Origin of the sequence: Flavobacterium lacus, from assembly GCF_003268815.1 — a bacterium.
GTDB classification, from domain to species: Bacteria; Bacteroidota; Bacteroidia; order Flavobacteriales; family Flavobacteriaceae; genus Flavobacterium; species Flavobacterium lacus.
Map to the genome: position 1 here is coordinate 1 of NZ_QLSV01000008.1, position 57,671 is coordinate 57,671.

The following is a 57,671-nucleotide window of genomic DNA, read 5'->3' on the forward strand; positions in this document are numbered from 1 at the left end:
TTACACTGATTAGGTAAAACCACTGAAACAATCGGCGTACAACCGTTATCGATAATACCATCACAATCGTTGTCTAAACCATCGTAGCAGATTTCGGTTGCTCCGGGGTTAATCGAAGCGTTGTTATCATTACAGTCGCCGCCAACGGCTACGTAACCAACTGGTTGATTACATACTTGAAGTGTACTTGCATTGTTACCAAATCCATCCCCATCAGCATCGGCATACCATGTAGTTGGAGTACAAAGCGTAACATTTAAAGTATAATCTTCAACCTGACCAAATCCTGTACCTAAGCACGGATTATCAATATTAGTGGTTCCAAATATTTTTTTAACTCTCATTCTGGTTGGTCCGGCCAAGGCAGAACCTGGAACGATAATGTTTGTAACTGCTTGAATCGCATCTAAACCAGTCGAGTTCGTTATTGAACCTGCATTAAACGTTTCTCCGGCATCTGCAAAATCACCATCTTGGTTCCAATCGATAAATACTCTAAAATTATTTGCAAAATCTCCATCTGTATTTCCTTTTAACGTCATTACATAAGTACTTTCAGTAGTAACATTGCCAGTAATAGAAATGAAATTTTGATGAGAAGGAGTTCCGTTTAAAGTAGCACTTGATGCATTGTTAATTCCTGCAAAATTCACTAAAGTAATTGGCTCTACAGCTGAAGTAAATGTCAATCCAGAACAATAAGGTGCAAATGGATCAGCCTCTGTGGTGAAACTCCACTCGGGGCAACCAACTGCATCACCGCCACCAATTACAGATGTTGGTACAATTCTCCAATAATAAGTTGTGCTGTAAGCAGGAGCCGAAGCATTATAGGTAAACGTTGAGGCATTCGTAGTAGTCATCAACGTTAAACTTCCGGAAGTAGTTCCAAGGAAAACTCTATATCCTGTTGGAGCCGGTCCACTTGTTGGAGCGGTCCATGATAAAGCAACGGTGCCTCGAGTAACGTTAGTCGCCGCATTAGCGGGAGCACCAATTCCTGCACATTGTGTTGGATTTGGATTAACCGTTAATTGACCGCTATTACTATCTGAACCATTCCATTGGTTAAACGGATTTCCTCCATACACAAAAGGACCACCATTTAATCTGAATCGTGAAGCATAACGATAGGTTCCTACCGCTAAAGTAGAACCAATATTCGCTTGGTATTCGTCATTGTTGGAAACTTGTCCTGCATTATGTGTGGCAGGAATCCATGTTGTCCATGTATTTGGATTAGACGATGCGTCAGCTCCTATTGGGCTAATACCAATCCATGCTTCTATACCGGCAGCTTGTCCTGAAATACCTGGTTCAACGTCTGTTAAACCTGCTTCGTACACTTGTGCATAAACAATTACTGATTCGCCTGCTAAAATTGAAGCAGAAGCTGGGAATTGAAGATTCACATAGTCAGGGGTGTCGGTAGGAAAGGTAAAGCAAGTAATATTTGCTGCCCAACCAAGTCCAACTAAAGATGTATCACTAGTAAACACAAAAGTTAACGCACCACTAGCAGAATTTGTAGAAGTTATCGTACCCGGAGAATTTGTTCCGGAATAAGTACCAATCAGAGGAAATGTTGCGTCAGGACCGTCATAAATCCTTAAAAAATCACAACAAGATTCAGTTCCAAAAGCTGTAAATGTAACGATTACTCCATCACCTGGATTTGTTGGATAGATAGTAGTTGTTGTGTTCAAATTGTTTGTATAATCTCCTGAAACACCACCATTATCATAAAACGTATTTCCACAACTTGGTTGCGTGGTAAACGAAACAGTTGCCCAATCACTAAATTCACTTTCAACACAAACTGAGCGAACATGAAGATAATGTAAAGTGCCTGAACTTAATCCTGATGTACCAGCAGTTACATTTGACGTTGCCGTACCACTTGTAGGTGGAGTTGCAGAAGTTGTAACTGCCCACTCATAACCATTGGCTGGTACTGAAGCAGGTGCAGCCCAAGAAATAGTAGCAGTTGAAGCTGTAATATTTGTAGCTTGTAACGAAATAGGTGGAAAGCAACTTGGGACCGCTACCACATTTAATGTAAAATCAATAGTTGATCCATATGTTACACTTCCACAAGCAGGTGGAACGGCTGCTGAACCAAACTGAGAACGAACTCTCATTCTGTACTGTCCAAGAGGTGTAGCTAACGGAACTGAAACTGTTCCTGTCTTTGTAGCTGAAGTGTTAGCCAGATAATACACTTCTTCTTCTGCATCAAAATTTCCATTTTCATTATAATCAATCCAAATTTTTACACCGTTCGACCCTCCGACATAAGAATGCGAGAAATCAAAAGATTGTCCTTGAGCTAAAGTGAATGTTTGAGCTGTTTGATCTGAATAGGAACCACTAGGTTGCGAACTGGCAGAATAATTAATATTACTTAGTGCATTTGTTGTACTGAATGCCGAAGTATAATCAGATGTATTAGTTGTACTTACTGAACAATATTGAAGATTTGTACCAGTAGTAAAAGATTGTTCTACACATCCTGTGGCATCGCCATTAGCGTTTTTTGGAACAACTTTCCAATAGTATGTAGTACTAGCTGCCATAACAACGGGAGTATACGATAATCCAACTGTATTGGTTACTAATGCTGGATTTGTTGATGTTCCAAAATACACATCATAACTTGTTGGACTCCCTGTAGCAGCAGTCCAAGTTAACGTTGAATTTCTAACCACATTAGCAGCCAAATCAGCCGGAATTAGAGCCGTAGCACAATTGGGTGGTAAAACTGCAACCGGTGCAATAGAGAAATTATCAAAATCTAAAAAATAATCCCCAGCCGTTCTAGTGGCAACGACCCGAACCATGATTGTTTGTCCTGCATACGAAGACAAATTAATTGTTCGGCCAGCCCAATTTAATGCGGTTGTGTGATTGCTATCATCAACGGTTAAAACTGTTGAAAAAGTTCCTCCACAATCGGTACTTATTTGTACTTGAAAATTACCCCATCCTGGAGCAGTAGCAGTTAATGGATAAGATGTAAAATCAACAATACGGTAGTCAAATTTTAACTCGTCTGTTGCTCCAACAGGACCAACAGAAATCGTATTGAATTGACCAGATGTTGCACTTGACCATAAATTTCTGTAAAGACCATTTGAAGTTAACCCATGACTAGCAGCAATAGTCCAACCCGTTGTATTCCAACCAGTAGGAGTTGAGGTAGTTGGGAAATCCATTGTATATGGAGATGCCACAGAAGTTACAATTGATTTTGAAGCAGTTGTTGCGTTATTTCCATTCTCTCCATCGCCTGTAACCACAACAGTAGCTGTCATATTGTGTGTACCAACTGCTGAAAAATCAGCGTTAGGAGATAATAGTACCGTCTGTGATGCTCCATTTGCAAGTGTTCCAGATGATACCGTTGCAGTAAGTGTTTGCGTAGAAGCACCAGTAATGTTAAGCGTTATAACAGCATTATTGGTTGAAAAATCAATAGTATTTGCACCGTTGTTTAATATAGTTACAGAGATTGGTGCAGCACTATTAATACAAGCTGAAACTGGAGCTACAATAGCTGTTGCAACCATGTCTATTGCTATTACTGGAGGCGTAAAAGTTAATTTTTTTCCAGCTAAATTAGCCATTACTGATGCATTTACATCATTATTAGCCGTTGTAGAGGAAATTGTTGAAGTGGCTGCCGGAGTAACACTTAGAAAAGAAGTCGTATCATTCAACCCTACTGAAGCAGTAACTGTGTTGGTGGTTGTATATGGATTACCATACACAAATTCAATCACATTTGTATTTTCATACAAACGAACAATTGAGGATACAGAAGCTCCTGCAGTAGAGCCGCCACCACCAACTTTTGTATTGTGCCAATTTACAGAAAACACTCTATTTGGAGCAGTACCCGTTGTTGAGTACCTTATAGTTCCAGTACTTAAATTATTATCATCCCAAAAAGGAGCAATTAACGGCCTTAAAACAGCGGTATTACCTAATAGATTTGTCCAGCCGGAGGCTATAGCCGTATTGGTTGAATTAGAACCTAATCTAATCATTCCATTTGTTGTTATACCTACAGCGGTGTAGGTTGCACCACCAAAAGAAAAGGTAAATCCTATCGGAACATTTGTTTGTGTTCCATCATCACTTGTTGCGGTGGATGTTGTTCCTGTAATTTGAGCATACGTTTCTGTCGATTCAGCCAACGTATACGCTGAAACTTGTGCAAAGGCGCTATTTCCAAATAAAAAACATGAAAATAAGGCAAAAACACCAAGCCATCTTAAAACAAAAGACGACCCCAATCGCCGTTTTGTAGAATTGTAGTTTGAATTCATAAATGATTAAAAATTTAAATTATCATATAAAGTTACTATGATTCTTAATACAACTGTTAACAAAATGTTACCAAATCGATTAAAATCTTAAATCATCGATGAAATGCATATTTACTGTCTCATTCTCAAAAAACAACTACATAAAATGGTAAATAGCAAAAAACTCCTCAAAAAAATGAGGAGTTTATAATTTTTAGGCGAATTCACGTTTTAAAACACTACTTTTTTTGAAATCAAGTTATTGTTTTGATCTTTAATTTGTAGAATCAAAACTTGGTTAGTTTTGGCCAATGTGTTGATTGTAAATTCAGACGTATTCACTTGCTCTTGGGTGAACAATTTTCTTCCTTGAACATCATATATAATTACCGATTCCATTTCACTATTTCCAGTATTTATATGAATTGAATTATCTCTGACAAACACTGCAACAGCATTCGCGTTTAATGGTTGATCTATGCTCATGGTTTCATCTGTAAAACGCAGAACAAAACGATTTTTAAAATCGCCTGATTCTGATGAAAAAACATAATCGGTAGCACTTAGATTATGAATAGTTGATGTAAAAGTATCTTCTAAATAGACTAACTGACCTGCTTCAAATAAACCATCCATTTTGTTTACTGAAATAGTGTATTCTCCTGCTTCTACAATTTTAAAACCAAGTGGAATTGTGTCTTCAACTGTGAATGGTAATGCTTTCGCCTGAATTGAAAATTCTTCATTATTTATTAATGAAGTTAAAGCTACGTTAGAATCATTAATATAACGTGCATCAAAACGATCTTTATCATTGATTGCCCCTTCGGCATAACCAACTAACAATTGACTAAATACTCCATTATTGTTGGTTAAACTTAACCAAACACGGTGCTTTTCAATTTGATTTAAATTTGATGATCTAAAAAATTGATTTTCAAAATTATCTTGAACTTTCATCGAATTATTAAAATTTAATTCAGATGTTACGGCTTGTACTAAAAAACCTTGCCCTACCTGAATAAAACTATTGGGTTCTTCACTTGATTCAGAAGGAGCTGTACCTCCGAAAGGATTATAAACCGCATAAAAAGATCCTGTATCACCTTCGCCTGTAAAATTATTTGTCCTTCTCCAAAAGTGTAAAGCAGGTTCAATGTTACTTATATTTTCTTCTATAAAAAGTTCTGCACTAATTATTGACGGATAAGGATTCCCCACTAAATTATACCCTTGACCGCCCGTATTTAAAGGGATCGAAATTTCACCATTATTAGGTACTCCAACAAAATTCCCAAGCCATTCAGCTGGAGAATTTGTTCCATTGTTTTCAACATGATTATTTCGAGCTCTGATTAAATAACCACTTCCCGGTGAAAAAACGGTTGTCAATGGATCAATTAATGAAAAGACATCAGAGGATGTATCATAATCATAAAAACGATTACTAACGGTAGATGGTGAGAATTCTTTTAACGTTTGAGTTCCTGTAACAGGTGATGACCACATGGTATAATCTAGACGAAAAATCGCTGAACTGAATCTTCTTACTGTGATTCCCCCAACATTTGCCGGTGCTAAATCATCCAATTGATTTAAGTTAGCATTACTTTGTACAACAAATGAGTTAGGTGTACTGTTATTTATGATATTATCAGCTACTATTAAAAAACGACCTGAAACCAAAGTAAATGTATAACCTTCATTTAAGGTTAAACTTTTAGCTTCTTGCAAAGTTGTATTATTTTCATCTGAAACGAAATGATAATCTAAAATAACATCATACTCGATTGTTGGTTCAATATTTTCCAACCATCCATTAATTGTCCAAACAGCAACTAAAGTAGGTTCACTAGTAGTAGAAACCATGATTACATTTGAATTAACACTAGTAACCGGACCTGAACTACTATTTCCTTCAGCTCTTATGCGGTAATAATAATCTGTACTGGGAGCTAATCCTACAATTAATTTAGTTGTTGAAGGAGAAGCCACAAAAATATTATCATATTCTGGCAATATTGCTGAAAAGTCACTAGTTGTACTAACATCTATTCTATATCCCGTTGCACCATTAACACCAATCCAACGTGCAGTGAAAAAAGTATCCGAAACACCAGCTGGTGCACCCGCTACAGGTGCAGGTAATTCTTCTGTATTGAAAGCAACACCTATTGTCCAATCACTATAAAGAGGCGTAATGTTACATTGGTATCTAACATAAGCAAAATAACTTGTTTCTGCCAATAATCCTGAAATTGATGAACTAAAAACATCATCAGTAGCCGTACCACCATCTACTAAACCTGTTAAGCCACTTCCAGGTGCTCCGGAAGTTCTTATTTCAAACTGATACCCCTCGCCTGGTGCTGAAGTTGAAGCATTCCAACTCAATGTTGCTCCATTAGAAGTTATAATATCAACTACTACACTAGTAGGTTGATCACATTGTGCTGAACTTTTTAGGGCTAAAAAGAAACACAATAATAGAAAAGGAATTTTAAAATTTAGTTGTAATTTTTTCATTTTTTTTATTTTGGAATGTATTCTAAAATTAGTAGGTAATTAATTTTTTAATAATTAATTTTTTTTGAGATTTGTTCTCCGTTTTGAAAGGTAACTTTAATAATCCACAGCTGTTGAGAAGAGTTAAAATCTACGACGGAAATTTCCATCTCATTTAAACCCTTTTTTGTTAAAATTTTTCTTCCACTAAGGTCATAAAAATCAATTCTTTCAATTGCATCTTTGGTTGTCTTGAAATGAACTCCATAATTGTTAGTAGCAATCAAAAGATTTGATTGAATTGGTGAAAAATCTCCGACACTTAAATTTTCTGTTATTACTACTGTATAATCTTCCGCTTCTCCATTTTCAATAGAGTCACAAGCACTAGGATAATCGTTTGTTGCAGATTGTTTTGTACGAACTCTCATAATAGTTGATCCTACTATAGCATCTGCTGGCACTACAATTGAAGCTATACTTCCTGAATTTACATTTGAACCCCCTGATACCGTTCCTAAAACATAAGCTTCTTCATCTTCAAATGATCCATTTTTATTCCAATCTATCCAAGCCATGGTATAATTTGATCCTCCCTCTGTATTTACATTAACTGATAGTGAAACTGTAGTGTTTCTTTCTAAATTAGTTTGCACAGAAGTAAAATTAGAATAAGCTGGTGTACTTACTGAAGAATTGTTTATACTTTGTAAAGTCACATTAGTAATTCCAATTGTATTTTCATTTACTACTAATGATGTACAATAACATCCTTCTCCACCAACAAATAAAGGAAAATCAAAAATTGTAGAAGAGGCAATTTCGCATGTAGTTGCTCTACGGTAATAGGTTGCAATGGATTGAGAAGTTACATAAAAAGCATCAGTAGCTCCCGGAATATCAGTCCAAGGACCATTTTCATTCGGTGCAGATTGCCATTGATAATATAATCCAGACTCAATTGAACCATTTTGGACTGACAATGTAAATGATTCTCCACTGCAATAAGGACCCGCTGAAACAATTGTTTGACCACTTGAAGGGGTGCCTTCACACGGATTGGTCATTGTAAATTGCATGTTAGGTCTTCTTCGCTTAAATAAATCAGACAATAAATTCTCGTTTGATAAACTACATCCATTTTGAAGTGCATCATTTGTATAGTTAGCTACCGATACAAATTCTGCCACCGGAAAGTTTTTCCCTTGAACTGAGTAACTGGTTCCAAAATTTTCATTACTTCGGCAGATTTCTACAATTATATTTCTAAAACCATCCCACGCAAAAGGGGTGTCTAAAGTAAAAGTATGCCATCCTAACTCATCAACATTTTCAACTGTAGATTCATAATAAACAGGCAAATTGTTAATTAAGTTTGGCCCCATTTCAAATGAATTAGTCATCCCCATTTTGATTTTGATGTTTTCGGGTTTTAAAGTTGTAGGCAAACCCAATTCAGTGATATTAATTGCTAATGAAACAACATTACCTGAAATATTAAAACCTGCATCGTACAACTCCGTAGCAAAATAGATATATTGTGATCTACTATTGCGATTTATCGTGGCAAAAGGATTTGAACCTAACGTTGAAAAAGACTCTGTTCCGTCCCCAAGTGTATACGTTTCTTGAGCTTGCAAAGAATTGTAGCTAGGCAAAAAAAGCATCACAGAAAGAGCAATAAGCAAATTTTTATTGAAAGCTTGTAATAAAAAATCTAATCGGTTTGATTGATTTAATAAAAAGTATTTTTTATCCATGAGTATATATTAATTTGTTTTTTGTTATTTCGTTTTATTAAAAAAGTATTTTGTGCATTGATTTTGAGCCATTTTCTGAAATCACCTGAACTATCATTAACTGATTAGCTTTTGCTAATTCTGAAATTTTTATTAAAGTAGTATTCATTTTATTCTGTTCAAACAATACTCTTCCGGCACTATCAACTATTTTAACATCTGTTATTTGCTCACCATTAGATTTTACGGTGATTACAGTATCGTCTGCAAAACATATAATATCCTTTTTTGTAGTTACAATTGGATTTAAGCTAAGTACTTCATTTGTAAATCTCAACTCAAATCGGTCATCAAAAGTTCCAGCCTCAGTCGCAAATGCATAATTTCCCTCTTTGAGGTTATGAAAAGTAGTGGTGTATTTATCAAATAAATAAACATTTTGATTTTCAAAAAGGCCATCAAATTGATACAAATTGACAATAAATTCCCCTGACAACACAGTAGTTAATCCAAGTGCTATGATGTCATCTTGTTGAAATGGAGTTGATTTTCCTTGAATCAACAAGCTATCTTCTCCCAATAAACTATAAAACCTAACGTCTCCAGAAAGCGTTAGCTTTGAATCATAACCCCAATCTAATCCATCAGTAGCTCCATCAACATAACCTACCATCATTTGTTTGAATTTACCATTTTGATGAATTACTTCTAACCAAAGTCGGTTTTTCTCTGCTAATGATAATGCTTGATTTCCATTGGAAGATCTAAAAAATTGTGTGTTAGAATAACCTGTTTTTAATTCTCGCATCTCGTTTGTAAATTGAACAACACCTGCTCCTCCACCAGCAACACCTTGAACCATAAAACTTTGTCCAGCACCTACAAAACGACCTGGTGTACTAGTATTTCCTCCTGTACTTTCTGACGGAAACCCTAATGGACCAGTTAAATTATAGGTAGCATAATCATCCGACGTATAATTTAACGCTTGTTGTGTAAAACCAGGATATTCAGGAATTGAACTTGGCAATGTATTGTGTGTCCATAAACGGATTGTACCGTCTAATACAGCGCTATTAGCAATTAAAAATTCATCAATATCAATTGCTGCAGGATATGGATTTCCTATTAAATTCCAATTTCCCAATCCCCCTTGCGCTGGTACTGAAATAATACCATTGTTTGGAACACCTTCGAAAGTTCCTTCAAAAACAGTTCCTGCTCCTGAAGTTGGATAACCGTTAGGAGCACGAATAATATAACCTTTCCCCGGAGTCATGGGAATTCCTGCAACTCCACCTACCCATGTTTGTGGGCTAGGTCCAGTTGTTAAATGATTCCAATGGTAAACTCTGTTTGCAGGAGTGCTAGGAGAAAACTGACTTGGCGTCATGCCGCTTACCGGAGAAGACCAATATGTATAATCTAATAAACGAACAGGTTGAGAATTTCTTTTGTAGATAATTTTACCTTCGTTTATAGCTGAATCATTTTTTTGAATCAAACTGGCGTTGTTTTCAAAAATTAATGTGGCAGATTCGTGCACTTTTAACTTATCTGTAATTGACAAAACATCTCCACTTTTGATTGTAAAAATTCCTGATTCAACATATAAGGTACAAGCTTCTAAAAGACCCGTTCCATGCATATCTGTATTAAAATCTCCATTAATCCTAACTGGCTCATTGGTAGCTGGCTCACTTCCAAAACTCCAAAATGTTCCATCCCACGTGTTGATTCCTTTTACTTTTACTGCCGTGGAAATACGGGTTCCCTCAGCAGTTGCTTGACTACAGCCTACATGACGCACGTACCACATATCAACTTCTGATCGTTCAACAGAAAGTGTTTTGTTTATTTCTCCTACTAAAGGCAAAAAATTATCATCATCTGCATATGAATAGTACCATTGATATGTTAAACCCGTTGATTGTTCATCATTAACGACGTGTAATTCTACATTTTCACCAGCACAGTAATTTTCACTTGAAATTACCGCATTTCCTGCTTTTGGTGCCCCGGCACATTCAAATATAAATTGAATATTGGGACGATATTTTCTTAAAGTTGTACTAATAGCTCCAGAAGTATTAGGCGTTGATCCCGTTAACTGCATAGCACATCCATTTGTGTGATTATTTCCACCGTTAATAGAGGAAGATAAACTTCTGCTTAAAGTGAGAGCATTACTTCCTGGAGGATTTGAATGATAAATGCCCTCAAATAAATATCTACCAGCATTAAAATTAGTTGAAGGTGAATTTGTTCTTGGATCTGATTTACAAATTTCAACAACAATACTACTTACTCCATCCCATATGAAAGGAAATTCTAAATCTATTTCTACCCAACCTGTGTTACTAATTATTAAATTAAAAGGACTTTTTACTAATTCTAAATATTCTGCTGTTGGTGATCCATCCCAAGTGCACTCTCCTGAAGGTGGCATTTTAATTCCCCAAATATTTGTCCCGGCATATCCATCATAAGTTGCAATCGTATGCCCCATTTTAATTGTTATGTTTTGCATCTCGTAATTTGGCAGGGTAAACATGCTACTAAATCCAACTACATTAAAAGCTAAGGAAGTAATTTTTCGATATCCTGCATCCTCCGCTAGAAATAATTCATCTGCCTCATAAAGAAATTGAACACGATAATCTTTTTTACTGGAAATAAAAGGAGAGGGCGACCAATTGGCTGAAGTCGAACCTATGTGATTTGAAGCCGAAGTAGGAATTCCCCCTAGACCATTACTCAACACAAACCGGCCATCTTGACCGATTGCTTTATCAATAGACAAAACAATTAAACAAATTAATACCGCTGCTTTAAGAGTAACGCAACAATGCTGAATCGAATTAAATTTATTTATCATTTTCATAGTATTAGGGCATGTATTAAAATTTTATTATCCTAATTTAAATCATAACAATAGTGTTCAACTAAGTTTACTTAGCAGTACTATTAAAAAAAAACTTTTGTGGTATTTGTTTGGTTAGCTTACATTATTTATTACCCAAATGAAAAATGTAGGTTTATTTAACATTTTTTAATAAATTATTGTTACTAAATTCTTAATAAAAGCAAGAAAAACACATTTTTAGACAACTTCTATACAAATGTTAAATTATTGTAAATTAACAACATACAATCAAACTTACTCTGAATTAATTAAAATCTTAATTTATTTGTCAAAATTACACTACTACTTCTCAGTAATAAATATTCGACGATTAAATGTTAAAAAAATCGATGAAATACACTATTACGGTATTAAGTCGATATATTTTGCCATTTACAGATTTGGGGGATAAAAACTAGATTACATTGCAAAATTAAACGAAAAAGCTATATCGAAAAATACCTACAAATAGGTATTTTCTTCAAAATTCTATTTTTACAACTTCTTATTTTAAATTGAAAAACAAACACGAGTGAGATACGTAATTTATACTTTTATGGTTTGTATTAAGGAAGAATTTTATATTTATACTCTATAGACTTGAAGTCCATAATAGGATTAGAAAGGTAAACTAAAAGTATCCTAGGTTGTCGAACTATATTTTTCGCTACGATTCACACAAATTTGCATGAATTAATTTGTGCAATTCTTGTACTTTACGGCAAATTTTTTAGAGCCTAAAAGGGAAATTCACTAAAAGTACCTAGTATTAAACTGTACTTAAGACCAATAAAAAAACCTTCGATTTTCTCGAAGGTTTTCTCGTTTTTGTACTTTTTTTTAAAAACTAAGCCTGTCCTGTTGGTCCAAAATTAAGGGGAACCTGTGGTTGGTCTGAGTCTTTTATTTCTCCGTGAGCTATTTCAAATCGGTGAATATTTTCTCCAATAGCTTTCAACAAGCGTTTAGCATGCTGTGGCGTAAGGATAATTCTGGATTTTACTTTTGCTTTGGGAACACCCGGCATTAGTGTTACAAAATCCAATACAAATTCTGATGCTGAATGATTAATGATGGCCAAGTTAGAATAGATTCCTTCGGCTATTTTTTCATCTAGTTCAATATTGATTTGTCCTGGTTGTTGATTGTTCTCGCTCATGGTATTAATAATTATATTCTTCTTTTGCAGCCATCAATTCGTTATAATCTTCTTTTGATCCAACGATGTTGTTGTCATATTCTCTCATACCGGTTCCGGCAGGAATTCTATGTCCAACAATTACATTTTCTTTTAAGCCTTCTAACGTATCTATTTTTCCTGCCACCGCCGCTTCGTTTAACACTTTTGTTGTTTCCTGGAACGATGCCGCAGAAATAAACGATTTCGTTTGAAGCGAAGCTCTCGTAATTCCTTGAAGAACGGGCGTAGCTGTAGCTGTAATTACATCACGAGCCACAACAAGGTTTTTATCTTCACGTTTTAACAACGAGTTTTCGTCACGCAATTCTCGCGGCGTAATCATCTGTCCTGGCTTCAAGTTTTGAGAATCACCGGCATCTTCAACTACTTTCATACCAAATAATTTATCATTTTCTATGATGAAATCTTTTGTATGAGCCAATTGTTCTTCTAAGAATAAGGTATCTCCCGGATCTTCAACTCTTACTTTACGCATCATCTGACGGATAACTACCTCAAAGTGCTTGTCGTTGATTTTTACCCCTTGTAAACGATATACCTCTTGAATTTCATTTACCAAATACTGTTGAACAGCAGATGGTCCTTGAATTCTTAAGATATCTTCCGGTGTAATGGCACCATCTGACAAAGACATACCCGCTTTTACGAAGTCATTTTCCTGAACCAAAATTTGGTTAGATAATTTTACTAAGTACTTTTTAATTTCACCAAATTTAGATTCGATGATGATTTCACGGTTACCTCTTTTAATTTTTCCAAAGGAAACAACACCATCAATTTCAGAAACCACAGCCGGGTTGGATGGATTACGAGCTTCTAAAAGTTCGGTAATCCTTGGAAGACCTCCTGTAATATCCCCCGCTTTTGATGAACGTCTTGGGATTTTTACTAAAATTTTTCCGGCTTTAATTTTCTCACCATCATCAACCATCAAGTGGGCTCCAACTGGTAAGTTGTATGAACGAATTAATTCTCCGTCCTTTCCGTAAATCAATAAAGTTGGAATTAACTTTTTGTTTCTTCCTTCCGAAATTACTTTTTCTTGGAAACCGGTTTGCTCATCGATTTCAACTTGGAACGATTGTCCTTGTTCTAAATCTTCGTAAGCAATTTTTCCGGTAAATTCAGAAATAATAACTCCATTATATGGATCCCATTTACAGATTGTTGTTCCTTTATCTACTGTTTGTCCATCTTTTACAAAAATGGTAGAACCGTAAGGAATGTTATGGGTATTTAATACGATTCCCGTATTTTCATCCACTAATTTTAATTCAGTTGAACGAGAAATTACGATGTCAATTGGATTTCCATCAGCATCTTCGCCTTTTACTGTTTTTAAATCGTCTAATTCTAATCTACCTTTGAAACGTGTTACAATGTTTGACTCTTCAGACATACCTCCAGCAACTCCTCCAACGTGGAACGTTCTAAGTGTTAACTGTGTACCCGGTTCACCAATTGATTGTGCAGCAATTACACCAACTGCTTCACCTTTTTGAGTCATTCGTCCTGTTGCTAAGTTTCTTCCATAGCATTTTGCACAGATTCCTTTAGCGGCTTCACATGTTAATGGTGATCTTACTTCTACTCTTTCTAGAGGAGAAGCTTCAATCGCTTTCATAATTGCTTCGGTAATTTCATGCCCACCTTGAATCAATACTTCTAAATTCAATGGATTGATTACATCTTGAAGTGCAACACGTCCTAAAATTCTTTCACCAAGTGTTTCAACAATTTCTTCATTCTTTTTCAAGGCAGAAACTTCGATTCCTCTTAACGTACCACAATCTTCTGTGTTTACAATAACATCTTGAGAAACGTCATGTAATCTTCTTGTTAAGTATCCAGCATCGGCCGTTTTTAAAGCCGTATCGGCAAGACCTTTACGAGCACCGTGCGTAGAAATAAAGTATTCTAAAATGGATAGACCTTCTTTAAAGTTAGAAAGAATCGGGTTTTCGATAATTTCTCCACCACCCGCGGTTGATTTTTTAGGCTTAGCCATCAAACCACGCATACCGGTTAACTGACGAATTTGTTCTTTAGAACCCCTTGCCCCAGAGTCAAGCATCATATATACCGAGTTGAAACCTTGTTGGTCTTCACGGATATTTTTCATAGCTAATTCTGTTAACAAAGCATTTTTAGAAGTCCAAACGTCAATAACTTGATTGTATCTTTCATTGTTAGTAATCAATCCCATGTTATAGTTCATGGTGATTGCATCTACTTCTTCTCTTGCATCGGCAATCAATTCTTGTTTTTGGTGCGGAATAATAATATCCCCTAAACTGAATGATAAACCTCCACGGAAGGCAAATTTGTACCCCATGTCTTTCATATTATCCAAGAAAGCAGCGGTTGTTGGTACATTGGTTACCGATAAAATTCCACCAATAATATCTCTTAATGATTTTTTGGTTAAAACTTCGTTGATATATCCTGCAGCTTCCGGTACTACTTCATTAAATAAAACTCTACCAGCAGTTGTTTGAATTAATTTATATACTAATTCTCCCTTTTCATTAAAATCTTTTGCTCTAATTCTCACACGAGCGTTCAGTTCTAATCTTCCTTCGTTTAAAGCAATATTTACTTCTTCGGCAGAATAGAATGTTAAGCCTTCGCCTAAAATCTTGTGTTCCGGAGTCGACAAACGTTCTTTGGTCATATAATATAGACCCAAAACCATGTCTTGTGATGGAACTGTAATTGGAGCTCCGTTTGCAGGATTCAAGATATTGTGAGAAGCCAACATTAATAGTTGCGACTCCAAAATAGCTTCCGGCCCAAGTGGCAAGTGAACTGCCATCTGGTCACCATCAAAATCCGCGTTAAAAGCTGTACAAACTAATGGGTGTAATTGAATTGCTTTTCCTTCGATTAATTTTGGTTGAAATGCTTGAATACCTAAACGGTGTAACGTTGGAGCACGGTTTAGTAATACTGGATGACCTTTGATTACATTTTCAAGGATGTCCCATACTACTGGCTCTTTTTTATCGATAATTTTCTTAGCCGACTTCACTGTTTTAACGATTCCTCTTTCGATTAATTTTCGAATAACGAATGGTTTATACAATTCAGCAGCCATATCTTTAGGCAAACCACATTCGAACAATTTCAATTCCGGTCCAACAACAATTACTGAACGAGCAGAATAATCTACACGTTTTCCTAATAAGTTTTGACGGAAACGACCTTGTTTACCTTTCAATGAATCTGAAAGCGATTTTAATGGTCTGTTTGATTCTGTTTTAACAGCTGAAGCTTTACGTGTATTATCAAATAATGAATCTACTGCTTCTTGCAACATACGTTTTTCGTTTCGTAAGATAACTTCTGGAGCTTTAATCTCCATTAATCTTTTTAAACGATTATTACGAATGATTACACGACGGTATAAATCATTTAAATCTGATGTTGCAAAACGACCACCATCAAGCGGAACCAACGGACGTAATTCTGGCGGTATCACCGGAATTACTTTTAAAATCATCCATTCCGGACGGTTTTCTCTGTTTAGATTTGCTTCACGGAACGATTCAACAACTTGAAGACGTTTTAATGCTTCCGTTTTTCTTTGTTTAGATGTTTCATTGTTAGCCGCATGACGTAAATTATATGACAATTCATCTAAATTTGTTCTTGCTAACAAGTCCATAATACACTCAGCACCCATTTTGGCGATGAATTTATTTGGATCATTATCATCTAAATATTGATTTTCCATCGGAAGAGTATCTAAAATATTCAAATATTCTTCTTCGGTTAAAAAGTCTAATCTTGAAAGTGATTCACCTTCAGCATTTTGAGCAATACCGGCTTGAATTACTACGTATCTTTCGTAGTAAATAATCATATCTAATTTCTTAGATGGCAAACCTAAAATGTATCCAATTTTGTTTGGAAGCGAACGGAAATACCAAATGTGAGCGATTGGCACCACCAAATTGATGTGTCCAACTCGATCACGACGTACTTTTTTCTCAGTAACTTCTACTCCACAACGGTCACATACGATTCCTTTGTAACGAATTCTTTTATACTTCCCACAAGCACATTCATAATCTTTTACAGGTCCGAAGATTCGTTCGCAGAAAAGACCATCGCGTTCCGGTTTGTGGGTTCTATAATTGATTGTTTCAGGTTTAAGTACTTCTCCTCTTGATTCAGCCAAAATAGATTCTGGTGAAGCAAGACCGATAGTAATTTTGTTAAACCTCTTTACGGGATTTTTGTCTTTATTATTGTTTCTATTATTCATCATAGTTTTTACTATTGATTTATTTGCAATTAAAAAATTGATTTTCATTTATGTCAAAACTAACTTCTAACCATAAACACTACCTCGAATTACTTCTCTAAACTTCAAGCCTTTCTTGAAGTGCTAATTATAAAAACATTTGTTTCTATAAAAAATCGGAACGGTTTACGGGTATAAATCCTGAAAACTAATTTAAAAAAGCGGTCAGTGGTCAGTTTTTAGTAAGCAGTATCAAACTGAACACTAACAACTGCCTACTGACAACTTGTACTATTCTTCTAATCGAATGTCTAAACCAAGACCTTTCAATTCGTGCATTAAAACGTTGAATGATTCTGGTAATCCCGGCTCCGGCATTGGCTCACCCTTCACGATTGCTTCGTACGTTTTTGCTCTACCGATTACGTCATCTGATTTTACCGTCAATATTTCTCTTAAAGTACTAGAAGCTCCGTATGCTTCAAGAGCCCAAACCTCCATCTCTCCAAAACGCTGACCTCCAAATTGAGCTTTACCACCCAATGGTTGTTGCGTAATAAGCGAGTACGGTCCGATAGAACGTGCGTGCATCTTATCATCGATCATATGTCCTAATTTCAACATATAGATTACTCCAACTGTTGCTGCTTGGTGGAAACGTTCTCCGGTTCCTCCATCATATAAATAAGTATGACCAAATCTTGGAATTCCTGCTTCGTCTGTCAATTCATTAATTTGATCGATTGTAGCACCATCAAAAATTGGTGTTGCATACTTTCTTCCCAAATTCTTTCCAGCCCATCCTAACACAGTTTCATAAATCTGACCAATGTTCATACGAGATGGTACACCAAGCGGATTTAATACGATATCAACCGGCGTTCCGTCTTCAAGGAATGGCATATCTTCGTCTCTTACGATACGCGCAACAATACCTTTATTTCCGTGACGACCTGCCATTTTATCACCTACTTTTAGTTTACGTTTCTTAGCGATGTAAACTTTAGCTAGTTTTAAAATACCAGCTGGTAATTCATCTCCAACCGTAATGGTGAATTTCTCTCTTCTTAACGCACCTTGTAAATCGTTTAATTTGATTTTATAATTGTGAATCAAATCATTAACTAATAGATTGGTTTCGTCATCGGCTACCCATTGACCTTTTGTTAAGTGAGCAAAATCTTCAACGGCATTCAACATTTTTTGAGTATATTTTTTACCTTTTGGTAAAACTTCTTCTCCTAAATCGTTCATGACACCTTGCGATGTTTTTCCGTTTACGATGTTGAATAATTTATCAACTAATTTATCTTTTAATTCGTTGAATTTCACTTCGAACTCCATTTCTAATGAAGCCAAATCATCTTTATCTTTTGTACGCTTACGCTTATCTTTTACGGCTCTTGCAAATAATTTTTTGTCAAGAACAACACCGTGTAATGATGGAGAGGCTTTTAACGAAGCATCTTTTACATCACCGGCCTTGTCACCAAAGATAGCACGTAATAATTTTTCTTCCGGAGTTGGATCGGATTCGCCTTTAGGTGTAATTTTTCCGATTAGGATATCGCCAGGTTTAACTTCGGCTCCAATTCTAATCATACCGTTTTCATCCAAATCTTTTGTCGCTTCTTCTGAAACGTTTGGAATGTCATTCGTTAATTCTTCGTTACCTAATTTAGTATCACGAACTTCTAATGAATAATCATCGATGTGGATAGATGTAAAAATATCATCACGAACAACTTTTTCAGAGATTACAATTGCATCCTCGAAGTTGTATCCTTTCCATGGCATAAATGCTACTTTAAGGTTTCTACCGATGGCTAATTCTCCGTTTTGCGTTGCATATCCTTCGCAAAGTACTTGTCCTTTTGTAACTCTATCCCCTTTTCTTACGATTGGTTTTAGGTTAATACACGTACTTTGATTGGTTTTTTGAAATTTAATTAATTGATATGTTTTATCATCTGAATCAAAACTCACCATACGTTCTGCATCCGTACGATCATATTTAATGGTAATTTTTTCAGAGTCAACATATTCTACTACTCCATTTCCTTCGGCATTAATTAATACTCTAGAATCTGAGGCAACTTGTCTTTCTAAACCTGTACCAACAATTGGAGCTTCAGGACGTAACAATGGTACGGCCTGACGCATCATGTTTGATCCCATCAATGCACGGTTCGCATCATCGTGTTCCAAGAAAGGAATTAACGATGCTGAAATCGACGCAATTTGGTTTGGAGCAACGTCTGTGTAATGAACAACATTTGGTTCAACTACCGGGAAATCGCCTTCTTCACGAGCAATAACTTTATCTGCAGTAATTTTTCCATTAGCATCCATTTCAATGTTTGCTTGAGCAATCATCTTACCTTCTTCTTCTTCAGCACTTAAGTAAATTGGTTCGGATTTTAAATCAACCACACCATTCGTTACTTTACGATAAGGTGTTTCGATGAATCCCATTCCGTTTACTTTAGCATAAACCCCAAGTGAAGAAATCAAACCAATGTTTGGTCCCTCAGGCGTTTCAATCGGACAAAGACGACCATAATGGGTATAGTGAACGTCACGCACCTCGAAACCGGCTCTCTCTCTCGAAAGACCACCTGGTCCTAGTGCAGACAATCTTCTTTTGTGTGTAATCTCCGCCAATGGATTGGTTTGATCCATAAATTGAGATAACTGGTTGGTTCCGAAGAAAGAATTGATTACCGATGATAATGTTTTGGCATTAATCAAATCGATTGGTGTAAACACCTCGTTATCTCTAACGTTCATTCTTTCGCGGATAGTTCTGGCCATACGAGCAAGACCTACACCAAATTGTGCAGAAAGTTGTTCACCAACTGTTCTAACACGACGGTTTGACAAGTGATCAATATCATCAATATCTGCTTTAGCGTTGATTAATTCAATCAAATATTTGATGATAGTAATAATATCCTCTTTGGTCAACACTTGTTTTTCCATTGGGATATCCAAACCTAATTTTTTGTTCATTCTATAACGACCAACTTCACCTAAGTTATAACGTTGATCTGAGAAGAATAACTTATCGATAATACCACGTGCGGTTTCTTCATCCGGCGGTTCTGCATTACGCAACTGACGGTAGATATGCTCAACGGCTTCTTTTTCTGAGTTGGTTGGATCTTTCTGTAAAGTATTGTGGATAATGGCATAATCAACTTGATTATTATCCTCTTTGTGCAACAGAATAGATTTTACATTAGAATCGATAATTTCTTCGACATTATCTTTGTCGATAATAGTATCACGATCTAAGATGATTTCGTTTCTTTCGATAGAAACAACTTCACCAGTATCTTCATCCACGAAATCTTCGTGCCATGTGTTCAATACCCGTGCAGCTAATCTTCTACCAATATATTTTTTTAGTCCTGTTTTTGATACTTTAATTTCTTCCGCAAGGTCAAAAATTTCAAGAATATCTTTATCTCTTTCAAATCCGATAGCACGCAAAAGAGTTGTAACAGGTAATTTTTTCTTTCTATCGATATATGCATACATTACGTTGTTGATATCGGTAGCAAATTCTATCCATGAACCTTTGAAAGGAATTACACGGGCAGAATATAATTTGGTTCCATTGGCATGGAATGACTGTCCAAAGAAAACACCAGGTGAACGGTGTAACTGCGATACAACAACTCTTTCTGCACCATTGATTACAAAAGTACCGCTAGGTGTCATATAAGGAATAGTACCTAAATAGACATCTTGTACTATTGTTTCAAAATCTTCATGTTCCGGATCTGTACAGTAAAGTTTTAGTCTTGCTTTTAACGGCACGCTGTAGGTTAAACCTCTTTCGATACATTCTGAAATAGAATAACGAGGAGGATCTACAAAATAGTCTAAAAATTCAAGTACAAAATTATTTCTTGTATCGGTGATTGGAAAATTTTCCATGAAGGTGTTGTATAGACCTTCGTTGCCTCTTTCATCAGATTTCGTTTCCAATTGGAAGAAATCCTTAAAAGATTTTACCTGTATATCCAAAAAATCAGGATATTGAGGTATATTTTTAGTTGAGGCAAAATTCAATCTTTCAGTCTGATTAGTTATCATCTATGGACAAAATTTTGATTAAAAAAAAGTAATTATTTTTGTGTAAATACACTGTTTAATTAATACTTTCTTTTTGTAATCATTACATCTTTAAAAATTTTTCAGAGTACACTGTCTTAATTTTTTTTCTTCGTAGTGATCAAAAATAATAGGGTATTTTAAACTATTTGATAATAAAATCTTTTATAATTTTATTATACGAAAAATGGTTTAGGTCGTTGGAGGTTAATCCAAGACCTAAACCTAGTTCTTAAAACTTAAGTGAACTTATTTAAGTTCAACTACAGCTCCAGCTTCTTCTAAAGATTTTTTAAGCCCTTCAGCCTCATCTTTAGTTACACCTTCTTTAACATTAGAAGGAGCAGCATCTACTAAATCTTTAGCTTCTTTAAGACCTAAACCTGTTAATTCTTTAACAGCTTTAACTACAGCTAATTTAGAAGCACCAGCTTCTTTTAAAACTACTGTAAACTCAGTTTGCTCTTCTACCGCAGCAGCGTCTCCACCACCAACAGCTGGACCAGCAACTACAGCAGCAGCTGCAGGCTCGATTCCATACTCATCTTTTAAAATTGTTGCTAATTCGTTAACCTCTTTAACTGTTAAGTTAACTAATTGTTCTGCGAATTGTTTCAAATCTGCCATTTTTTCTATCGATTTAAATAGTTTGTAAAATATAATTTATTAAGTGCGTTCTCGCGGGGTTCTTATCTTTCCGATAAGGTTTTAACAATTCCTGCAATTTTACCACCACCTGATTTAAGAGCGGATATAACATTTTTAGCAGGAGATTGTAGAAGACCGATGATTTCTCCGATAACTTCTTCTTTTGATTTAAGAGCTACAAGTGCATCTAATTGGTTATCACCAATAAAGACGGCTTGATAAATGTAAGCTCCTTTTAAAAGAGGTTTATCTGATTTTTTACGGAATTCTTTAATGATTTTTGCAGGAGCGTTTCCGTTCTCAGCAATCATTATTGAAGTATTTCCTTTTAATATTGAAGGTAAGTCTCCATAATCATTAGCAGAAGCTTCCATCGCTTTTTCCAATAAAGTGTTTTTTACAACATTTAATTGAATTCCGGCTTTGAAACAAGCTCTTCTCAGATTTGAAGTAGTTTCAGCATTAAGGTTAGAAATATCTGCAATGTAGACAACATTACTATCAGCCAACTGTGCAGTTAAATCTTCAATAACTCTTGATTTTTCTTCTCTAGTCATAATATAATTGTTTAACTACCAATTAAACTGCTTTAGGATCTAAAGCAATTGCAGGACTCATTGTACTTGACAAGTGAATAGACTTGATATAAGTACCTTTGGCTGCTGTTGGTTTCATTTTGATTAATGTTTGAATAATTTCGTGTGCATTATCTACAATCATGTCTGCATTGAAAGAAATTCTTCCAATTCCGGCATGAACAATTCCAGTTTTATCAACTTTAAAGTCGATTTTACCCGCTTTAACTTCTTGAACTGCTTTCGCAACATCCATTGTTACCGTACCTGTTTTTGGGTTTGGCATTAAACCTCTAGGTCCTAAAATACGACCTAATGGACCTAATTTACCCATTACAGCAGGCATGGTGATGATTACATCAACATCTGTCCAACCGTCTTTGATTTTTTGTAAATAATCGTCTAAACCTACATAGTCTGCACCAGCAGCTTTAGCTTCCGCTTCTTTATCTGGAGTAACAAGTGCTAGCACTCTAACATCTTTACCAGTTCCGTGTGGTAATGCTACCACACCTCTTACCATTTGATTCGCTTTTCTTGGATCTACTCCTAATTTAACTGCGATATCAACAGACTCATCAAATTTTGCAGAAGCAACTTCCTTTAACAATGCAGAAGCATCTTTTAAAGAATATAATTTGCTTTTTTCAATTTTTGCTGCAGCCTCTTTTTGCTTTTTTGTCAATTTTGCCATGTCTTTCTTTTAATTAAAAAGGAGCTACTCCTGATACTGTTATACCCATAGAACGAGCTGTTCCTGCTATCATACTCATAGCAGCCTCGATAGTAAATGCATTTAAATCTACCATTTTGTCTTCGGCAATTGTTCTAATTTGATCCCAAGTAACACTTGCTACTTTTTTACGATTTGGTTGACCTGAACCTGACTTTAGCTTTGTTGCATCCAATAACTGGATAGCAGCGGGTGGCGTTTTTACAACAAAATCAAATGATTTGTCTTTGTACACAGTAATTTGTACTGGTAAAACTTTGCCGGGTTTATCTTGAGTTCTCGCATTAAATTGCTTACAGAACTCCATGATATTAACTCCAGCAGCTCCCAAAGCAGGTCCGACCGGTGGCGAAGGATTCGCGGCACCTCCCTTTACTTGTAGTTTAACTACTTTACTAACTTCTTTAGCCATTGTTTTTAAAAAAATTTAGCACATCTCAATTGGAAGCAAGATGCGGTTTATAATAATGTAACAAATTATACTTTCTCTACTTGCATAAATCCTAACTCCAATGGTGTTTTTCTTCCGAAAATTTTAACCATTACTTCCAGTTTACGCTTGTCTTCATTAATTTTTTCAACAGTTCCATTGAATCCGTTGAAAGGACCGTCAATAACTTTGATTGTTTCGCCGATATTGAATGGAATATTCTGTGTATCGGCAGTAACAGCCAATTCATCCACTTTCCCTAACATTCTATTTACTTCGGATAAACGTAAAGGCACAGGATCTCCACCTTTTACTTCACCCAAGAAACCAATTACACCTGTAATAGACTTAATGATATGAGGAATTTCTCCTATCAAATTAGCTTCAATCATTACATAGCCAGGGAAATAAACTTTATCTTTTGCTATTTTTTTGCCGTCTCTTACTTGCACTACTTTTTCAGTAGGAACTAAAACCTGAGCAATGTGATCGGCTAATTGAAGACGATTAATTTCGTTTTCGATATAAGTTTTAACCTTATTCTCTTGGCCACTTACAGCTCTAACTACATACCACTTTTTTAAACTACTATCAGCCATAACAGAAATTATCCTTTTATCAAATTAAAAAATCCTGATATTGCTTTTCTGAAAACTTCATCAACGCCCCAAGTAGCTAGAGAAAATACGATCGTAAAAACTGCTACAATAATAGTTAAACGTTGTACCTCAGACCAAGGTAACCAAGTTACATTAGATTTAAGTTCTTGAAAAGCTTCTGTTATATAGTTAACAACTTTTGTCATTATAATTGAATTTTGCACGGATGGAGAGATTCGAACTCCCATCAACGGTTTTGGAGACCGCTATTCTACCCTTGAACTACACCCGTTTGTTAAAAGCCAGTCATGCTCCTAAGAACATGAACTGGCTTTGTGTATTTAAAAATTACTCAACGATTTCAGTTACCTGACCAGCACCTACAGTTCTACCACCTTCACGGATAGCAAAACGTAAACCTACGTTCAAAGCAATTGCACTTAATAAAGTTACATCGATAGTTAAGTTATCACCTGGCATAACCATTTCAACTCCAGTTGGTAAATTAATAGTACCTGTTACGTCAGTCGTTCTAACATAGAACTGAGGACGGTAGTTGTTATGGAATGGTGTGTGACGACCACCTTCTTCTTTTTTCAAGATATAAACCTCTGCTTTAAATTTCGCATGTGGTTTAACTGAACCTGGTTTACAAATAACCATTCCTCTTTTAATGTCTTCTTTTGCAACACCTCTCAATAAGATACCTGCATTATCTCCAGCTTCACCTCTATCAAGGATTTGACGGAACATTTCGATACCAGTAACTGTAGAAGTTAATTTCTCAGCACCCATACCAATGATTTCAACTGGATCTCCAGTATTACAAATTCCTGTTTCAATACGACCTGTAGCCACAGTTCCACGACCAGTAATTGTAAATACGTCTTCAACAGGCATCAAGAAAGGTTTTGCAATATCTCTTTCTGGCTCTTGAATCCAATTATCAACCGCTTCCATCAATTCAAGAATTTTTGGAGTCCAAGCTGGATCATTATTTAATCCTCCCAAAGCAGAACCTTGGATAACAGGGCTATTATCTCCATCATAATCGTAGAAAGACAATAAATCTCTAATTTCCATCTCTACAAGCTCTAAAAGCTCAGCATCATCAACCATATCCACTTTATTCATGAATACAACGATTCTTGGAATACCTACCTGGCGTCCTAAAAGGATGTGCTCACGTGTTTGTGGCATAGGACCATCAGTAGCAGCAACTACTAGGATAGCACCATCCATTTGAGCAGCACCTGTAACCATGTTCTTTACATAATCCGCGTGACCAGGACAGTCAACGTGTGCGTAGTGACGATTAGCAGTTTCATACTCAACGTGAGATGTATTGATAGTAATACCTCTTTCTTTTTCTTCTGGAGCATTATCGATTTGATCAAACGATTTTGCTTGACAATAACCTGCGTCAGATAAAACTTTAGTAATAGCTGCGGTTAATGTAGTTTTTCCATGATCCACATGCCCAATAGTTCCAATATTAAGGTGTGGCTTGTTACGATTAAAATTTTCTTTTGCCATTTTAATTAATTTAAAATCTTAGTTATATAATAGTGTTTAATTCTTACAATTTTGAGCCAATGACGGGAATTGAACCCGTGACCTCTTCCTTACCAAGGAAGCACTCTACCCCTGAGCTACACCGGCAAGAAATTAATCTTATCAAGTTAAAATTTGTGGGGAGAGCAGGATTCGAACCTGCGAAGATGTAATCAGCGGATTTACAGTCCGCCCTCGTTGGCCGCTTGAGTATCTCCCCTCAAAATTTTTAAACTTTTAAATGAACGTAAATGCTTAGAATGTTATTCTTACAAAACATTTTAATACTAATCTTTCAATTGAGCCGATAGAGGGACTCGAACCCACGACCTGCTGATTACAAATCAGCTGCTCTAGCCAGCTGAGCTACACCGGCATTACTCAATAAAAAAAGTCCGCTATTTCTAACGGACTGCAAATGTATAGATTTTATTTGTCAATCAAAACATTTTTTAAAAAAAATTTATACTATATATGTGTTCTGATTTTTTCTTTCCTTTTCAAGAGTAAACGCTCCAACGCTTCGGTAGAAGAATCAACTGCTTCTTCAAACGTTTTGCATTGTTTTTTTACTATAAAATCATCCCCTGGCACATGAATTTTAATCTCAACAATTTTGTTTTCTTTCTCACTGGTAGATTCTACTTTCAAAAAAACATCAGCTACAACTACTTTGTCATAATATTTTTCTAATTTATCCATTCGAATTTGAATGAAATCTACTAACTTTCCGTCAATATTAAAGTTTACAGCATTAACATTTACCTTCATAATCTAATTTTTAAGGTTAAACAAACTAAGTGAATTATTTTTGGTTCCGAGGATGAGCATTGCCATATACTTTTTTTAATTCGGCTAAACTACTGTGTGTATAAACTTGAGTTGATGCCAAACTCGAATGCCCTAATAATTCTTTCACTGAATTCAAATCGGCTCCGTTATTTAATAAGTGCGTTGCAAACGTGTGCCGCAAAATATGAGGACTTTTTTTTACCTTCTCGGAGACATTACTAAAGTACGAATTTATTAATCGATACACAAGCGTATCATTCAATTTAACACCTTTTTGGGTTAAAAATATTCTCTCTGAATCTTTAATTTCCTGAAGTTGATTACGTTGAAAAATATAGTTTTGCAATTGACCGGTTATGATTGGTAACAAAGGAATAATTCGTTCTTTATCTCTTTTTCCCAATACTTTTAGCGTAGCATTTGAAAAATCTATTCCGCTTAAATTCAAATTGATCAACTCTGCTCTTCTTATTCCTGTGGTATAAAATAAATCAATAATTAACTTGTCGCGAATACCTTCAAATCCATCGGGATAAACAATTTGATTTAATACCAAATCTACTTCTTTTTCTGAAAAAGGAATTTGAATTTTTTTTGGCGTTTTTAAGGCTTTGTGCTTTAACAACGGACTTTGCTCTATTTGCTTAATTCGCAACAAAAATTTATAATAACTTTTTAAGGAAGAAATTTTTCGATTTACGGATGAAGCAGAAATACCACCATCAACCAAAAAAACAATCCAACTTCTTATTTGCGGGTAAACAACGTTGTCTATTAAATCTTGTTCAAAATTAGTTTTATTAAACATGTCAAATTCAGCTATATCATTCAAATAAGCCTTTACCGTATGCAAAGAATAGTTCTTTTGCATTTGAAGATAATCACGAAAAGCCTGCTGATTTGATTGCATAAAAAAACCGTTGGCCTCAAAGTTACAAAACTTCTCAAACTAACGGTTTATTTTTATGAAAAATGCTTTTACATTTCTACACTGTCACGCAATGTTTGAATGTACTGAGCTTTTTGAATCTGTGCTCTTTTGACAATAGATGGTTTAATAAAAGCCTGACGTGCTCTTAGCTGACGAACAGTTCCTGTTTTATCAAATTTTCTTTTGTAGCGTTTTAACGCTCTGTCGATATTTTCTCCGTCTTTAATTGGTATAATTAGCATAATCTAGACACCTCCTCTCATTTAGGGTGCAAAAGTAGTAATTATTTTTAATTCTGAATTATAATTTCTGAATTATTTCAAAGAAAACAATCTTTCATGACATTTTTTAAAAAACTTATATTTGCTTTTATTAAAAAAAAAAACGATAAATTATTTTTTGATTATTTTTATTGAAAAAAGTATGCTCTTTTATATTTTCTCTATTTTATTACTTATATCAAGTTTCATTCCGCTTGTTCAAAATCCGCATTGGTTTTTTAGATTTTTTGAATTTGGAAAAGTGCAATTGTTTCAGCTTCTTCTTTTAACTTGTATTTTAGCCTTACTTTTTATAGAGAATAAAGACTTCTTGTTTTTTGTTGTATTGGGCCTAAATTCACTCACTCTTGCTTTTCATGTAAAGGTTTTGTTTCCATATACCAAGCTTCATTCTATACCCACTAAAATAAAAACAAATTCCTGCTCCGAAACTATTAGTATTATTTCCGCAAATATATACCAAGACAATTCTGCTTATAATCGATTTATAGGTTTAATCGAAAAACATAATCCTGACATTTTCTTAACCATGGAATCGAATCAAGTATGGGAAAACGCACTTTCTCATTTTGACAAAACGTATCCTTTTCATATAAAAGTTGCTTTGGAAAATACGTATGGCATTCATTTATTTTCCAAATTAAAAATTATTTCATATCAAGTGCATTATTTTGTTGCTGATGATATTCCGAGTATCGAAGCGAAAATAAAATCGGAAGACGGATTTGTGTTTAACCTTTTCGGAGTTCATCCTCCACCCCCAAGTCCAACCGAAGAAGGAAACGCCAAAGAAAGAGATGGTGAATTGTTGAGTGTAGCCAAAGTAGTGAAATCTAAATCTGAGCCTTGTGTAGTTGTAGGTGATTTTAACAATGTAGCTTGGGCAAAATCTTCACTCCTTTTTAGAAAAACCAGTGAATTAATTGATGCCAGAATTGGAAGAGGTTTGTTTTCTACTTTTCATGCTAACTATTGGTTTTTCCGATTCCCAATTGATTTGTTTTTTCATTCAACGGATGTTTTTGTAGAAGAGTTAAAAACGTTAGACTATTTTGGTTCGGATCATTTTCCAATCTACAGTTCTTTTCATATCAACCGAAAAAACAAAGAACAAGAAGAATTGATCGAAACGCTTGAACGTGAAGAAAAGAAAGAAATTAATGGAATTATAAGCGATGGCATAAACGAAGAAAGCGAAAATCGTGATTGATTTTCGCTTTCTAGTATTTAATTAAATAAAAATTATTCCACTGCCGGTTTATAATTTTGATTATCAATAATCATTTTGGACAAAATCTCTTTTAAAATTTCCGAGGTTCCTCCACCAATTGGCCCTAAACGACTATCTCTTAATAATCTTGCCAACGGATATTCTTCCATATAACCATAACCGCCTAACATTTGAAGACAACTATAAATGGTTTCATCAGCTACTTTGGTGGATTTCAATTTGGCCATTGTCGCTTCTTTAACCACATATTCACCTTTGTTTAATCGAGCTACTGCAGCATAATTAAAAATTTTGCAATGTTCTACATCGGTAGCATGTTCAACAATGGTGTGTCGTAACGCTTGAAACTTATCGATTGTGCGACCGAAAGCTTCCCTTTGCGACATATATTCTATAGTATATTCAATGGCATATTCAGCACGTGCATGAGCATTGATCGCCATGATTAAACGTTCTAACGCAAAATGTTGCATGATATAAGGAAAGCCTTTTCCTTCTTCGCCCATTAAATGTTCAAGTGGAATTTCTACATTATCAAAGGCGATTTCTGCCGTATCGGATGCTCTCCAGCCCAACTTATCTAATTTTGTCGCAGAAATACCGGGTGTTTTGGTATCTACTAAAAAAATACTTATTCCTTTGTTCCCAAGTTCTGGTTGCGTTTTTGCCGCTACCACATAATAATCGGCATAAATACCGTTAGTGATAAATGTTTTTGATCCATTAATTACATATTTATCTCCTTTTATGATAGCAGTTGTTCGCATTCCTGCCACATCACTACCACCAAAAGGCTCAGAAATGCATAATGCTCCTATTTTATCTCCGGAAATACTTGGTGCCAAATAATCTTGTTTAATTTTTTCATCACCTTCTGCATTCAAATGCGTCATGGCTAGATAGGAATGTGCCCACATTGCAGCAGCAAAACCGGATGACTTTATTTTTTGTAGTTCTTCTAAGAATATAACGGTATAAAATAAATCTAAATTCATGCCGCCATAAGCCTCAGGATAGTTTAGTCCGAAAAAACCCATGTCGCCAAATTTTTTCCAAATAAATCGTTCAATTGTTCCTGTTTTTTCCCATTTTTCAATGTGAGGAACAACTTCTTTTTGTAAAAAATCACGTAATGTAACTCTAAATAATTGGTGTTCTTCCGAAAAGTATTCTGAATTCATAAAATAAAATTAATTGCTTAAAATGTCTAATTTTTTTAGAATTCCAAATATAAGGCTATAATTTTAATTTTTTCGCTAGGCAATCCTTTAATTTTTGTTAAATCCTCAATATTTTTAATTTCACCATTCATACTACGGTGGGTAACTATCTCTTTTGCGATCGTGTAATTAAAATAGGGAAATTTAGCTAATTCTTTAACCGAAGCATTGTTAATATCAACTTTACTAATTTTAGGTTCGGATGTTATCACAAAATATTTATTGAGATTTTCAATTACTTCCGGGCTTAAACCCCAAATAAATTGCATCTGGTCCATTGATAGAAATCCGCCAAGGCTTTCTTTATTTTTTAAAATTCTTTCAGACAAAGCCGGACCAATTCCATAGACCTTAATTAAATCTTCTTGTGTTGCTTGATTAATATCGATTTTTATAATTGGTTTTTTGTTCTCAAATTTATTATTTGAGTAAGAAGTATATTGCTTTTTGGGTTGATTTACCCAATCCGGAAATTTAAAATAAGGAGAAATTGCATTTAGCAAACTATCCGAAACTCCTGTAACGGATTGAAACTCTTTTGCCGAGTTGACATATTTATTTTGTTTTCGAAAAGCAAAAAGTTTATCGAGTTGATCTACTGACATTCCTAATTTATAACCTCGATAATCGGTAATGAAATTTGGATTGAAAGGATAAATTACAGATTTTTGATCGTCTTTTACGTTTTTCAAACTATCGACAACGGATTGCATAGCCAACCATTCATCATTAGTTTCTTTTGTTTTCGGATTTGATTTATTCATCCAGAAAAAATAGCCCACTTGAAGCGTTACTATGAGAAGAAACAACAAAAAAATCCCATTTCGTTGTTGCTTTGCAAATCGGAAATAGGATTTCACATTCATATAATTTAACGAATTAAAATTTTATTCATATTTTTTTATTTCTCCAGACTTCAATCTTTTGAAATAATCTTTTAAATCATCCTTTACTTCACTAGAGAGAAAATACAACCCTAAAATGTTTGGAAAAGCCATTCCTAGAATCATCATATCTGAAAAATCGATTACTGCTCCTAAACTAGCGGACGCTCCTAAAACAACAAAAACTAAGAAAAGAGCTTTGTACAGATTTTCCATTTTTTTGGTGTTTCCAAATAAATATGTCCACGATTTCATTCCGTAATAGGACCATGAAATCATCGTTGAAAATGCAAAAAGCACGATAGCAACCAATAAAACATATTTAAACCAGGGCAAAACACTACTAAATGCAGCAGAAGTTAAAGCAGAACCGGTCATTCCTTGTGTATCTTCTGCATATCCTGTAAAAATTAGCACCAAAGCAGTCATGGTACACACCACAATTGTATCTACAAAAGGCTCTAGTAAAGCAACGATCCCTTCACTCACAGGCTCATCGGTTTTAACAGCAGAGTGAGCGATTGCTGCAGAACCAACCCCTGCTTCATTTGAAAAAGCGGCACGTTGAAAACCTACCACCAATACCCCAACCACACCGCCGGTTATTCCATCTGCAGTGAATGCTCCTGCAAAAATATCACGAAAAGCATCACCAATATGAGCTATGTTTACAATAATAATAATCAAAGAGGTAACCACATAAACCCCTACCATAAACGGAACTATTTTATCTGTAACACTGGCTATTTTTTTAATTCCGCCAATAATAACAATACCGACAAAGAAAGCGATTACCAAACCGTACCAAAATCCCTTTCCTTCAAAAACCGGAAATACATTGGCTAATTGAGCAAAGGATTGGTTAGCTTGAAACATGTTTCCACCACCAAATGATCCGCCAATGGCTAAAATTGCAAAAGCTACGGCTAATACTTTTCCTAATCCGGCATATCCTTTTCTGCGTAGACCTTCTGAAAGATAATACATTGGACCACCCGACACTTCCCCAAGATCATTTAACCGCCTATATTTAACTCCTAATGTACATTCCACAAACTTTGATGACATTCCTAAAAATCCGGCAAGAATCATCCAGAATGTTGCACCCGCTCCCCCTAATGAAATTGCTACAGCTACCCCTGCTATATTGCCTAAACCAACCGTTCCCGAAAGTGCTGTTACTAGTGCTTGAAAATGCGAAACCTCCCCTTCATCGCCCGGTTTGTCATAGTCTCCTCTGATTAATTGATAGGCATGTTTTATCCCTTTCAAATTAATAAAACCCATATAGATCGTAAAAAAAGTAGCTCCAACAACTAACCACAAAACGACAAGAGGCATATCAAAACCAAAAGCCTCTAATGGTTTATAAAAAAAGATACCGGCCATTGCATCGACGGCAGGTTTAATAATATCATTAATTCTTTCATCTAAGCCTTTTTCCTGACTAAATGTTAAAAATGGCACTAGTAAAGTAATGATTAGGAACAACTTTTTCATAAAGTTAATTTTGATTAAAATTTTAGTTAAGCAAGATGCAAAAAAAATTGGGTTTAAAAAAAGTATAGTCCATTTTTTTTGAAATTAACTACAAATCGAATACAGAACTTCGTTTTGTATAAAACATATCTTTTAATTTTAACCAAAAGGCCAACGTTAAGTAAACACCAAACCATAATCCAACTGTTACAAATGAGATGTAAATAAAAAACAAACGTACGTTAGAGGCTCGCATTCCAAGTTTATCCGCTAATCGCGAAGAAACGTGAAAACCATGTTTTTCAAAAAAAAGACGGATAGAAGTGATCCAATTCATTCAAAATTATTTAGGATTTACAAAGGGAGATTGCTCTTCTTCAACAGCAGTAACAAAATAGCGGGTGTCACCCCACCAAACAAAAGTTCGGTATCGTTCAATATAAGTTAGTTTAACATATCGCCCTTGAAGATTTTCCATTGTTGAAATAACCTCTTTTTCTTTTGCAGGAACAGTAAACTGAAAGATTTGTGCACCGGAAATACCTTGGCTCATTTCCCCTTCCCACGTTTTAAAAGTCACTCCTTTTTTGCTGAATTTAATTAACTCCCCAGAACGAACTCCTTCTGAGTAAGGTACATAATAAATAAAAGCAAAGTAACCAAAAAAACACAAAACGAGAAAAACTAAAAAACGAACAAAATACTTTTTCATTATTTGTCCAAAAGTCTCTTTGACTTCATTTTTTTCCATACAATTTTCTTTAAGAAGTAAAGTTAATCAACTTTTGGCCAATAGCACAATTCAGGCACTTATTTGTTGCACAATATTCATTTTTGAGTTGAAGAAATGATTGCGAATGGTAACTGTTTTTGGAAATTAGACCAAAATGATTAAATTTTTCTATAACTGAATTTTTTTCTGACGGAATTTCAGATGCCAACGCAATAAGCTCTTCTGGCATCACATTTCCGTTGGCATGACCATAAGCAAATTTAATGGGAAGTATACAATTCAAAATAAGTAAATCAATGAAATTTTTTGAAATTTTTTTATTTTTCTTTGCGTGTAGCCTATCAAAAACATAGTGCGATTTCCAATATTCTGAAACATTACAATCAAAAAATTGATACATTTCATGGATTGAATTGACACGAATCAAGACTTGAAAAAGGCTGTGCTGCTGCAAAACCAGTTGAGCCAACTGAGCTAATCGAATAGTTGGAAAATTATCCGGTCGGTGCTTGAAAAACTGAACTGATTGATAGTAATCAATTTTCAATTGGTGTTTATGTTTGAGATAATTCCAACGCTTTTTCAAACTATTGTAATATGCATCTTCGTTTTGCTCTTCAAGAAGACCGGTTGAACCGAAAAAAAGTGCTTCGGTATTTTCTACTTCAAATCGTTCTTTTTTAATAACAGTATAAGGGATAGACTCAGCCATTTTTAAAAATGCTTCGCCATTTGTATTGAGTCCAAAACTTTTAGCCAACAGTTGAAACAAAGTGGCTTCCCAATCAAAGGTGTTCTTTTGAAGCAATTTTTCTACTTCAGTTGCTTTTTTCTCCAAACGTTCAAAAAACAAACGTTCCTTCCAATTAGAAAGAGTAAAATCATCGACAACTGTCAATTGGCTTTCACAATTTATCCATGTTTTTTGTGTAAATAATTGTTTATACTGTTGTAAAACCTCTTTAGAAACATGTTTTTTAAGCTCAAGAACAGGGATGGCAGTATTGTTTTTTCGAAATACTTCGGTGTCGTGTTCCCAAACCACATGAAGAATAACGTTGTCATAATTCATATCGGTTTCATGATGATGCACATACCAATCAGAGGATTTAAGATGGATCTCTATATTTCCTGCCCATTTTTGATTATCAATGACCACTTGTGCATTGAAAAAATCAGGCCCGGCTTGTTGAATGTAATAACCGGAATGAATAATGGTTAGCTCTTGATTGGAAACAGTTTTGAGATTGGCAAAGGCAAACTTTTTGTATTGCCAAACGTAATGGAGAAAATCTTCTTTCATGGCGGGTAAAGTAAAATTATGGCTTAAATCGTAATGCTAAAGTAATAAAAAAATCCAACCTATGAAAGATTGGATTTTGAAATTTTTAATTTTGGTTACTCTATTTTATTGAACTAATGATATCGTGCTTGGTAATGATATGGTATTTTCCGTTTTCTAACTGAACCAAAACAGCTTGATTATCTTTGTTGATGAGTTTGGAAACTTCTTCAACTGGTGTGTTTTCCATTACAATCGGAAAAGGTTTTCCCATAATTTCACGAATGGGTTTTTCGGCAATATTTTTTTCAGAAAAATAGCTTTTAAACAAATCTGATTCGTCAATTGAACCTACAAAACCAGTTGTATCAATAACAGGTATTTGCGAAATATTGAATTTTTTTAAACGATCAATAGCATGTGAAACCAATTCTTCGGTGCGAACAACTACTAATGATTTATCGCGATGATTTTTAATTAAATCTGCTGCAGTAGTAATTTCTTCGTCTAAAAACCCGCGTTCACGCATCCAGTCGTCATTGAATATTTTACCTACATAACGGCTTCCTGAATCGTGGAATAAAACAACCACAACATCTTCGGGTTTAAAATGTTCTTTTAACTGTAAAACGCCTTTGATGGCAGAACCGGCTGAATTACCTACAAAAATTCCTTCTTCGAGAGCTAATCTTCTCGTAAAAACAGCGGCATCTTTATCGGTCACTTTCGTGAAACCATCGATGAGTGAAAAGTCGACGTTTTTAGGTAAAATATCTTCCCCGATTCCTTCTGTGATATAGGAATAGATTTCGTTTTCGTCGAAAATTCCGGTTTCATGGTATTTTTTAAAAACAGAACCATACGTATCTACTCCCCAAATTTTCACATTTGGATTATGTTCTTTTAAGTATTTTGCTACGCCGGAAATGGTTCCTCCTGTTCCTACTCCTACCACAAAGTGAGTCACTTTACCCTCGGTCTGTTCCCAAATTTCCGGACCGGTTTGTTCGTAATGTGCAATGGCATTGGAAGGATTATCATATTGATTAACATACCAAGAATTTGGTATTTCGGTTCCTAATCGTTTGGAAACGGAGTAGTATGAACGCGGATCATCTGGTTCTACATCGGTTGGACAAACGATTACTTTGGCTCCTACGGCACGGAGAATATCCATTTTTTCTTTGGATTGTTTGTCAGTGATTACACAAATTAACTTGTAACCTTTTACGATTGCTCCTAAAGCCAAACCCATTCCGGTGTTTCCAGAAGTTCCTTCGATGATAGTACCTCCCGGTTTTAGTCGTCCATCTGCTTCGGCATCTTCAATCATTTTGACTGCCATTCGGTCTTTTACAGAGTTACCAGGATTAAAGGTTTCTACTTTGGCAAGTACTAAACAATCTAATTCTTGTGTGATTTTGTTGATTCTAACAAGCGGCGTATTTCCGATTGTTTCCAGTATATTTTTTGCGAATTTCATGCTGTTTTTTTGAAAAAAAGTTTTTTTACATCTAAATAATAACCTGTGCTTCTTATCCTATAATTAGTGATAAATTAACGTTTAAAAGTGAAAATATTAATCTGACAAATCTGTAACCAACTGCAGCGAACCGGAATAATTTCCAGAAATCGATCCAAAACTAGTAGTGGTAAAAAAGTAGTCGATTGTATATGTTGAATTTGAAAAGACAATATTGACACTTCCATTTAGAATTTGATCTTCACTGATCGAATTTGAGGAGGTTATACAATTATTGGTCACAACCATATCAGTTGAAATAATAGTCTCATTTAGTGAAGGTTCAACTGAATTAAGTTGATAATAATAAATTCCGGATGATAAGTTTGTTGTGGATGGAGATGTTATATTTAAAACAACTCCTTGTGTTAAAGAACTGGTATAATCACAACTTTCACCATTCCATTCGTTGTTAATTATGCCACCATTTAATAAGTAAATTGCAAACTTACCATAATTTACACCGTCTGTTGATTGAATCATATAGCCATTTGGAGTTGAATAATCTACTCCATTAATTGAAAAAGCATTCGGAACAAACTGATCAGTTGGCAACGAATCATCAGAAGAGCAATTTATAAAGAAAACTGAAATTAGTAGTAGTAAAAAGATTTTTTTCATAAAACAAACATTTATTAGATTTTACATTACAAAGATAGAACTCTTTTTTAATAATAAATGTTTGAACTATTTAATGATAATAAAAAAAGAAAATAATCCTTTGAATGAAATTACAAAAAGAAATTCCACTCAAGCCCGAAACGAACCATAAAATCGCGATAGGGATTATTTGGTGCAGAATAGTAATTAAACCCAGTCATAGCGGAATTGAAATGTTCAGCTTTGAGGTAAATTCTAGCCGTTTTAATTTTGGCGTTGATAAAAAAATCGACCATTGGAAAATCACCAATTTCTTGTGTGTTTTGCACGTAAAAATCTCCTAATACGGGATTATAGTCATTGGCATAATATTTACTAAAATAATTTACTGTTACACCGGTTTGCAGAAAGAGTGCTTTTTTGAAGAAATGTCCACTAATATACAAGCTGCTTCGAAGGGTGAGTTCGGGTACATTCAAAACATCATTTTCCTGATCTACCTTTTGATAAAGAATGGTATTATCGAAGCCTAATTTCCGAAATGTTAATTCTTTGCTGGCTTTAATGCTCAGGTAATTTATAGTATTATCATATTGTTTTGGTGTAACTATTAATTGATCTTGCGGTGCTTCGTCTTGACTAAAATATAGAAAATCGTTGAGAGTTGTAAGTTGAAGAGCAACATCCAACCATTTTGTTTTTAATGTAGATTCGATATTATTGATCTTTTCGTTTTTGAAATTGTTGGACCAGTTGTAGTTTACATAACTACTTTGGAACAAGGAAAATGTATGATTTGGCAATCGATTAAGGTTTTGATAACGCAAATCAATACTTGTTCTATCGTTGTAGTTAAAGATTAATTTTCCGTCAAGACTAGACAAACTTTGATCTGTAAGGGAAGTTGTGTAAGCGACTTTTCCGTTCCATTTATTTTTTTGGTAGGTATACTGTCCTCCAACAGACTGAATTTCATCGCTTAAATTACTGGGAATAAGCTGACCACCTTGAACGATAGCTCTATTATAGAAATAGTTAAACCTGAAATCTTCAATATAAAACTGAAATTCGCCAAGTAATTTATTTTCATACAAAGCCCCAATTTTATTAAACATTCTATTATAACGTGCTTCATCGTTAATATTACTTAACACATACGAATCACCAAAACGTTTGATGACACGATTTCCTTCATCAGAGATAATCGTTGTTGGAACAGTAAATTGATTGTAGCTAAAAAACTTATGCTCATAATTAATTTGATGGTGTAGGTACACGTTATTTTGAGCATCGCTTTTATTGACACGGAAATAATGGTCGTAGAAATAGCGATTTCCTTTTAAGAGTGTTTCTGCATCATTTAAGAATACTTGCACACGAACACGGTTTCTAAAATCTGCTTCACCTCCTTCAAAATCTTCTAAATTAACAATACCACCATTTTCACCATTAAAAATGTCTTGAGCGGTAAAATGTGCTTTAAGTTGATACCGATTACTTTTGGTTTGATAATTGGTTGTGAAACGAAAATTACCTGTGCTTGAAAGTTGGTTGATATATTTCCCTAAAGAACGAAGTCCTTTGTAAGCCAGAGAAAAATTGAGTCGTTCTGAGGTATTTAAAGTGATAAAGGCATCAAGATTTTGTCCTTGTTCCATCACCGTTTTAAAATACAGTTCAGTTAAAGGTGTAGGAACATGATAATAATTGATTTCATTTGCTTTTAAAAAGTTAAAATGTTTACCATTTAAACCTATTTCCGGATACGGATTGAACTGATTTATTCCAAAATCTAAGGTGTTATATGTTTGTCCTTCGTTAGAAAATTGCTGTAATCCGAAAATATCTTTTCGTAAATAGTTGTATTTGTATTCTTTTTGAATGGTTAAAGAAGTATCGTAATGGGTTGTATCACGTTCGATGGTGATGATTTTGTATTGATACAACGAAGCAAGATTTTTTTTACTTTCAGTCGTATCTTGAAACGAAGACTCTGGTGAATTCAAATTTACTTTAGAAGCGTCTATAACTCGTTCATTTCGCTTTTGAGAATAAATAAAAAGTGAAATGAAATAAAATAAAAAAGTAATTTTTGTACGAAACATAAAACCATAATTGATAGCAAATATAAACTAATTAAAATCATACGATATTAAAAAAAACAAAAAAAGCCTGTTTAAAAAACAGGCTTTTAATAAACAAAATAATATTTTTATAGAGGAGTGTAAACAGATACTCCCTCTTCTCCATAGGTTGTAGCAAAAAACGAAATGGTAATAACACCCGTTTCCGAATTATAGGAATTTACACCACCGGTTAACATTTCAAGTGGTCCGTAAGGCTCAACTTGATTAACCCATGAAACTACTCCACAATTAACAGAAAAATTCAATCTATTTGCAGCTAAAGAACAAGTATTATATGCAGGGCAATATGGTCCTACAGAATATAAACCTCCTGAAAAATCATTTACATAATAGTTGTTAGCACCAGTACCTGCAAAAATTTCAACATTCATCGTATGAGGATTAAAATCAGGTAAAAAATCATGGAAAGCATAAGTTGTGGTTACAGAATACATACCCGCTAATGAAGTAGGGCAAGATCTGAAAATTGTAATATTTACTTTTTCTTTACCAGCCATTGCATAACCAGATGATGGTGTTAAATCAAGAGATAATACATAAGAAACACCGTCTGGTACATTTTCAAAAACTCCTTCAACATCAAACTCACCTGTGAATTCACCAGCAGGAATCAATAATGAGGAAGCATTGATAACATAAGAATTTGCTGGTGCAGTAGTAGCTTCAGCATCAACTGTAACGGTGTAAGTTCTATCAGCATCAGATTTAGTAGTAACTCCTACTTTAATTTCTGCAATACTCTCATCCGGAGAAACAGGTAAATTAGCAGCATTAGAAAAGAAAAAGAATACTGTATCACCGTTGTTTACGTCATAAGTAGTAGTTTCTTCACCACAACCAACAAAGGTTGCCATGAATAATACTAAACTTAATTTAATAAATATATTTTTCATAGTATAAATTAATTATTAATAGTTAGGATTTTGTTGAGCACGCACTAATGTGTTAACTCTAGTTTCAATAATTGGAATTGGAAGTGTGAAACGATAGTCTGATAGTGGTAAAGTACACGCATCATTAAAATCACAATCTCTAAAATATCTATCAATTGAAACGTTAGCTAAAGCACCTAAACGTTTGATATCAATGTAACGATGACCTTCAAAACACAATTCGATTCTTCTTTCTTTTAAAATATCAGCCCATGCTTCAGTAGCATTAGCATATACTGGAAGTGTGGTTACAGGTTGACCAGTAACAATTCTAGCATCACGTACTTGTTTTAGAACAGAAGCTACTGAATTCGTAACACCATTTAAATTACCAGTACTAGCCAAAGCTTCCGCTTTAATAAAATACATTTCAGATACTCTAAAAACTTTAATGTCATTTAATAAAGGTGCACCTGCTTTTCCAGGATATTTATTAATGATTAAAACATCATCAAATCGGTAATCAGGAGTAGTAGCTGGGTCAGCCGCAATCACTGAAGTTGCACCAACAAATGCAGTTCTTCTGATATCACCCGGTGTAGCATTAATTAAATTATATAAATTTCTACCCATGTCAAGGAAAGGACCACCTTGATAATTTGGCTGATTAAAGAACCAGATTGAATTTACAGTTCTTTTTCCAACCGGTCTATCTAATGTGAAAATGTTTTCACCTTGAGCCAAATCTCTGAACATAGTTAAGTAGGGACTGTTTGCAGTTGTACCAGCAGCAGTTAAAGGAACTACATCTATTAAAGCCTGAGCATTAGTGAGTGCTGTAGCATAATCACCTCTGTAGGCAGCCATACGAGCACGAAAAGCAGTAATAAAACCTTGTGTAATGTATTTATAGTTAGTTGGATTACCAAGATTTGCTGTTGCAAAAGCTAAATCTTCATTGATTAAATCAAATAATTCACCATTTGTAACACGTGGCAATAAGTCAGTTATTTGAGGTACAAAATCAAGTTTCATAACACCTAACGCATTATCATCTTTCAAATCTGTTGAAAAATGAGTCATTAAAAAGAAATGACCAAAAGCTCTTAAAGCATGTGCTTCTGCAAGTATCTTATTGTAAGTCGCTTCCTCACCAGGTTCTACAGTTACTGATTGAGCACCAACAATCAATCTGTTAGCGAAATTGAGCATTCTATACGTGTTAGCCCACATAATTTCTGGTGAAACGGAATTATCTTGTAGAATAAACCTATAATCATCAAGATTCTGTCCACCATTAGCATAACCAATACCTACTTCATCTGTAAAAACCGTTGAAAACGCAATGCTTTCTTCGTAATTAAGTTGTTGGTATACACCATTTAAAACAAGATTCATGTCGTCTACAGTACGAAATACTGCGGACTCGCTAAATTCACCGTCCTGAACTATTTCAGTGGCGTCATTACAAGAGCCTAAGGCCAATGCAATGAAAACTAATACATAATTTTTTAAATTTTTCATATTACTCTTTTTTTTTTAAAATTCTAAATCTAATCCAAAAGAAACAATTTTAGGTGTTGGATAACCTCCAAAAGTACTTGCTGCATTACTTTCCGGATCAAAACCTCTCCACTTAGACCATGTTAAGAAATTCTCAGCTTGACCATAAATTCTTAAACTAGACATAAACGTTTTATCCAAGAATTTTGCCGGAACATTATAACCTATGCTTGCAAAACGAAGACGCAAATAAGAAGCATCTCTCAACCAACGATCAGACAATGCATCCAAAGCCAAGTTAGTTGCATTTAAAGCAGGAACTGAAGTAACAGGATTTTCAGGTGTCCAATAATTAGCCATATCAACCGTTTGAGGGAAGTTAGCTATACCATTTGGATCTGTTAAACTTGATAAGTCAAAATCATATCTCCACACATCTTTTACAAAAGAAAATTGTGTAGTTACATAAAAACCTTTGTAAGAAGCATCAAAACCAAATCCTCCCTGATACACAGGTATTGGACCTTTACCGCTTGAAACTCTATCAGCAGAAGTTGGATTTTCAGTTACCGCACCATTAGCATCTAAAAATAAAAGATTACCATTGGCTGGATTCACACCAGCATAACGGATATTAAAATATTGGTTAACTTGTCCACCAATTTCATTGATTTGTAAGTCTCCCACATTAACAAAACCACCCTCAGCTGGAATAAATGTAAATTCATTCTTGTTGTATGATCCATTAAAATTCAACGTTAAATTAAAATCGTTCGTTTTAAATAAATCATAAGCTAGAAGAGCTTCTACTCCACTATTTTTCAAATCCCCTAAATTACCTGCTAAACTAGAAACTCCATTAATAGGCGAAAGAACTATATCTTGGTAAAGATCAATAGTCTTTTTTTCATATACATCCAAAGACCCTCTAAAACGCTTGTTGATTACAAAATCTATACCAATGTTGGCTTGACCAACAGTTTCCCATCTAGCATCTCTGTTTGCAGGGGTTAAAGGAAATAAACCCGGTTGATTACCATATCCACTACCAGAACCATAAAGACTTCTAATAACCGCTGAACCAGCATAAATACTAGGGCCCGAAATATTTTGGTTACCGGCAGTACCGTATGATGCTCTCAATTTTAACTCATCAAAGATTGAGCCTTCCATGAATTTTTCTTTATTGATATTCCATCGACCAGAAACCGACCAAAATGTACCCCACTTATAATCGTCTGTAAATCGGTAAGATGCATCTCTTCTGATAGAGGCACCAAAACCATACTTAGAATCATAATCATAATCCACGGTAGAAAAATAAGAGAATAAACCTGCCTGAGATTTAAATGCTCCTACTGTAGGTCTGTAAAGAGTTGGTGTAGCTGGGTTAAATGGAATATAACCTGTACCTGCTCCTGGAGAAGAAGTTCTAGGATCTAATCCAGTTTGACTATAAGTCATGAACTTTCTGTGAGCTTTGAAATATTCTGTCATTAAAGACAAATCAAATGTGTGTTTATCTTTAAAGATTTTATTATAATTCAAACGATTAGTTAAATTAAACGAAAAGTCTCTGTCGTTAGACTCTGTCACTAGACCACCAAATTGAGCTCCTGGAGGTGTTGCAGCAATTGCTAAATAAGACTGAGGATTACGAGCAAATAATCTCGTGTTTTCTGTCATATCAATACCACCTAAAGAAGAGAAAGTTAAATCTTTTGTTAGTTTGTAGCTACCCGAAGCTTGTGCAAGCAATTTTAACTCATTAATTTCACTAGTAATATTCCCTGGTCTCAAATAATCCATCAACATATATGGAACAATCTGAAAACTTGGACCACCAAATTGATCAAACAATTGTTGACCACTTACATAAACATTTGGATCTAAATAAGGAACTGAAGACAACATACCTTGAAGAGGGTTTTGAAGAACGTTACCATTGATATCACCTCTTGTTTCTTGATCTAACTGATTTCTTTTAGAATAGTTAGCATTGATATTAGCAGAATAATTGAATTTATCGTTATCAGATTTACCAGAAAAGTTATTTCTAAAGGTAAAACGTTTAATCTGAGTACCCGGAACAATACCTTCTTGTTCAAAATACCCTAAAGACACATATGAATTAAGATTTTTACTTCCACTTGTGAAACTAATATTATGATCTTGTGAGATCCCTGTTTGAAAGAAGACATCTTCCCAATCAGTATCAATTTCCCATGCAGCTATTTCTTGCTCTGACAAAGTAGAACCTAGTCCAGAACCAAAATCATTTTGAAGTTGTAATAATTGTTTAGAATTCATCAAGTTATACTTGTGCTCTTGTAAAGTAGTAAAACCAGAGATAACAGAGTATCTTACACTCAACTTAGAATCAAAAACACCTCTTTTTGTTTTCACAACAATAACACCATTTGCTCCTCTATTTCCGTAGATTGAGGTTGCTGCAGCATCTTTAAGAACAGACACCGATTCGATATCATTAGGGTTAATACTTCTAAAGTTTACTTGGTTAGCAGGAACACCGTCAATAACAAATAATGGTTCAATGTTACCATTCACAGAACCAACTCCACGCAAAATGATTGTAGTGTTTGCAGAACCTGGAGAACCTGAACCTGTAGAAATGTTCAAACCAGGAACTTGAGCTTGTAATGTTTGTATGAAAGAAGCATTCGGTCTTCCTTCAATAGCCTTGGCCGATACAGTAGTTGATGCAATGTTGGATTTTGCTTTTGAAGTAGTTCTATACCCCTCAACAACAACCTCACTTAAGGAAGTCACATCAGCTTCCATAACAACATTTACAGAACTAGAAGCCCCTACTTTAACCGATTGAGTCTTGAGTCCAATATAGGAGAACTCTAAAACATCTCCTTGTTTAGCACTGATTGAGTACTTTCCGTTCATATCAGACTGAGTACCTGTACTAGTGCCTTTTAAAATCACAGTAACACCTGGCAAAGGCATTCCTCCCTCAGTAATAGTTCCAGAAACAGTCTTTTGCTGAGCAAAAGAAAGCTGCATAAACAACGCCAAGAGCAGCGTGAAAATCCATCTAAAATTTGTTTTCATATTAAAAATTTGAGTTAGTTATTTGGCAAATATATTAATTTTTTATTAAATAAAACAATCAGAAAAAATTATTTGGAAGTAAAAATCATTAATATTCTATAAGATTAGCGTAAAGAAATAAAAAAAGAGAAGCATTAAGCTTCTCTTTAATTGTTATTAATAAGATTCTAAAATAGTAAAAACTATTTTTTTACGAATTTTTTACTGAATTGGACATCATCGCCCTGTGCCTTCAAAACATAGACCCCAGAAGAAAGTGAGGTAACATCAATTTCATAAGTACTATCTTGAGTGAAATCCGCATTAAATGTATCTACAAGTCTACCTTGTAAATCATAAATATAGCAAATGATATTCGATTCATAAAGTTGGTTAGAATTTACAACGAGACGATCACTTACCGGATTGGGAGTAAGTGAAAAATTATTAGTATTCACAGTATCTAAACTTAAATTTTCATTAATTCCACTAACAAGTAAGGCATACTCTTGACTACCACCTGTTAGATTGCCTTTGTGAGAAACCACAATCGTGTACTCCCCACTAGCATTATCAATTTCAACCTTTTCTATATTATCTACATTGTTGTCCGCACGAATAGCTTCATCAGTATGAGAATTTCCTAATCTCCATGGAAAATGTACTACATCATTTTTTAAAATCCTTACATCTAAATTATTTACAAGCACAGGCGTACTTGAGTCAACAACACCTGAATTTATAGCACCTGGTCTGTCTGTCCAACAGATAGTAACTTCCAAAGGAGCGTTTCCTGTAGCATTAACAACTTTCGTGTAAGTTTGCCCTTGATTTAATGTTCTTTCATCAATAATAGATAAGCCAGCTGCTTTATTTGTAATCAGTTGAGCAGCTTTTTCTGCATTAAAAAGTCCCCAACCATAGATTGGATCCGGACCATCCCAAGCTCCTGCTTCATCTGCAGTATGGCATGCTAAACCTCTTAGTGAAGACGACTTCATAAAGTTTCCTTGATTGAGATTACTGTAATGCTGCTGTATCAAAAGTAATCCACCTGTAACTACTGGTGAGGCCATCGAAGTACCGCTTGAAGGTCCATGGCTTGAAATTGAGGCATTTGAAGTGGAAATAACATTAACTCCTTTGGCTGAAATATCAGGTTTAACCCTATTGTCATCCGTTGGTCCATAGCTTGAAAATGAAGAAATTGCTACACTTGAAGGACCCGTATAATTTGTAACTTGATTTACCGCAGCTACAACTAAGGTGTTTTTGGATGTTTTGTTACCATTTAATAAATCATACCCTCCTTTTGTTGGATTTACAGTCTGATTGTTGTCATTTCTGTCATTCCCAGCAGCGTGAACTGATAAATAATAAGGAGCAGCAAATGCAATTTCATCTAATTGTCTGGATCTTGAGACATAGGCCCCAAATTGAAATTCAGAAAGTTGAGTGGCTATTTGTCCATACGAATGATTAGAAAGTAGCAAGCCAAAACCAGCCTCAAAGGACATTTCTGCATAATCATTATTCCAATCTAAGATATACCCAGCGGACTGAAAAGCCATACCTTTGGAGGGTGCATTTGTTGTTCCTGCACCTAATACAGTCCCTGTCACGTGAGTGGAATGAAAAGAGGTTTGAACAGATGATCCATCTAAAATAATAATTCTACCGCCGAAATCAGTGTGAGTTATGAGCGGAACATTTTGGTCCCATACACCCACAATCATATTTTGCCCGTTTAGATTTAAACCTAACGAACCACCGGTATTTAAACTGTTAATCTTAGAAGTTGACGCGGCACCGGTGTTATAGGTTGTAAAATAAAGAGGATTACCATTTTCTAAAATACCTTGAAGCTCTGCAAACGAACCATCACTATTTTGCATAGTTAAAGGCCAACCTTTAATAGTAGCCATTGCAAGTGCTTTTTCTTTGTTCTCTTTGAACTCTTTAGAAAAAACTGATGACAATTCCATTAATCGACCTGTATCCGTTTTAGAAATTATCTTTTCTCTTTGCTCTTGAGTTTGTGAAAGAACAACAAACCCAGAAAACAAAAGAATCGAGCTTAAAATATGCTTTAACGTAATTTTAATTTTCATATTATTTTTTTTTTAATTACTGTGAAATCTTGGATAAAAATATAACTTTACTCAAGTTTTCAATTTACAAATATAAAAAATGTTTAGACAAAATTACAATAAAAAAAAACTAAATTATTCTTAAAATGAGCCTTTATAAATATCTAAAATTTGGTACTGTAGAAGCCGGCACCGACGAAGCCGGCCGTGGCTGCCTCGCAGGCCCAGTAACTGCAGCAGCAGTAATCCTACCGGAAGATTTCAAACTAGAACTATTAAACGACTCCAAACAACTCTCTGAAAAAACAAGAGAAAAACTTAGACCCATGATAGAAGCACAAGCAATTTCGTTCAGCTATACTCATCTGGAACCACTTATTATTGATAAAATTAATATTCTCAATGCGTCCATTCAAGCTATGCAAGAAAGCATTATGAAGTTAACTCCTATACCAGAATACATTATTGTTGATGGAAATCGATTTAAACCCTTGAACAATATTCCTTACAGTTGCATTATCAAAGGTGACAGCAAATACATGAGCATTGCCGCCGCATCCGTTTTAGCCAAAACCTACCGCGATGATTATATGAATCAAATTCACGAGGAATTCCCCATGTACAATTGGAAAAAAAACAAAGGCTACCCCACCAAAGAACACCGGGAAGCAATTGCAAAATACGGCATCACAAAATACCACCGACTGAGTTTTCGGCTACTGCCTGAACAACTGAAGTTAGATTTTTAGATTGTTCGATTAAAAATATATTTCTAAAATTTTTCCGATTTTTAAAATCTGTGTTCTACGAAAGATAAATCCTCTGCAATTATAAATTCCGTGTTCCCGTTAACGAACCATCCAAAACAACAGATTTAAATTCACATTCAAAAAGCACCTCAAAATGTTTTAAAATTTTTCCTTTAACTTCCGCCTCATCCACTTTATCTAAACCCAATTCAACCTGCAAAGAAGTTACCGCTTTTCCACGAATGCCACAGGGAATAATATGATCAAAATAACCTAAATCCGCATTCACATTCAATGCAAACCCGTGCATCGTGACCCACCGCGAAGCACGAACTCCCATCGCACAAATTTTTCTGGCAAATGGCGTTCCCACATCCAACCAAACACCGGTTTCACCCGGACTACGCTGCGTTTTCAAACCATATTCCGCCAATGTTAAAATAATCGTTTCTTCCAATAAACGCAAATATTTATGAATATCGGTAAAAAAATTCTCCAAATCCAAAATGGGATAACCCACAATTTGTCCCGGCCCATGATACGTAATATCTCCACCACGGTTTATCTTATAAAAAGTTGCTCCCTTATCAGCCAACTGTTTTTCAGTCAAAAGCAAATTACTCAAATCACCACTTTTACCTAACGTATACACATGCGGATGCTCCACAAACAAAAAATAATTAGGCGTTGGCAAATTTGTTTCCTCTCGCCTATTCTTAATTTTTAAATCCACTACATGCTTAAACAATTCCTCTTGATATTCCCATGTTGCTTTATAATCATTCAATCCTAAATCTTCCACCAAAACTACTTTTTCCATAATCGCACTATAAAGCACAAAAATACAACTTATACCTTAATATAGATGCTGATTTTTTTAGAAGCGAATGGCTTGGGCTTTTTCTGGAATCCATGTTCCCGCTTTCGCCTTTAGTCCCGCCCAAAAAGCGGGAGCTACCGGCTCAATCGGGGCTAAAAAGCCAATCATTTAAAAATCCCATTCCAATATTAATTCATCCCAACCAATTGACACACTATCCCATTGACACATTACCAAATAATCGCTATCTTTGCACGCTTAAAAAAACGTCACTATGCAACTTTCGGAACAAGAAATTATCAGAAGAGAAAAACTCAACGGACTTCGTCAATTAGGCATAAACCCCTATCCTGCCGATTTATTTCCTGTAAACCATACTTCCAAACAAGTAAAAGAAAACTTTGCAGACGGAAAAAAAGTCATCATTTCCGGAAGAATCATGAGTGTTCGCGACCAAGGAAAAGCGTGTTTTGCCGAATTGCAAGACAGCGACGGTCGAATACAGCTTTACCTAAACCGTGACGTACTTTGTCCCGGTGAAGACAAAACACTTTACAATCAAGTTTTTAAAAAACTGACCGACTTGGGTGATTTTGTTGGTATCGAAGGTGAATTATTCACCACAAAAGTGGGTGCACAATGCGTTCGCGTTGACAATTTTACCTTTTTAAGCAAAACATTACGCCCATTACCTTTACCAAAAATAGACGAAGAAGGAAAAGTGCACGACGCATTTAACGACGCCGAGTTGCGTTACCGTATGCGATACGTTGATTTAGTGGTTAATCCGCACGTTAAAGAAGTTTTTGTAAAACGAACAAAGCTATTTAATGCTATGCGAACATTTTTTAACGACAAAGGTTACTTTGAAGTCGAAACACCTATTTTGCAATCCATTCCCGGTGGAGCGGCCGCTCGTCCGTTTATGACGCATCACAATAGTTTAGACATTCCATTATATATGCGAATTGCAAACGAATTATACCTAAAAAGATTAATCGTTGGCGGATTTGACGGCGTTTACGAATTTTCCAAAAATTTCCGCAACGAAGGAATGGACAGAACGCACAATCCGGAATTTACTGCCATGGAAATTTACGTAGCCTACAAAGACTACAACTGGATGATGGAATTTACAGAAAATTTGCTGGAATACTGTGCCAATCATGTAAATGGCTCAACTAATGCAATTTTTGGCGAACACAACATTAGTTTTAAAGCTCCCTATCCTCGCGTAACAATGACCGCAGCCATTATTCAATTTACCGGATTTGATATTTCAGGAAAATCGGAAGACGAAATTAGGGCCGCCGCTTTAAAAATGGGAATCCAAGTAGACGAAACTATGGGTAAAGGAAAACTCATCGATGAGATTTTTGGAGCCAAATGCGAGGGAAATTTTATTCAACCTACTTTCATTACCGATTACCCAAAAGAAATGAGTCCGCTTTGCAAAGAACACCGCACCAATCCTGAACTCACCGAACGTTTTGAATTAATGGTTTGCGGGAAAGAAGTGGCTAACGCTTACTCTGAATTAAATGACCCGATTGACCAACGCGAACGATTTGAATCGCAATTAAAATTAGCCGATCGGGGTGATGATGAGGCCATGTTCATTGATAATGATTTCTTACGAGCATTAGAATACGGAATGCCACCAACTTCTGGTTTAGGCATTGGAATGGATCGTTTAATTATGTTTTTAACCAATAATCAATCAATCCAAGAAGTACTTTTCTTCCCACAAATGCGACCGGAGAAAAAACAAGTGGAATTGACCGACGATGAAAAAATAATTATCGAAATTTTAAAATCTTCCTACAACATCGCGTTGGCAGAACTAAAAGAAAAAACTGCTTTGAGTGGAAAAAAATGGGATGCCGCCATGAAAGGTTTAGCCAAACATAATTTGGTAAAAGTAAGTGTTGATGGCGACTTAAAAACAGTTGAACTGAAAGGGTAAAACCTTCTTAATAAAAAAACTAATCCCGACCTAAATAGTCGGGATTTTGCATTTAGTAACTTTGCGAACCCGCCATTATAGAAGCAAAAAATGCTCCAAATAAAATAAAGAAAAGTAAAAATAAACCCATCACAATGGCCAGCATAATTAATTGAGCTTTTGCCCAATTTTTCTTATTCACATTTTCGCTATCGCTAAAGGCATAAACAAACAGCATAATAAAACCAACTAATGGGATTGCCATAATTAATAAAGTAATAAGCCAGTCTTTTACTGACATTGGCTTTTGATTTGAATTGTCTAATTCGTTCATAATTATTAAGTTTTTTATGGTTAATTAGGTGCAATATATAAAATTTTACCTTTTATTCTTACTGTTAATAAAAACTAAAAGATTAAACCTTTTTATAAATCATTTGTCTAAGCAGTATAATCAATAAAATCAATAAAAAATGAAAAATTTAATTGTTACCGCAATTTTGTTAATTGGATTTTTAACCGTTGCACAAGAAAAAAGTCTACAAAACCAAGAAAGAAAAGCCAGAATGGAAAACCGTGAAAGTTTAACTCCGGAACAACAAGCTGAACTTCAAGTTAAAAGAATGACACTTGATTTGGATTTAAACGCAAAACAACAAGCTGAAATTAAAAAAATCGTACTCGATCAAGCCAAAAAAAGAGAAACTAAAAAAACCGAATGGAAAGCAAACAAAGACGCTGGAAAATCGCTTAATCAAGACGAACGGTTTGCCATGAAAAATCAAATGCTTGACGAGCAGATTGCCATGAAAGCCGAGTTGAAAAAAATTCTTACAGAAGGACAATTTTCGAAATGGGAAGCAAAACAAGCATATAGAAAAGAAAAAATGCAAGATAGAAGAGGTTCAAAAGGTAAAAAACAAAAAGAACGCAAATAAATTTCAAGATAATATTTTGTTAATTAGTCATTTTAATTTATATTCGCCTATTAACTAATCAAAAAAATAACTTTATCATGAAAAAAATTGTTTCTATAGTAGTAGTTTTATTTGCTTTTGTATTTTCTACCAATGCCCAATCGAATTTAAAAATGACGTCTGATTCAAAACCTAAAGAACAGAGCGTTAAAGAAATGGCTTATAGTGAATTGAGAGAGCTTTCCTCTGTTGTTGAATTAACACCAGAATTAAAAAATGATTTTCTTACCTTATTTATGATGAGAAATGAAGCTGTAAGTAATGCAAAATCAGATGAAGAAAAAGCATCAATTTATGAGCGATTTGGACAAAAATTCTTAAGCGGTTTAAATGAAGAGCAAGCAAAGAAGTTAAAAGAAAACAAAGAATTGTATAATAAGTTAACTCATTTAAAATACAGCAAACAATAAAAATTAGTTTTTTTAACAAATGCCCCAAATAGAATGTACTTTTTGGGGCATTTTTTATATACTATTTTTATGCTGTGGTTTACGCCTACTATTTTTACAACGTTTTTGATACCTTATCAATTGCTTTAATCGTAAAATCTAAATCGGCATAAGATAAAGCATCTGTAATAAACCATGTTTCGTAGGCAGACGGAGCAATATAAACTCCCTCATTTAGCAGTCCGTGGAAGAACTTTTTAAACATTTCATTATCACCGCCTTTAGCAGTTTCAAAATCAACAACAGGTGTTTCATTGAAATGCACAGAAATCATAGATCCCACTCTGTTGATCGTAAAAACAACACCGTTTTGAGTCAACACCTTACGAATACCATTTTCTAGGTAGGCTGTTTTTTCATCCAATCGTTCAAAAATAGAAGCGTGGACATTCAGTTCAGATAACATTGCCAAACCTGCAGCCATCGCTAAAGGATTTCCTGACAAGGTTCCCGCTTGGTAAACGGGCCCTAAAGGAGCTAAATAATTCATAATTTCGTTTCTTGCTGCAAAAGCACCAACGGGTAAACCGCCACCAATTACTTTTCCAAAACAAACGATATCAGCTTTCACAGCATATAATTCTTGAACTCCACCTTTGGCAAGCCTGAATCCTGTCATTACTTCATCAAAAATAAATAAGGCTCCGTTGTCATCGCACAAGCTTCTCAAACCCTCTAAAAATCCTTTTTGAGGCGGAATGCATCCCATGTTGCCGGCTACGGGTTCCACAATAATAGCGGCAATTTCATTTTTATTGTTTTCAAATAATTCCCTTACACTATCCAAGTTATTGTAATGAGCCAATAAAGTATCCTTTGCGGTTCCTTGCGTCACACCCGGACTATTAGGAATACCAAATGTACTGGCTCCACTTCCTGCTTGGATTAGGAAAGAATCGGAATGACCGTGATAGCATCCTGCAAACTTGATGATTTTATCTCTTTTTGTATAACCGCGAGCGAGTCGAATAGCACTCATGCAAGCTTCTGTGCCCGAATTTACAAAACGGATTTTATCGATATTAGGTACCATCGAAACAGCGAGTTCAGCTATTTTTGTTTCCAATTCGGTTGGCATCCCAAAGGAAGTTCCTAATTTAGCTCTTTCCGTAATCGCCTTGATTACTGGTTCATGCGCGTGTCCTAAAATCATTGGTCCCCAAGAATTGATATAATCAATGAGTTTATTTCCGTCTTCATCAAACAAATAGGCTCCTTTGGCACTTTTTACAAAAATAGGCGTTCCTCCCACTCCTTTAAATGCTCTAACGGGAGAATTTACTCCGCCCGGAATTACTTTTTCAGCTTCAGCAAACAACTTGCTGCTTCTTTGGTATTGCATTGGTGATTTTTTTGAATTATTTTAGATAAATAACCTGACCTACAGAAAGTGAATCTGATTTCATGTTATTGTTGCGTTTTATTTCGTCTATGGAAATATTGAATTTTTTTGAGAGTGAATACAACGTATCTCCTTTGGTTACGATATATTCTTTTTCGGATGATTTTCCTGAAGAAACCACTTTTTTTGAAGTGGAAAACTTCCCTAACACTTCTGTATCATATTGGTTTAATTGATATCGTTCTATCAAACTAATTAATTTATCCGGATACTTAGTATCCGTTGCATAACCAGCAGCTCTAAGCCCTTTTGCCCAAGCTTTGTAATCGTCTCTTGGCAATTCAAAAAGTGAGGCGTAACGACTTCTTGTCGTTAAAAATAAAGAATGGTCGCGGTAGGAATCAGCGGGATCGTCATATTTTCTAAAGCATTCCTGAGCAGAATCGTCGTCATGACGAACGCTGGGTCCTGTCCATTCTTTGTGACATTTTATTCCGAAATGATTATTGGCTCTTTTGCTTAATGAACCTTGACCAACACCGGACTCTAAAATTCCTTGGGCAAGCGTTATACTAGCCGGAATGCCGTGTTGACGCATGTTTTCTTTGGCAATATCTTTAAAATCATCGATGTACTTTAGCACGAGCTCTGTGGTTACTTTCACATTCGATGTAGCCTCTAAAACCTCTGTAGAAGGTTTTGATGTATTTGAAGAGTGTTTGTTATTAGTTGGTGACTTGGCAATAGGCTTTTTTGCAGTTCTAGTCACGGGAGTACTTTTTTTAGTAGTTCGCACAACCGGTTTGGAACTTGAACACGAAACCAACAATAACAAACCGAAAATGAATAGCATTTTTTTAACCATCGAACTTTATTTTTTGTAATTTTTTATCTTCTAATTTTATATTCATTCCACTAATTCCTTGCAATCCGCCGGTGTGAATGGCTAAGATTTTTGATCCTTTCGCGAAATAATTTCTCTTAATTAAATCATCAATCCCGAACATCATTTTACCTGTATAAACGGGATCCAGCGGTATTTTAGTACTTGCATAAAATGAATTCATAAAATCAATCAATTCATTTGTTGTTTTAGCATAACCTCCAAAAGTATAATCATCTGTCACATCCCAATTTTTATTGGTAGTAAATTTAGCAATTTCATGATTTAAAAAACCTCCTTTTAGAGCCGGAAAACCAAGTACTTTTTGATTCTCTGAACTAGCATTTATTAAACCTGAAATTGTTCCGCCGGTTCCAACTGAGCAACAAATATAGTCAAACTCATTGTCTTCTGCTGTTAAAATCTCTTCACAACCTCGAACAGCTAATGCATTTGTTCCTCCTTCCGGAATGAGATAAAAATTTCCAAACAACGCTTTTAAGCTGTTTTTATAATTATCTGAATCTTTATTTCTGTAATTTTCCCTAGTTTCGAAAAAGAAATTCATTCCGTTTTGTTGTGCAAATGAAAGTGTTGGATTTTCATATACTTTTGTAGAAAGTTCCTCGCCACGAATTATTCCAATTGTTTTAAAACCATACTCTTTTCCTGCAAAAGCAACGGCTGCAATATGATTTGAAAAAGCTCCACCGAAAGTTAACAAGGTTGTTTGACCTTCTTCTTTTGCTTTGATCAAATTATACTTTAGTTTTCGATATTTATTTCCTGAAATAAAGGGATGAATCAAATCTTCTCTTTTGATATAAAGGGAAACTTGATTTCCAACTTCTTTTATTTCCTGATTAATAACCTCAACTATCATACTGTTGCAAAGGTATTGAAATGCTGTTAAATAAAAAAGACAGCTCGTTCGAACTGTCTTTTAACTATTTTTTTATCATTTTTAATTCACTCTATAAATAGAAACCTTTTTACTGATTTCTTGATTGTCTGCCGTAATTAATTTTACGATATAAATACTGTCGCTCAACCCAATAGTTGGGAATGAATAGACTTCTTGTGCTCCTAATTTTTCTTTTGTGAAAATTAATTTACCGGTAATATCAAACAATGTGGCTGATTTTAAATCAACTAAATTTGGATTTTTGATGGAGAGCAATCCGCTATCGTTGTTTTGTACAATCATAAATTGTTCACTTTTGATAGTTTCATTTCCTAATGTTTCGTCTAAGAAAGTAACTTCAAAACGCTCATTGGTGGTTCCGCCTGCTGGTAAAGTAATGTCCACAAAACTATTTTTAATGTCATGATAGATGTTCGTTTCACTATCAAAAAGGAAAATATTTTCAGCTTCTTCAAAATTGATAATCTCACCCACATAAACCCTAAAAGTTGACTGATTAACTGCTTTTAGTGCAAATGGTATTCTTTTATTGATATCAAATGGTAACGTTGAAATGGCAAATTGATTATCTGCTGTTAACGGAAAATAGACATCCGTTGGTAAATTTAAACCCTGCATTGGTGCATCATAAGCATTATCAAGTCCATCTGTTGCATTCGGATTGAATGCCAAAACTACTTCTCTGGTAAATTGATTATTCAAAATAGTTTGAATTCTAATTTGAGGAACTTGCAATTTTGAAAATTGCGTGTAATCTGTTCCTGTTAAATTTGGAATTTCCGGCCAATTTGTATCTGAATCAGAATTTGTTTCATAATTATTTGCATTTCTTTCAAATTGCGAGTTGTTTGCTACTCCTTCTTTCATAAAAGCGCGATAACGATTTCTCATTATTGCAGTTCCGGCAGCAACTGATCCTTTTATTATAAAACCTTGACCTACCGGAGAAAACATTCTGCGGTAATTTACTCCGGAATTTCCTGATGTATTATTAAATGAACCATCACCATTGTAGGTATTCCAAGGAGCACTAGTATATGTTCCGGGAGAAAATGCATTAACATTATTAGGAACATAAACTCCGTATCCTCCAACATACTCAGATAAAGTATGAGAAGTAGCAGGTTTCTGATGTTCCCAGAAATAAGCATTCCCATTAATAATTGGTGAAACTGATGGTGACACAGCTCCCGTGACATAATCTACGGTACGACCATTGTTTTCCAACAAAAACAAATTCAAATTTATTGCAGATGGATAGGGATTTCCGGTTAGTGTACTTTCAGTATATGAAGTTGCCCCATCAAATGAATTCCCAACCGGAATGTTGATATTTCCATCATTCGGTTTTCCTCTAAAATCGTAGCGTTGGCTGTTGCCAGGATTATTTTGAACTCCTAAAACGGTAGTGTTGTCTGAACCGCTTACGCCTTTCATGGTGAAACCTTGACCGGCTCCAATAGAAGTAGCTGCTGCGATATAACTCCAATTTGAATATTGATTAGTTGTTGTTAGCGTATAAATCCATCTGCTTGAGATGTTTAAAGCAGCATTTGTTGTAGAACCATTTAAAGTTGTTATAATTGCTTCTCCTCCAAAAGTTGTTAAACCTGTTGGTCTTTTCAATAAAGAAATACCAAAATTGGAATTTCCGACAGACGCAGTTGGCTCTCCTACCGGTGAACACCAATAATTATAACCAAAATTGTTCGAAGTACCTTCTTGAAATGCTGACAACGTTCCGAGTCCAATGTTATTAGAACCTAGCGTCGTTTTTTGAAGCAACTGACTTTCATTCCTCAAATAAATATGTCCGGCACTAGCCAAATTGACATCTTGCGTAACGGTAATATATAGGTCATTTACATATAAAAAGCTGCCAGAGCTCACAAATAATTGTGCTTGGGATTGCATTCCCACAGAAAACACTCCAATAATAATAAAAAACTTTAGTAAACTTCTCATAATTAAAAACTTAAAAACCCAAATTTAAGTATTTATTTCATTACAATTATTATTTGACAATACTTTTTTTTTAACAGAATAAGAAATTTAGCCTGCAAATGTTAAAAAAGAGTTTTCAACCATCGATAAAACGCACATTTATTTAACATTTAAGTATTATTTTTCTTATATTTATATAAATTTAATGTATTTTGTCGATTTTTTTATACACTTTATCGGTTTTGTGATATATTTGCTCTGTCAAAAATTAAGTAATGAAAACTCATTTTAAAATTAATAAGTCATGAAAAATTATTCTACACTAATTAATGAAACAAAAAAAGAAGATTTAAATTTAAATCTAAGATCTAAATTTATACTTGTATTTTTACTTTTTACAATTCAATTTGTAAGATCACAAACGGTGCATATCAATCCTACTACAAATGGAGGTTTTGAAAGTGGTGCTACGTTTGCTGCTAATGGTTGGAATGTTACAACAGGGACATCATCTCAAAACCAATGGGTGTGTCATACTGGTGCAACTGCAGGATTTTCGGGATCACGGTGCGCTTATATTACTAATAATGCATCAGCCATTACACCACCTCATAATTACACATTAACAGTTAACCGTAGAACACATTTGTATAGAGATGTATCTATACTTGCTGGTGAAACTAATATAATTTTAAATTTTAACTGGATTGGAAGAGGCCAAAACAATACTGATTGGATGAGAGTTTGGGCTATACCAACTAGCTATATACCAGCATATGGAGTACTTATTACAACAACAGTTCCTGCTGCTGAAAGAGTATTGTTGGGCAACTTTCAAAACCAAGCTTCTTGGACTAATACCACTGTAAATGTTCCATCTGCATTTGCTGGACAATCTTTTCGTTTAGTTTTTGAATGGATAAATAATAATAGTAGTGGCACACAACCTCCTGCTGCAATAGATAACATCTCTTTAACTTCCATTGTACCACCAATAAATGATAATTGTTCAAATGCCATTGCTCTTACAGTGAATGAAGATGCCACTTGTGCTTCTAGCACGCCCGGAACAACAATTGGTGCCACATTATCTCAAACCGGTTGCACAGGAGTAGCTGACGATGATGTTTGGTATAGCTTTGTCGCAACAAGTACTTCACATACTGTTACGGTAACTCCCGGAACTTTAAATGACGCTGTTTTACAAGTTTTTAGTGGAACTTGTGGTGGATTAACAAGTTTAATCTGTAGAGATGCAAATTTCAGTTCTGCTGAAATTGCCAGAGTCAATTATCTTACTGTGGGAAATACCTACTATGTAAGAGTATACAGTTATAATAATAATTCGGGTAACGGAACATTTGAAATATGTGTAACTTCGCCTGATACAGTTAGTACTTCAACCACTTCGCACACTGTAGTAGAGCTGGTAAAAGATAT

Annotated in this window: 42 protein-coding genes and 4 tRNA genes (1 of these 46 running past the window's edge); 6 read left to right on the forward strand and 40 right to left on the reverse strand. The window is 34.9% G+C overall.

Annotation, left to right across the window (positions count from 1 at the left end):
* The 21 genes from B0I10_RS09050 to rpsU form a co-directional block, all read right to left on the reverse strand.
* A partial coding sequence (locus B0I10_RS09050; protein WP_245942969.1) for a GEVED domain-containing protein occupies positions 1-4,331 on the reverse strand: 4,331 nt, incomplete at its 3' end.
* Between the two features lie 210 nt (positions 4,332-4,541).
* Positions 4,542-6,836, reverse strand: coding sequence for a T9SS sorting signal type C domain-containing protein (locus B0I10_RS09055; RefSeq protein ID WP_112086192.1), 2,295 nt, complete (start codon positions 6,834-6,836; stop codon positions 4,542-4,544).
* Positions 6,837-6,883: 47 nt separating this feature from the next.
* On the reverse strand, positions 6,884-8,575 hold the full coding sequence (locus B0I10_RS09060) for a GEVED domain-containing protein (RefSeq protein ID WP_112086193.1): 1,692 nt from the start codon (positions 8,573-8,575) through the stop codon (positions 6,884-6,886).
* A 37-nt stretch (positions 8,576-8,612) separates the two neighbouring features.
* The gene (locus B0I10_RS15665) at positions 8,613-11,432 is read right to left on the reverse strand and encodes a hypothetical protein (protein WP_181456930.1); all 2,820 of its coding nucleotides are present in this window, start codon (positions 11,430-11,432) and stop codon (positions 8,613-8,615) included.
* 874 nt (positions 11,433-12,306) lie between these two features.
* The gene (locus tag B0I10_RS09070; RefSeq protein ID WP_112086194.1) at positions 12,307-12,618 is read right to left on the reverse strand and encodes a DUF3467 domain-containing protein; all 312 of its coding nucleotides are present in this window, start codon (positions 12,616-12,618) and stop codon (positions 12,307-12,309) included.
* A gap of 4 nt (positions 12,619-12,622) precedes the next feature.
* Positions 12,623-16,933 carry a DNA-directed RNA polymerase subunit beta' gene (rpoC, locus tag B0I10_RS09075; RefSeq protein ID WP_112086329.1) on the reverse strand — a complete coding sequence of 1,437 codons (4,311 nt, stop codon included), beginning with the start codon at positions 16,931-16,933 and terminating at the stop codon, positions 12,623-12,625.
* A gap of 267 nt (positions 16,934-17,200) precedes the next feature.
* Positions 17,201-21,013: a DNA-directed RNA polymerase subunit beta gene (gene rpoB / locus B0I10_RS09080; RefSeq protein ID WP_112086195.1), complete on the reverse strand. Its 3,813-nt coding sequence runs from the start codon at positions 21,011-21,013 to the stop codon at positions 17,201-17,203.
* Between the two features lie 267 nt (positions 21,014-21,280).
* Entirely contained in the window at positions 21,281-21,658 is a 378-nt protein-coding gene (gene rplL, locus B0I10_RS09085; RefSeq protein ID WP_112086196.1) for a 50S ribosomal protein L7/L12, read from the reverse strand.
* A gap of 62 nt (positions 21,659-21,720) precedes the next feature.
* Positions 21,721-22,236 carry a 50S ribosomal protein L10 gene (rplJ, locus tag B0I10_RS09090; RefSeq protein WP_112086197.1) on the reverse strand — a complete coding sequence of 172 codons (516 nt, stop codon included), beginning with the start codon at positions 22,234-22,236 and terminating at the stop codon, positions 21,721-21,723.
* A 22-nt stretch (positions 22,237-22,258) separates the two neighbouring features.
* Positions 22,259-22,948 (reverse strand): 50S ribosomal protein L1, encoded by a 690-nt coding sequence (gene rplA, locus B0I10_RS09095; RefSeq protein WP_112086198.1) that lies wholly within the window; start codon positions 22,946-22,948, stop codon positions 22,259-22,261.
* 13 nt (positions 22,949-22,961) lie between these two features.
* A complete protein-coding gene (gene rplK / locus B0I10_RS09100) occupies positions 22,962-23,399 on the reverse strand; it encodes a 50S ribosomal protein L11 (protein WP_112086199.1) in 438 nt (145 codons plus the stop codon).
* A gap of 65 nt (positions 23,400-23,464) precedes the next feature.
* A complete protein-coding gene (gene nusG, locus B0I10_RS09105) occupies positions 23,465-24,016 on the reverse strand; it encodes a transcription termination/antitermination protein NusG (RefSeq protein WP_112086200.1) in 552 nt (183 codons plus the stop codon).
* A gap of 8 nt (positions 24,017-24,024) precedes the next feature.
* Positions 24,025-24,222 (reverse strand): preprotein translocase subunit SecE, encoded by a 198-nt coding sequence (gene secE / locus B0I10_RS09110; protein WP_112086201.1) that lies wholly within the window; start codon positions 24,220-24,222, stop codon positions 24,025-24,027.
* Between the two features lie 15 nt (positions 24,223-24,237).
* Positions 24,238-24,308: transfer RNA gene (locus B0I10_RS09115), tRNA-Trp, on the reverse strand.
* 56 nt (positions 24,309-24,364) lie between these two features.
* Complete coding sequence (tuf, locus tag B0I10_RS09120; RefSeq protein ID WP_112086202.1) at positions 24,365-25,552, reverse strand: elongation factor Tu; 1,188 nt, start codon at positions 25,550-25,552, stop codon at positions 24,365-24,367.
* A 54-nt stretch (positions 25,553-25,606) separates the two neighbouring features.
* Positions 25,607-25,678 (reverse strand) — tRNA-Thr (locus B0I10_RS09125).
* Positions 25,679-25,708: 30 nt separating this feature from the next.
* Positions 25,709-25,790, reverse strand: a tRNA-Tyr gene (locus B0I10_RS09130).
* A gap of 82 nt (positions 25,791-25,872) precedes the next feature.
* Positions 25,873-25,946 (reverse strand) — tRNA-Thr (locus B0I10_RS09135).
* A gap of 92 nt (positions 25,947-26,038) precedes the next feature.
* Complete coding sequence (gene hpf, locus B0I10_RS09140) at positions 26,039-26,341, reverse strand: ribosome hibernation-promoting factor, HPF/YfiA family (protein ID WP_112086203.1); 303 nt, start codon at positions 26,339-26,341, stop codon at positions 26,039-26,041.
* Between the two features lie 34 nt (positions 26,342-26,375).
* Complete coding sequence (locus B0I10_RS09145; RefSeq protein ID WP_112086204.1) at positions 26,376-27,272, reverse strand: tyrosine-type recombinase/integrase; 897 nt, start codon at positions 27,270-27,272, stop codon at positions 26,376-26,378.
* 68 nt (positions 27,273-27,340) lie between these two features.
* Positions 27,341-27,535, reverse strand: coding sequence for a 30S ribosomal protein S21 (rpsU, locus tag B0I10_RS09150; protein ID WP_112086205.1), 195 nt, complete (start codon positions 27,533-27,535; stop codon positions 27,341-27,343).
* 181 nt (positions 27,536-27,716) lie between these two features.
* On the opposite strand from rpsU, the gene B0I10_RS09155 reads away from it, so the two are divergent.
* A complete protein-coding gene (locus B0I10_RS09155; RefSeq protein WP_112086330.1) occupies positions 27,717-28,784 on the forward strand; it encodes an endonuclease/exonuclease/phosphatase family protein in 1,068 nt (355 codons plus the stop codon).
* Positions 28,785-28,816: 32 nt separating this feature from the next.
* On the opposite strand, the gene B0I10_RS09160 is transcribed toward B0I10_RS09155, so the two are convergent.
* The 13 genes from B0I10_RS09160 to B0I10_RS09220 form a co-directional block, all read right to left on the reverse strand.
* Positions 28,817-29,986, reverse strand: a complete 1,170-nt coding sequence (locus B0I10_RS09160) for an acyl-CoA dehydrogenase family protein (RefSeq protein ID WP_112086206.1) — start codon at positions 29,984-29,986, stop codon at positions 28,817-28,819.
* Positions 29,987-30,021: 35 nt separating this feature from the next.
* Positions 30,022-30,891 (reverse strand): ComEA family DNA-binding protein, encoded by an 870-nt coding sequence (locus B0I10_RS09165; protein WP_112086207.1) that lies wholly within the window; start codon positions 30,889-30,891, stop codon positions 30,022-30,024.
* A gap of 21 nt (positions 30,892-30,912) precedes the next feature.
* Positions 30,913-32,409, reverse strand: a complete 1,497-nt coding sequence (locus B0I10_RS09170; RefSeq protein ID WP_112086208.1) for an alanine/glycine:cation symporter family protein — start codon at positions 32,407-32,409, stop codon at positions 30,913-30,915.
* An 88-nt stretch (positions 32,410-32,497) separates the two neighbouring features.
* The gene (locus tag B0I10_RS09175; protein ID WP_112086209.1) at positions 32,498-32,725 is read right to left on the reverse strand and encodes a PspC domain-containing protein; all 228 of its coding nucleotides are present in this window, start codon (positions 32,723-32,725) and stop codon (positions 32,498-32,500) included.
* A gap of 6 nt (positions 32,726-32,731) precedes the next feature.
* Positions 32,732-33,100 carry a 6-phosphogluconate dehydrogenase gene (locus tag B0I10_RS09180; RefSeq protein ID WP_112086331.1) on the reverse strand — a complete coding sequence of 123 codons (369 nt, stop codon included), beginning with the start codon at positions 33,098-33,100 and terminating at the stop codon, positions 32,732-32,734.
* A 49-nt stretch (positions 33,101-33,149) separates the two neighbouring features.
* Positions 33,150-34,424 (reverse strand): DUF2851 family protein, encoded by a 1,275-nt coding sequence (locus B0I10_RS09185; RefSeq protein ID WP_112086210.1) that lies wholly within the window; start codon positions 34,422-34,424, stop codon positions 33,150-33,152.
* Between the two features lie 100 nt (positions 34,425-34,524).
* Positions 34,525-35,886 carry a pyridoxal-phosphate dependent enzyme gene (locus tag B0I10_RS09190; RefSeq protein WP_112086211.1) on the reverse strand — a complete coding sequence of 454 codons (1,362 nt, stop codon included), beginning with the start codon at positions 35,884-35,886 and terminating at the stop codon, positions 34,525-34,527.
* Positions 35,887-35,982: 96 nt separating this feature from the next.
* Entirely contained in the window at positions 35,983-36,546 is a 564-nt protein-coding gene (locus tag B0I10_RS09195) for a hypothetical protein (RefSeq protein WP_112086212.1), read from the reverse strand.
* Between the two features lie 110 nt (positions 36,547-36,656).
* Positions 36,657-38,630, reverse strand: coding sequence for a putative porin (locus tag B0I10_RS09200; RefSeq protein ID WP_112086213.1), 1,974 nt, complete (start codon positions 38,628-38,630; stop codon positions 36,657-36,659).
* A 107-nt stretch (positions 38,631-38,737) separates the two neighbouring features.
* Complete coding sequence (locus tag B0I10_RS09205; RefSeq protein WP_112086214.1) at positions 38,738-39,565, reverse strand: DUF1735 domain-containing protein; 828 nt, start codon at positions 39,563-39,565, stop codon at positions 38,738-38,740.
* Positions 39,566-39,580: 15 nt separating this feature from the next.
* Positions 39,581-40,942 (reverse strand): RagB/SusD family nutrient uptake outer membrane protein, encoded by a 1,362-nt coding sequence (locus B0I10_RS09210; RefSeq protein WP_220086200.1) that lies wholly within the window; start codon positions 40,940-40,942, stop codon positions 39,581-39,583.
* Positions 40,943-41,083: 141 nt separating this feature from the next.
* Positions 41,084-44,128: a SusC/RagA family TonB-linked outer membrane protein gene (locus B0I10_RS09215; protein ID WP_112086216.1), complete on the reverse strand. Its 3,045-nt coding sequence runs from the start codon at positions 44,126-44,128 to the stop codon at positions 41,084-41,086.
* A gap of 182 nt (positions 44,129-44,310) precedes the next feature.
* Positions 44,311-46,032 carry a S8 family serine peptidase gene (locus B0I10_RS09220; RefSeq protein WP_181456931.1) on the reverse strand — a complete coding sequence of 574 codons (1,722 nt, stop codon included), beginning with the start codon at positions 46,030-46,032 and terminating at the stop codon, positions 44,311-44,313.
* A gap of 311 nt (positions 46,033-46,343) precedes the next feature.
* Between B0I10_RS09220 and B0I10_RS09225 the strand changes: the two genes are divergently transcribed.
* Positions 46,344-46,946, forward strand: coding sequence for a ribonuclease HII (locus B0I10_RS09225; RefSeq protein ID WP_112086218.1), 603 nt, complete (start codon positions 46,344-46,346; stop codon positions 46,944-46,946).
* Between the two features lie 79 nt (positions 46,947-47,025).
* Here the strand turns inward: B0I10_RS09225 and lipB are convergent, their stop codons facing one another.
* On the reverse strand, positions 47,026-47,766 hold the full coding sequence (lipB, locus tag B0I10_RS09230) for a lipoyl(octanoyl) transferase LipB (protein ID WP_112086219.1): 741 nt from the start codon (positions 47,764-47,766) through the stop codon (positions 47,026-47,028).
* Positions 47,767-48,040: 274 nt separating this feature from the next.
* Between lipB and lysS the strand changes: the two genes are divergently transcribed.
* Positions 48,041-49,732 carry a lysine--tRNA ligase gene (lysS, locus tag B0I10_RS09235; protein ID WP_112086220.1) on the forward strand — a complete coding sequence of 564 codons (1,692 nt, stop codon included), beginning with the start codon at positions 48,041-48,043 and terminating at the stop codon, positions 49,730-49,732.
* A 52-nt stretch (positions 49,733-49,784) separates the two neighbouring features.
* Here the strand turns inward: lysS and B0I10_RS09240 are convergent, their stop codons facing one another.
* Positions 49,785-50,045, reverse strand: a complete 261-nt coding sequence (locus B0I10_RS09240) for a hypothetical protein (protein WP_112086221.1) — start codon at positions 50,043-50,045, stop codon at positions 49,785-49,787.
* 139 nt (positions 50,046-50,184) lie between these two features.
* On the opposite strand from B0I10_RS09240, the gene B0I10_RS09245 reads away from it, so the two are divergent.
* Complete coding sequence (locus tag B0I10_RS09245) at positions 50,185-50,649, forward strand: hypothetical protein (RefSeq protein ID WP_112086222.1); 465 nt, start codon at positions 50,185-50,187, stop codon at positions 50,647-50,649.
* A gap of 77 nt (positions 50,650-50,726) precedes the next feature.
* Positions 50,727-51,098, forward strand: coding sequence for a hypothetical protein (locus B0I10_RS09250; protein ID WP_112086223.1), 372 nt, complete (start codon positions 50,727-50,729; stop codon positions 51,096-51,098).
* Positions 51,099-51,192: 94 nt separating this feature from the next.
* On the opposite strand, the gene hemL is transcribed toward B0I10_RS09250, so the two are convergent.
* The 4 genes from hemL to B0I10_RS09270 all read right to left on the reverse strand — a co-directional run bounded on the left by hemL (position 51,193) and on the right by B0I10_RS09270 (position 56,252).
* Entirely contained in the window at positions 51,193-52,479 is a 1,287-nt protein-coding gene (hemL, locus tag B0I10_RS09255) for a glutamate-1-semialdehyde 2,1-aminomutase (RefSeq protein WP_112086224.1), read from the reverse strand.
* Between the two features lie 16 nt (positions 52,480-52,495).
* On the reverse strand, positions 52,496-53,332 hold the full coding sequence (locus B0I10_RS09260) for a glucosaminidase domain-containing protein (RefSeq protein ID WP_245942970.1): 837 nt from the start codon (positions 53,330-53,332) through the stop codon (positions 52,496-52,498).
* 4 nt (positions 53,333-53,336) lie between these two features.
* A complete protein-coding gene (locus B0I10_RS09265) occupies positions 53,337-54,245 on the reverse strand; it encodes a 1-aminocyclopropane-1-carboxylate deaminase/D-cysteine desulfhydrase (protein ID WP_112086226.1) in 909 nt (302 codons plus the stop codon).
* A gap of 81 nt (positions 54,246-54,326) precedes the next feature.
* Positions 54,327-56,252, reverse strand: a complete 1,926-nt coding sequence (locus B0I10_RS09270) for a T9SS sorting signal type C domain-containing protein (RefSeq protein ID WP_112086227.1) — start codon at positions 56,250-56,252, stop codon at positions 54,327-54,329.
* A gap of 283 nt (positions 56,253-56,535) precedes the next feature.
* On the opposite strand from B0I10_RS09270, the gene B0I10_RS09275 reads away from it, so the two are divergent.
* A protein-coding gene (locus B0I10_RS09275; protein WP_112086228.1) for a choice-of-anchor L domain-containing protein crosses the window boundary here: on the forward strand, positions 56,536-57,671 show its 5' end (the start). 2,944 nt of this gene lie beyond the right edge of the window; only the first 1,136 of its 4,080 coding nucleotides appear in the window; the start codon lies at positions 56,536-56,538; its stop codon lies off the right edge, out of view.

Excerpts from the sequence above, each read along its gene's own strand:
- B0I10_RS09055 (WP_112086192.1), bottom strand. The coding sequence starts at position 6,836 with ATGAAAAAATTACAACTAAATTTTAAAATTCCTTTTCTATTATTGTGT.
- B0I10_RS09060 (WP_112086193.1), bottom strand. The coding sequence starts at position 8,575 with ATGGATAAAAAATACTTTTTATTAAATCAATCAAACCGATTAGATTTT.
- B0I10_RS15665 (WP_181456930.1), bottom strand. The coding sequence starts at position 11,432 with ATGATAAATAAATTTAATTCGATTCAGCATTGTTGCGTTACTCTTAAA.
- B0I10_RS09070 (WP_112086194.1), bottom strand. The coding sequence starts at position 12,618 with ATGAGCGAGAACAATCAACAACCAGGACAAATCAATATTGAACTAGAT.
- rpoC (WP_112086329.1), bottom strand. The coding sequence starts at position 16,933 with ATGATGAATAATAGAAACAATAATAAAGACAAAAATCCCGTAAAGAGG.
- rpoB (WP_112086195.1), bottom strand. The coding sequence starts at position 21,013 with ATGATAACTAATCAGACTGAAAGATTGAATTTTGCCTCAACTAAAAAT.
- rplL (WP_112086196.1), bottom strand. The coding sequence starts at position 21,658 with ATGGCAGATTTGAAACAATTCGCAGAACAATTAGTTAACTTAACAGTT.
- rplJ (WP_112086197.1), bottom strand. The coding sequence starts at position 22,236 with ATGACTAGAGAAGAAAAATCAAGAGTTATTGAAGATTTAACTGCACAG.
- rplA (WP_112086198.1), bottom strand. The coding sequence starts at position 22,948 with ATGGCAAAATTGACAAAAAAGCAAAAAGAGGCTGCAGCAAAAATTGAA.
- rplK (WP_112086199.1), bottom strand. The coding sequence starts at position 23,399 with ATGGCTAAAGAAGTTAGTAAAGTAGTTAAACTACAAGTAAAGGGAGGT.
- nusG (WP_112086200.1), bottom strand. The coding sequence starts at position 24,016 with ATGGCTGATAGTAGTTTAAAAAAGTGGTATGTAGTTAGAGCTGTAAGT.
- secE (WP_112086201.1), bottom strand. The coding sequence starts at position 24,222 with ATGACAAAAGTTGTTAACTATATAACAGAAGCTTTTCAAGAACTTAAA.
- tuf (WP_112086202.1), bottom strand. The coding sequence starts at position 25,552 with ATGGCAAAAGAAAATTTTAATCGTAACAAGCCACACCTTAATATTGGA.
- hpf (WP_112086203.1), bottom strand. The coding sequence starts at position 26,341 with ATGAAGGTAAATGTTAATGCTGTAAACTTTAATATTGACGGAAAGTTA.
- B0I10_RS09145 (WP_112086204.1), bottom strand. The coding sequence starts at position 27,272 with ATGCAATCAAATCAGCAGGCTTTTCGTGATTATCTTCAAATGCAAAAG.
- rpsU (WP_112086205.1), bottom strand. The coding sequence starts at position 27,535 with ATGCTAATTATACCAATTAAAGACGGAGAAAATATCGACAGAGCGTTA.
- B0I10_RS09155 (WP_112086330.1), top strand. The coding sequence starts at position 27,717 with ATGCTCTTTTATATTTTCTCTATTTTATTACTTATATCAAGTTTCATT.
- B0I10_RS09160 (WP_112086206.1), bottom strand. The coding sequence starts at position 29,986 with ATGAATTCAGAATACTTTTCGGAAGAACACCAATTATTTAGAGTTACA.
- B0I10_RS09165 (WP_112086207.1), bottom strand. The coding sequence starts at position 30,891 with ATGAATGTGAAATCCTATTTCCGATTTGCAAAGCAACAACGAAATGGG.
- B0I10_RS09170 (WP_112086208.1), bottom strand. The coding sequence starts at position 32,409 with ATGAAAAAGTTGTTCCTAATCATTACTTTACTAGTGCCATTTTTAACA.
- B0I10_RS09175 (WP_112086209.1), bottom strand. The coding sequence starts at position 32,725 with ATGAATTGGATCACTTCTATCCGTCTTTTTTTTGAAAAACATGGTTTT.
- B0I10_RS09180 (WP_112086331.1), bottom strand. The coding sequence starts at position 33,100 with ATGAAAAAGTATTTTGTTCGTTTTTTAGTTTTTCTCGTTTTGTGTTTT.
- B0I10_RS09185 (WP_112086210.1), bottom strand. The coding sequence starts at position 34,424 with ATGAAAGAAGATTTTCTCCATTACGTTTGGCAATACAAAAAGTTTGCC.
- B0I10_RS09190 (WP_112086211.1), bottom strand. The coding sequence starts at position 35,886 with ATGAAATTCGCAAAAAATATACTGGAAACAATCGGAAATACGCCGCTT.
- B0I10_RS09195 (WP_112086212.1), bottom strand. The coding sequence starts at position 36,546 with ATGAAAAAAATCTTTTTACTACTACTAATTTCAGTTTTCTTTATAAAT.
- B0I10_RS09200 (WP_112086213.1), bottom strand. The coding sequence starts at position 38,630 with ATGTTTCGTACAAAAATTACTTTTTTATTTTATTTCATTTCACTTTTT.
- B0I10_RS09205 (WP_112086214.1), bottom strand. The coding sequence starts at position 39,565 with ATGAAAAATATATTTATTAAATTAAGTTTAGTATTATTCATGGCAACC.
- B0I10_RS09210 (WP_220086200.1), bottom strand. The coding sequence starts at position 40,942 with ATGAATCTTGTTTTAAATGGTGTATACCAACAACTTAATTACGAAGAA.
- B0I10_RS09215 (WP_112086216.1), bottom strand. The coding sequence starts at position 44,128 with ATGAAAACAAATTTTAGATGGATTTTCACGCTGCTCTTGGCGTTGTTT.
- B0I10_RS09220 (WP_181456931.1), bottom strand. The coding sequence starts at position 46,032 with ATGGCTACTATTAAAGGTTGGCCTTTAACTATGCAAAATAGTGATGGT.
- B0I10_RS09225 (WP_112086218.1), top strand. The coding sequence starts at position 46,344 with ATGAGCCTTTATAAATATCTAAAATTTGGTACTGTAGAAGCCGGCACC.
- lipB (WP_112086219.1), bottom strand. The coding sequence starts at position 47,766 with ATGGAAAAAGTAGTTTTGGTGGAAGATTTAGGATTGAATGATTATAAA.
- lysS (WP_112086220.1), top strand. The coding sequence starts at position 48,041 with ATGCAACTTTCGGAACAAGAAATTATCAGAAGAGAAAAACTCAACGGA.
- B0I10_RS09240 (WP_112086221.1), bottom strand. The coding sequence starts at position 50,045 with ATGAACGAATTAGACAATTCAAATCAAAAGCCAATGTCAGTAAAAGAC.
- B0I10_RS09245 (WP_112086222.1), top strand. The coding sequence starts at position 50,185 with ATGAAAAATTTAATTGTTACCGCAATTTTGTTAATTGGATTTTTAACC.
- B0I10_RS09250 (WP_112086223.1), top strand. The coding sequence starts at position 50,727 with ATGAAAAAAATTGTTTCTATAGTAGTAGTTTTATTTGCTTTTGTATTT.
- hemL (WP_112086224.1), bottom strand. The coding sequence starts at position 52,479 with ATGCAATACCAAAGAAGCAGCAAGTTGTTTGCTGAAGCTGAAAAAGTA.
- B0I10_RS09260 (WP_245942970.1), bottom strand. The coding sequence starts at position 53,332 with ATGCTATTCATTTTCGGTTTGTTATTGTTGGTTTCGTGTTCAAGTTCC.
- B0I10_RS09265 (WP_112086226.1), bottom strand. The coding sequence starts at position 54,245 with ATGATAGTTGAGGTTATTAATCAGGAAATAAAAGAAGTTGGAAATCAA.
- B0I10_RS09270 (WP_112086227.1), bottom strand. The coding sequence starts at position 56,252 with ATGAGAAGTTTACTAAAGTTTTTTATTATTATTGGAGTGTTTTCTGTG.